Annotated in this window: 54 protein-coding genes and 1 tRNA gene (2 of these 55 only partly in view); 21 read left to right on the forward strand and 34 right to left on the reverse strand. The window is 71.8% G+C overall.

All coding sequences use genetic code 11. The annotated features are described in order from the left end of the window. From ACIO6U_RS30910 to ACIO6U_RS30920, 3 genes are all read right to left on the reverse strand, one after another. Nucleotides 1-446 carry the 5' end (the start) of a TIGR03364 family FAD-dependent oxidoreductase gene (locus ACIO6U_RS30910; protein ID WP_401724119.1) on the reverse strand. The gene continues 673 nt to the left of window position 1, outside the view, so only the first 446 of its 1119 coding nucleotides appear in the window; it begins with the start codon at nucleotides 444-446; its stop codon lies off the left edge, out of view. Between the two features lie 132 nt (nucleotides 447-578). Next, a complete protein-coding gene (locus tag ACIO6U_RS30915; protein WP_355343149.1) occupies nucleotides 579-1343 on the reverse strand; it encodes a GntR family transcriptional regulator in 765 nt (254 codons plus the stop codon). A 69-nt stretch (nucleotides 1344-1412) separates the two neighbouring features. Next, nucleotides 1413-2903 carry an ROK family transcriptional regulator gene (locus tag ACIO6U_RS30920; protein WP_401724121.1) on the reverse strand — a complete coding sequence of 497 codons (1491 nt, stop codon included), beginning with the start codon at nucleotides 2901-2903 and terminating at the stop codon, nucleotides 1413-1415. Nucleotides 2904-2959: 56 nt separating this feature from the next. Between ACIO6U_RS30920 and ACIO6U_RS30925 the strand changes: the two genes are divergently transcribed. Next, a complete protein-coding gene (locus ACIO6U_RS30925; RefSeq protein WP_401724123.1) occupies nucleotides 2960-4024 on the forward strand; it encodes a Gfo/Idh/MocA family oxidoreductase in 1065 nt (354 codons plus the stop codon). After that, nucleotides 4021-4503: a heme-degrading domain-containing protein gene (locus tag ACIO6U_RS30930; protein ID WP_355343140.1), complete on the forward strand. Its 483-nt coding sequence runs from the start codon at nucleotides 4021-4023 to the stop codon at nucleotides 4501-4503. Before ACIO6U_RS30925 ends, ACIO6U_RS30930 begins: the two co-directional genes overlap by 4 nt. A 113-nt stretch (nucleotides 4504-4616) precedes the next feature. Here ACIO6U_RS30930 and rox read toward each other — a convergent pair whose 3' ends face one another. Then, nucleotides 4617-6047 carry a rifampin monooxygenase gene (gene rox / locus ACIO6U_RS30935; protein ID WP_401724127.1) on the reverse strand — a complete coding sequence of 477 codons (1431 nt, stop codon included), beginning with the start codon at nucleotides 6045-6047 and terminating at the stop codon, nucleotides 4617-4619. Nucleotides 6048-6329: 282 nt separating this feature from the next. Between rox and ACIO6U_RS30940 the strand changes: the two genes are divergently transcribed. Continuing rightward, the gene (locus ACIO6U_RS30940; protein ID WP_401724130.1) at nucleotides 6330-6920 is read left to right on the forward strand and encodes a GNAT family N-acetyltransferase; all 591 of its coding nucleotides are present in this window, start codon (nucleotides 6330-6332) and stop codon (nucleotides 6918-6920) included. 72 nt (nucleotides 6921-6992) lie between these two features. On the opposite strand, the gene ACIO6U_RS30945 is transcribed toward ACIO6U_RS30940, so the two are convergent. The 3 genes from ACIO6U_RS30945 to ACIO6U_RS30955 all read right to left on the reverse strand — a co-directional run bounded on the left by ACIO6U_RS30945 (nucleotide 6993) and on the right by ACIO6U_RS30955 (nucleotide 10554). Continuing rightward, a complete protein-coding gene (locus ACIO6U_RS30945) occupies nucleotides 6993-7847 on the reverse strand; it encodes a fumarylacetoacetate hydrolase family protein (RefSeq protein WP_355343134.1) in 855 nt (284 codons plus the stop codon). 205 nt (nucleotides 7848-8052) lie between these two features. Next, nucleotides 8053-8949: a class E sortase gene (locus tag ACIO6U_RS30950; protein ID WP_401724133.1), complete on the reverse strand. Its 897-nt coding sequence runs from the start codon at nucleotides 8947-8949 to the stop codon at nucleotides 8053-8055. 33 nt (nucleotides 8950-8982) lie between these two features. Further along, on the reverse strand, nucleotides 8983-10554 hold the full coding sequence (locus ACIO6U_RS30955; protein ID WP_401305052.1) for a DUF445 domain-containing protein: 1572 nt from the start codon (nucleotides 10552-10554) through the stop codon (nucleotides 8983-8985). Between the two features lie 355 nt (nucleotides 10555-10909). Between ACIO6U_RS30955 and ACIO6U_RS30960 the strand changes: the two genes are divergently transcribed. Both ACIO6U_RS30960 and ACIO6U_RS30965 read left to right on the forward strand, forming a co-directional pair. Then, nucleotides 10910-12043, forward strand: coding sequence for an aminotransferase class V-fold PLP-dependent enzyme (locus ACIO6U_RS30960; RefSeq protein ID WP_391047094.1), 1134 nt, complete (start codon nucleotides 10910-10912; stop codon nucleotides 12041-12043). A 204-nt stretch (nucleotides 12044-12247) separates the two neighbouring features. Further along, nucleotides 12248-13390 (forward strand): N(5)-(carboxyethyl)ornithine synthase, encoded by a 1143-nt coding sequence (locus tag ACIO6U_RS30965; RefSeq protein ID WP_355343125.1) that lies wholly within the window; start codon nucleotides 12248-12250, stop codon nucleotides 13388-13390. Nucleotides 13391-13545: 155 nt separating this feature from the next. On the opposite strand, the gene ACIO6U_RS30970 is transcribed toward ACIO6U_RS30965, so the two are convergent. The 3 genes from ACIO6U_RS30970 to ACIO6U_RS30980 form a co-directional block, all read right to left on the reverse strand. Beyond that, nucleotides 13546-14496: an ATP-binding cassette domain-containing protein gene (locus ACIO6U_RS30970; RefSeq protein WP_391117272.1), complete on the reverse strand. Its 951-nt coding sequence runs from the start codon at nucleotides 14494-14496 to the stop codon at nucleotides 13546-13548. A 118-nt stretch (nucleotides 14497-14614) separates the two neighbouring features. Then, nucleotides 14615-15379 carry an ABC transporter permease gene (locus ACIO6U_RS30975; RefSeq protein ID WP_355343292.1) on the reverse strand — a complete coding sequence of 255 codons (765 nt, stop codon included), beginning with the start codon at nucleotides 15377-15379 and terminating at the stop codon, nucleotides 14615-14617. 199 nt (nucleotides 15380-15578) lie between these two features. Continuing rightward, entirely contained in the window at nucleotides 15579-16382 is an 804-nt protein-coding gene (locus tag ACIO6U_RS30980; RefSeq protein WP_401724138.1) for an ABC transporter permease, read from the reverse strand. A 327-nt stretch (nucleotides 16383-16709) separates the two neighbouring features. Between ACIO6U_RS30980 and ACIO6U_RS30985 the strand changes: the two genes are divergently transcribed. Continuing rightward, nucleotides 16710-19001 (forward strand): transglycosylase domain-containing protein, encoded by a 2292-nt coding sequence (locus ACIO6U_RS30985; protein WP_401724140.1) that lies wholly within the window; start codon nucleotides 16710-16712, stop codon nucleotides 18999-19001. Between the two features lie 161 nt (nucleotides 19002-19162). Here ACIO6U_RS30985 and ACIO6U_RS30990 read toward each other — a convergent pair whose 3' ends face one another. Together ACIO6U_RS30990 and ACIO6U_RS30995 are read right to left on the reverse strand one after the other, a co-directional pair. After that, nucleotides 19163-19465 carry a co-chaperone GroES gene (locus ACIO6U_RS30990; RefSeq protein ID WP_188282170.1) on the reverse strand — a complete coding sequence of 101 codons (303 nt, stop codon included), beginning with the start codon at nucleotides 19463-19465 and terminating at the stop codon, nucleotides 19163-19165. 61 nt (nucleotides 19466-19526) lie between these two features. Continuing rightward, complete coding sequence (locus tag ACIO6U_RS30995; RefSeq protein ID WP_355343113.1) at nucleotides 19527-19859, reverse strand: DUF3618 domain-containing protein; 333 nt, start codon at nucleotides 19857-19859, stop codon at nucleotides 19527-19529. Between the two features lie 112 nt (nucleotides 19860-19971). Between ACIO6U_RS30995 and bcp the strand changes: the two genes are divergently transcribed. Then, the gene (bcp, locus tag ACIO6U_RS31000) at nucleotides 19972-20439 is read left to right on the forward strand and encodes a thioredoxin-dependent thiol peroxidase (protein ID WP_355343110.1); all 468 of its coding nucleotides are present in this window, start codon (nucleotides 19972-19974) and stop codon (nucleotides 20437-20439) included. 84 nt (nucleotides 20440-20523) lie between these two features. Further along, a tRNA-Leu gene (locus ACIO6U_RS31005) sits at nucleotides 20524-20610 on the forward strand. Between the two features lie 52 nt (nucleotides 20611-20662). Here ACIO6U_RS31005 and rdgB read toward each other — a convergent pair. From rdgB to ACIO6U_RS31020, 3 genes are all read right to left on the reverse strand, one after another. Beyond that, nucleotides 20663-21268 carry an RdgB/HAM1 family non-canonical purine NTP pyrophosphatase gene (rdgB, locus tag ACIO6U_RS31010; protein WP_391163952.1) on the reverse strand — a complete coding sequence of 202 codons (606 nt, stop codon included), beginning with the start codon at nucleotides 21266-21268 and terminating at the stop codon, nucleotides 20663-20665. 155 nt (nucleotides 21269-21423) lie between these two features. Next, nucleotides 21424-22155: a ribonuclease PH gene (gene rph / locus ACIO6U_RS31015; protein ID WP_401724143.1), complete on the reverse strand. Its 732-nt coding sequence runs from the start codon at nucleotides 22153-22155 to the stop codon at nucleotides 21424-21426. A gap of 156 nt (nucleotides 22156-22311) precedes the next feature. Further along, nucleotides 22312-22545 (reverse strand): glucose PTS transporter subunit EIIB, encoded by a 234-nt coding sequence (locus ACIO6U_RS31020; RefSeq protein WP_188282159.1) that lies wholly within the window; start codon nucleotides 22543-22545, stop codon nucleotides 22312-22314. A 216-nt stretch (nucleotides 22546-22761) separates the two neighbouring features. On the opposite strand from ACIO6U_RS31020, the gene ACIO6U_RS31025 reads away from it, so the two are divergent. Further along, nucleotides 22762-24060, forward strand: a complete 1299-nt coding sequence (locus tag ACIO6U_RS31025) for a PTS transporter subunit EIIC (protein WP_355343101.1) — start codon at nucleotides 22762-22764, stop codon at nucleotides 24058-24060. 211 nt (nucleotides 24061-24271) lie between these two features. Beyond that, nucleotides 24272-25531, forward strand: a complete 1260-nt coding sequence (locus tag ACIO6U_RS31030; RefSeq protein WP_355343098.1) for a PTS transporter subunit EIIC — start codon at nucleotides 24272-24274, stop codon at nucleotides 25529-25531. Between the two features lie 79 nt (nucleotides 25532-25610). Here the strand turns inward: ACIO6U_RS31030 and ACIO6U_RS31035 are convergent, their stop codons facing one another. The 8 genes from ACIO6U_RS31035 to clpS form a co-directional block, all read right to left on the reverse strand. Further along, on the reverse strand, nucleotides 25611-26363 hold the full coding sequence (locus ACIO6U_RS31035; protein WP_355343095.1) for an MBL fold metallo-hydrolase: 753 nt from the start codon (nucleotides 26361-26363) through the stop codon (nucleotides 25611-25613). 246 nt (nucleotides 26364-26609) lie between these two features. Beyond that, entirely contained in the window at nucleotides 26610-27560 is a 951-nt protein-coding gene (locus ACIO6U_RS31040; protein WP_391047110.1) for a cysteine synthase, read from the reverse strand. Next, nucleotides 27560-27838, reverse strand: a complete 279-nt coding sequence (locus ACIO6U_RS31045) for a MoaD/ThiS family protein (RefSeq protein ID WP_188282154.1) — start codon at nucleotides 27836-27838, stop codon at nucleotides 27560-27562. The genes ACIO6U_RS31040 and ACIO6U_RS31045 overlap by 1 nt, the downstream gene beginning before the upstream one ends. A gap of 101 nt (nucleotides 27839-27939) precedes the next feature. Further along, on the reverse strand, nucleotides 27940-28044 hold the full coding sequence (locus ACIO6U_RS31050) for a putative leader peptide (RefSeq protein WP_317452711.1): 105 nt from the start codon (nucleotides 28042-28044) through the stop codon (nucleotides 27940-27942). Between the two features lie 59 nt (nucleotides 28045-28103). Continuing rightward, nucleotides 28104-28514, reverse strand: coding sequence for a M67 family metallopeptidase (locus tag ACIO6U_RS31055; protein WP_355343087.1), 411 nt, complete (start codon nucleotides 28512-28514; stop codon nucleotides 28104-28106). A gap of 84 nt (nucleotides 28515-28598) precedes the next feature. Next, on the reverse strand, nucleotides 28599-30086 hold the full coding sequence (locus tag ACIO6U_RS31060; protein ID WP_355343084.1) for an amino acid permease: 1488 nt from the start codon (nucleotides 30084-30086) through the stop codon (nucleotides 28599-28601). Between the two features lie 168 nt (nucleotides 30087-30254). Continuing rightward, entirely contained in the window at nucleotides 30255-30812 is a 558-nt protein-coding gene (locus ACIO6U_RS31065) for a DUF2017 family protein (RefSeq protein WP_391047204.1), read from the reverse strand. Then, entirely contained in the window at nucleotides 30812-31123 is a 312-nt protein-coding gene (gene clpS / locus ACIO6U_RS31070; protein ID WP_188282151.1) for an ATP-dependent Clp protease adapter ClpS, read from the reverse strand. The genes ACIO6U_RS31065 and clpS overlap by 1 nt, the downstream gene beginning before the upstream one ends. Nucleotides 31124-31277: 154 nt before the next feature. Here clpS and ACIO6U_RS31075 point away from each other — a divergent pair, with 154 nt between their 5' ends. Together ACIO6U_RS31075 and ACIO6U_RS31080 are read left to right on the forward strand one after the other, a co-directional pair. Next, nucleotides 31278-32606 carry a nicotinate phosphoribosyltransferase gene (locus ACIO6U_RS31075; protein WP_355343081.1) on the forward strand — a complete coding sequence of 443 codons (1329 nt, stop codon included), beginning with the start codon at nucleotides 31278-31280 and terminating at the stop codon, nucleotides 32604-32606. A 163-nt stretch (nucleotides 32607-32769) separates the two neighbouring features. Next, nucleotides 32770-33360: an isochorismatase family protein gene (locus ACIO6U_RS31080; RefSeq protein WP_355343078.1), complete on the forward strand. Its 591-nt coding sequence runs from the start codon at nucleotides 32770-32772 to the stop codon at nucleotides 33358-33360. A 17-nt stretch (nucleotides 33361-33377) separates the two neighbouring features. Here ACIO6U_RS31080 and ACIO6U_RS31085 read toward each other — a convergent pair whose 3' ends face one another. Further along, nucleotides 33378-33701 (reverse strand): hypothetical protein, encoded by a 324-nt coding sequence (locus ACIO6U_RS31085; protein ID WP_355343075.1) that lies wholly within the window; start codon nucleotides 33699-33701, stop codon nucleotides 33378-33380. 159 nt (nucleotides 33702-33860) lie between these two features. Continuing rightward, nucleotides 33861-36269, reverse strand: coding sequence for an immune inhibitor A domain-containing protein (locus ACIO6U_RS31090; RefSeq protein WP_391163956.1), 2409 nt, complete (start codon nucleotides 36267-36269; stop codon nucleotides 33861-33863). Between the two features lie 316 nt (nucleotides 36270-36585). Here ACIO6U_RS31090 and ACIO6U_RS31095 point away from each other — a divergent pair, with 316 nt between their 5' ends. After that, nucleotides 36586-36939: a hypothetical protein gene (locus tag ACIO6U_RS31095; RefSeq protein WP_401724155.1), complete on the forward strand. Its 354-nt coding sequence runs from the start codon at nucleotides 36586-36588 to the stop codon at nucleotides 36937-36939. Between the two features lie 136 nt (nucleotides 36940-37075). Here ACIO6U_RS31095 and ACIO6U_RS31100 read toward each other — a convergent pair whose 3' ends face one another. The 3 genes from ACIO6U_RS31100 to ACIO6U_RS31110 form a co-directional block, all read right to left on the reverse strand. After that, on the reverse strand, nucleotides 37076-37549 hold the full coding sequence (locus tag ACIO6U_RS31100; protein ID WP_401304919.1) for an RDD family protein: 474 nt from the start codon (nucleotides 37547-37549) through the stop codon (nucleotides 37076-37078). A gap of 74 nt (nucleotides 37550-37623) precedes the next feature. Continuing rightward, nucleotides 37624-38385, reverse strand: coding sequence for an RDD family protein (locus ACIO6U_RS31105; RefSeq protein WP_401724158.1), 762 nt, complete (start codon nucleotides 38383-38385; stop codon nucleotides 37624-37626). Nucleotides 38386-38502: 117 nt separating this feature from the next. Further along, a complete protein-coding gene (locus tag ACIO6U_RS31110) occupies nucleotides 38503-39684 on the reverse strand; it encodes an RDD family protein (RefSeq protein ID WP_401724161.1) in 1182 nt (393 codons plus the stop codon). Between the two features lie 319 nt (nucleotides 39685-40003). Here ACIO6U_RS31110 and ACIO6U_RS31115 point away from each other — a divergent pair, with 319 nt between their 5' ends. Continuing rightward, nucleotides 40004-40483 (forward strand): SsgA family sporulation/cell division regulator, encoded by a 480-nt coding sequence (locus tag ACIO6U_RS31115; RefSeq protein WP_355343286.1) that lies wholly within the window; start codon nucleotides 40004-40006, stop codon nucleotides 40481-40483. A 25-nt stretch (nucleotides 40484-40508) separates the two neighbouring features. On the opposite strand, the gene ACIO6U_RS31120 is transcribed toward ACIO6U_RS31115, so the two are convergent. Continuing rightward, complete coding sequence (locus tag ACIO6U_RS31120) at nucleotides 40509-41879, reverse strand: FAD-linked oxidase C-terminal domain-containing protein (RefSeq protein ID WP_355343057.1); 1371 nt, start codon at nucleotides 41877-41879, stop codon at nucleotides 40509-40511. A gap of 67 nt (nucleotides 41880-41946) precedes the next feature. After that, a complete protein-coding gene (gene hppD, locus ACIO6U_RS31125; RefSeq protein ID WP_355343054.1) occupies nucleotides 41947-43062 on the reverse strand; it encodes a 4-hydroxyphenylpyruvate dioxygenase in 1116 nt (371 codons plus the stop codon). Nucleotides 43063-43186: 124 nt separating this feature from the next. Between hppD and ACIO6U_RS31130 the strand changes: the two genes are divergently transcribed. The 7 genes from ACIO6U_RS31130 (at nucleotide 43187) to ACIO6U_RS31160 (ending at nucleotide 49771) form a co-directional block, all read left to right on the forward strand. Further along, entirely contained in the window at nucleotides 43187-43657 is a 471-nt protein-coding gene (locus tag ACIO6U_RS31130) for an Lrp/AsnC family transcriptional regulator (RefSeq protein WP_093716663.1), read from the forward strand. Between the two features lie 41 nt (nucleotides 43658-43698). Beyond that, nucleotides 43699-44346: an ABC transporter permease gene (locus tag ACIO6U_RS31135; protein WP_355343051.1), complete on the forward strand. Its 648-nt coding sequence runs from the start codon at nucleotides 43699-43701 to the stop codon at nucleotides 44344-44346. Continuing rightward, nucleotides 44339-45634 carry a betaine/proline/choline family ABC transporter ATP-binding protein gene (locus ACIO6U_RS31140; protein ID WP_355343048.1) on the forward strand — a complete coding sequence of 432 codons (1296 nt, stop codon included), beginning with the start codon at nucleotides 44339-44341 and terminating at the stop codon, nucleotides 45632-45634. The genes ACIO6U_RS31135 and ACIO6U_RS31140 overlap by 8 nt, the downstream gene beginning before the upstream one ends. Continuing rightward, entirely contained in the window at nucleotides 45631-46578 is a 948-nt protein-coding gene (locus ACIO6U_RS31145) for an ABC transporter permease (protein ID WP_401724167.1), read from the forward strand. Before ACIO6U_RS31140 ends, ACIO6U_RS31145 begins: the two co-directional genes overlap by 4 nt. After that, nucleotides 46575-47546 (forward strand): glycine betaine ABC transporter substrate-binding protein, encoded by a 972-nt coding sequence (locus ACIO6U_RS31150; RefSeq protein ID WP_401724171.1) that lies wholly within the window; start codon nucleotides 46575-46577, stop codon nucleotides 47544-47546. Before ACIO6U_RS31145 ends, ACIO6U_RS31150 begins: the two co-directional genes overlap by 4 nt. A 129-nt stretch (nucleotides 47547-47675) precedes the next feature. Beyond that, nucleotides 47676-48287 carry a helix-turn-helix domain-containing protein gene (locus ACIO6U_RS31155; RefSeq protein WP_188284047.1) on the forward strand — a complete coding sequence of 204 codons (612 nt, stop codon included), beginning with the start codon at nucleotides 47676-47678 and terminating at the stop codon, nucleotides 48285-48287. Nucleotides 48288-48445: 158 nt separating this feature from the next. Next, nucleotides 48446-49771 carry an MFS transporter gene (locus tag ACIO6U_RS31160; RefSeq protein WP_355343039.1) on the forward strand — a complete coding sequence of 442 codons (1326 nt, stop codon included), beginning with the start codon at nucleotides 48446-48448 and terminating at the stop codon, nucleotides 49769-49771. A gap of 7 nt (nucleotides 49772-49778) precedes the next feature. Here ACIO6U_RS31160 and ACIO6U_RS31165 read toward each other — a convergent pair whose 3' ends face one another. The 4 genes from ACIO6U_RS31165 to ACIO6U_RS31180 form a co-directional block, all read right to left on the reverse strand. Then, the gene (locus ACIO6U_RS31165) at nucleotides 49779-50573 is read right to left on the reverse strand and encodes a S16 family serine protease (RefSeq protein WP_355343036.1); all 795 of its coding nucleotides are present in this window, start codon (nucleotides 50571-50573) and stop codon (nucleotides 49779-49781) included. A gap of 553 nt (nucleotides 50574-51126) precedes the next feature. Next, complete coding sequence (locus ACIO6U_RS31170; RefSeq protein WP_355343033.1) at nucleotides 51127-51867, reverse strand: helix-turn-helix domain-containing protein; 741 nt, start codon at nucleotides 51865-51867, stop codon at nucleotides 51127-51129. Nucleotides 51868-52109: 242 nt separating this feature from the next. Beyond that, complete coding sequence (locus ACIO6U_RS31175; protein WP_355343030.1) at nucleotides 52110-53900, reverse strand: DEAD/DEAH box helicase; 1791 nt, start codon at nucleotides 53898-53900, stop codon at nucleotides 52110-52112. A 180-nt stretch (nucleotides 53901-54080) separates the two neighbouring features. Then, nucleotides 54081-55084, reverse strand: partial view of an MFS transporter gene (locus ACIO6U_RS31180; protein WP_401724283.1) — the 3' portion only. 421 nt of this gene lie beyond the right edge of the window; only the last 1004 of its 1425 coding nucleotides appear in the window; the start codon falls outside the window, past its right edge; the stop codon is at nucleotides 54081-54083.

The following is a 55084-nucleotide window of genomic DNA, read 5'->3' on the forward strand; positions in this document are numbered from 1 at the left end:
GGCAGGGCGACGCGCGACTCGACGGCGGCGTCGCGCTCGCAGAGCAGGGCGCCGAGGAGTTCGCCGCGCAGGGCCGGGTTGTGGGCGGCGACCTCGGTGGGCGACAGCCACTTGTAGCCGCGCTCGGCGGCGTCGGGGCGGCCCAGGACGTCCTCGGCGACGGCCCGCTCGGCCGGGGTGCGGACCACGGTGAGCGAGCCGTTGGCGCGGAAGCCGACGCCGGGCACGCGGGCGCCGATCTCCTCCCACAGCTCGCGGGCGCGCAGCGCGGTCTCCAGTTCGGCACCGGCCGCCCGGCCGCCGACCCACACGAGGCCGAAGTTGCGCACGGACGCGCCGCGGGCCTCCCGCTCGCGCTCCAGGTGGACGACCTCGTGGCCGCGGTTGACTGCGTGCCAGGCATGCATCGTGCCCAGCGCTCCGGCTCCTACGACAGTGACTCTCACGCCGTCGAGATTCGCGGCGGAGGGTGGCCGTCTCGCGTCCGGCTACCGACGTCCGGGTGAACAGGTCTCCAAGCTTGGACTAGACCCGTTATCATTCCGTGACTGAAAAAGGGACGTCGGCCACGGGGGACCTCAGCCTCGCCGGTCGCTCTTCTCCATGTGGACGGTGAAGCTGAAGCGGTCGCCGCGGTAGAGCGACCGCACCCGCTCCAGCGGCTCGCCCGCCTCGTCCCGGCTCGACCGGTGCAGCAGCAGCATCGGCAGCGCGGGCGGCGTACCGATCAGCAGCGCCTCGCGCGGTGTGGCCAGCACCGTCTCGATCCGCTCGTCCACCGAGACCGGCTCGACGCCGATCCGCTCGCGCAGAAAGGCGTAGAAGGAGGTGTCGGGCGCGAAGTCCCTTTCCAGGTGCGGCAGTCGGGCCACCGCGAGATACGTGCTCTCCAGGCCGACCCGCTCCTCGTCGGCGAGCAGCACGCGCTCCATGTGCCACACCGGGTCGCCGGGCGCGAGCCGCAGTTCGGCGGCGAGACCGGGGTCGGCGGGCAGCCGCTCCAGCGCGATCAGATTACGGCCGGGGACGCGGCCCTGCCGCCGTACGCCCTCGGTGTAGCTGTCGGTGGACAGCGGCTGTTCCAGCTTGGGCCCGGCCACGACGGTGCCGCGGCCCCTGCGGCGCACCCGGCCCTGGATCAGCAGTTCGCGCAGCGCCTGCCGTACGGTCTCCCGCGCCACCTCGAAGCGGGCCGCCAACTCCCGCTCCGTGGGCAGCAGTCCGCCCTCGCCCAACTCGTCGAGCACGACTTCGAGGCGGGTCTTGACGGCGAAGTACTTCGGCACCCGCCCGTGCTCCGGGATGCCCGCCCGGATCGGGCTCTGCGGATCTGCGTCGGCCATTGCCCGATCCTCGCAGACCGGACGGGGTGCCCGGTCCCGGAGCCCTGCTCACGGGCGGGCGGGGACGCGTCAGACGTGGGTGAGGACATTGCCGAAGAGCGGGGCCAGGACGAGCAGGGCGGCGCCCTCGGCCACCGCGCGAGGGCCCGCCGCGGCGAATCCCACGGGCACGCTCCGGCCGCGCTCGGCCAGCACGGCCGCGACCTGCTCCGCGAAGACGGCGGGCGCGGCCAGTACGGTCCTGCCGCCCAGCACCACCCGGTCGATGTCGAGCAGCGCGACCAGATTCGCCGCCCCGACGCCCAGCAGCCGCGCCGCGCCCACGGTGTCGCCGCGCCCGGCCGCCGCCAGGCACAGCGCCTCCAGGCAGCCCCGGTTGCCGCACTCGCACAGCACCCCGCCCAGCTCCACCGCCTGGTGCCCGAACTCCCCCGCCCCGGTCCGCCCGCCCCGGTACACCTCCCCGCCCAGCACCAGCCCGGCGCCGAGCCCGGCCCCGAGGTGCAGATACGCGAAGGCCGGGGGGCCGCCTGCGGCGGGGCGGGGACGGGCGGCTGCGGACTCCGCCGCCGTCGGCGGCTCGCCGCCAGGGGCGGGGTCGGACTCCGTCGCGGGACCGCCGGCTCCGGACGCGGGACGACCGGCTCCGGACGCGGGACGACCGGCTCCGGGGGCCGGGGCGGTGACGGGGGCCGGGGCGGACTCCGTCGGTGCGGACCACCCGCCGGGGGCGGCGGCCGGGGGCGGTGAGCCCTCCCCGGTCCCGGCCAGAACGGCCCCGGTCGGGGCGCTTCCCGCCGGGACGGCCTCGGCCAGGATCGACAGGGCCGCCGCGTTGGTGTTCTTGTCGAGGGCGACCGGGAGGCCGAGGGCGGCGGCCAGGCGGGCGCGGAGCGGGACGCCCTGCCAGTGCGGGAAGCCGGTGACGCGGTGGAGGGTGCCGGTGCGGTGGTCGAGGGGGCCGCGCATGCCGACGCCGACGCCGAGGACGGCGCCGGGGGCGCGGGCGGCGATGAGACGTACTTCGTGGACGATCGCGGCGAGCGCGGACTCCACGGGCAGGCCGAGGTCCAGCGGCGCCTCGCGTTCGGCGACGGTACGGCCGGTGAGGTCGGTGAGGACGGCGGTGAGCCGTTCCCCGTCGAGGTGGACGCCGACGGCGTGCCGGGCGCCGCTGACGAGCCGCAGTTCGGTGCGCGGCTTGCCGCCGGTCGAGGCGCGCCGCCCGGCCTCCTCGACCAGTCCCTCGGCCCGCAGCCGGGCGGTGATCTTGCTGACCGCCTGGGGGGTGAGGCCGGTCCGCTCGGCCAGCTCCAGACGGCTGATGCCCCGCGCGCGGCCGTCCGTACCGCCGCTGCCCGTGCCGCCGCCGCTCGTACCCCCGCTGTCCGTGCCTCCGCCGCTCGTACCCCCGCTGTCCGTACCGCCGCTGTCCGTACCGCCGCTGTCCGTGCCTGCGTCGGCGGGCGACAGCGTGGCCGTACGGAGCAGGCCGAGGACGAGCGCGGCGTTGTGGCTGCGGAGGGCGGGGAGGTTGGCGCCGGGCGCGGACGGGTTCACCCCGCCATTGTCCCGCGCGCTTGCACTTTGGCAACACTGTTGCCAAAGTGGAGCGCATGAGCACCCCTGGCACTCCCCTTCGCGTCGGCCTCGTCGGCTACGGCCCGGCCGGCTCCTTCTTCCACGCCCCGCTGATCGCCGCCACCGAGGGCCTGGTCCTCGACACGATCGTCACCGGCAGCCCCGAGCGCCGCGCCCAGGCGCTGGCCGAGCACCCGGACGTACGCTTCGCCGCGGCGGCCGACGAGCTGTGGGCGCGCGCGTCCGAGCTGGACCTGATCGTCCTGGCCTCCCCCAACCGCACCCATGTGCCGCTGGCCACCGCCGCGTTGGACGCCGGGCTGCCGGTCGTGGTGGACAAGCCGCTCGCGGGCACCGCGGCCGAGGCGCGCGAACTGGCCGCCTTCGCCGAGCGCCGCGGCCTGCTGCTCTCCGTCTTCCAGAACCGGCGCTGGGACAGCGACTTCCTCACCCTCCAAGGGCTGCTGGACAAGGGCGAGTTGGGCGAGGTGCAGCGCTTCGAGTCGCGGTTCGAGCGGTGGCGCCCGCAGCCCAAGGGCGGCTGGCGCGAGTCCGGCGACCCGGCCGAGATCGGCGGCCTGCTGTACGACCTCGGCAGCCACCTCGTCGACCAGGCGCTCGCGCTGTTCGGCCCGGCCGCCCTGGTGTACGCCGAGTCCGACGTCCAGCGACCCGGCGCCGCCGCGGACGACGACACCTTCATCGCCGTCACCCACGCCAACGGCGTCCACTCCCACCTGTGGATGAGCGCCACCACCGCCCGCCTCGGGCCGCGTTTCCGCGTCCTCGGCAGCCTCGGCGGCTACGTCACCTACGGTCTTGACCCCCAGGAGGCCGCGCTGCGCGAGGGCCTGCGCCCCGGCGAGGGCACGGCGTGGGGCGCGGAGCCGGAGTCCTCGTGGGGCACCGTCGGCACCGACGACAACTCGCGCCGGGTGCCGTCCGTGCCCGGCGACTACCCCGCCTTCTACGCCGGTGTCCTGGCCTCCCTGCGCGACGGCACCCCGCCGCCGGTCACGGCGCTGGAGGCCGCCGCCGCCCTGGACGTCCTGGAGGCCGCGAAGCTCTCGGCCACGCAGGGCCGGACGGTGGCGCTGTGACCGCGCCCGGTGGCGAGCGGGTCGCCGAACTCGTGGCGCAGGAAGCGGAGTTGGTGTTCCCCCGGTTCACCCACGACGACGCCTGGCGGCTCGGCTCCCTGCTGGTCGAGATGGCCCGCGAGGGCGGCGCCGCCGTCACCGTCGACATCCGGCGCGGCGGTCAGCAGCTCTTCCACCACGCCCTGGACGGCACCACCCCCGACAACGACGCCTGGCTGGCCCGTAAGGCGCGGGTCGTCGAGCGCTACCACGCCTCGTCACTGCTGGTCGGCGAGCGGTTCCGGGCCAAGGGCGGCAGCTTCGAGGAGTCCTCGCGGCTCGACCCCGACCTGTACGCGGCGCACGGCGGCGCGTTCCCCCTGCGGGTGGCGGGAGTCGGCGTGGTCGGGGTCGTCGCCGTCTCCGGCCTCCCGCAGGTCGAGGACCACGCGCTGGTCGTGGCGGCGCTCACCCGCTATCTGGCGGAGGCGGGCGCCTGACGGCGAGCGCGGTGGGTGGGCGTGATCGCCGTGAGCTTGACGGTCGGTCGCCGTGAGCTTGACGGTCGCCGTGAGCTTCATGGTCGGCGTGATCGCTCAGTCGGCGTGATCGCTCAGTCGGCGGGGGCCCCGAACCACTTCGGCATCAGGGCGCGCAGTTCCGCCTGGTCCTCGCCGACCCACACGACATGGCCGTCCGGGCGCAACAGGACGGCGGGGACGTCCAGTTCCTCGCTGACGTCGACCACGTGGTCGACCCGGTCCGCCCACCCGTCGACCGAGAGCGCGCCCCCGGTCCGGTCGAGCAGCAGACCGCGCCCCTGGCGCATCAGCCCGTAGAGGTGGCCGCGCTTCAACTCCACGTCGCGCAGCCGCCGGCCGAGCAGTTCGTGCCCCTCGCCGACGTCGTAACGGATGGCGATCGCGGTGATCTTCTCGATCAGATACGTGTTGACGTTCTCGAACTCGGCCAGTTCCGACAGCAGTCGGCGCACCGCCATGGCTCCCGGCTCCGTGGACATCAGCTCCATTTGGGCGCGGGTGTTGTCCAGTACGGCGGCGGCCACCGGGCGGCGCTCGGTCTCGTAGGTGTCCAACAGCCCTTCCGGGGCCCAGCCGTTGACGGCGGCGGCCAGCTTCCAGCCGAGGTTGAACGCGTCCTGCACGCCGAGGTTGAGGCCCTGGCCGCCGGTCGGCGGGTGGATGTGCGCCGCGTCCCCCGCCAGCAGCGCCCGGCCCACGCGGTAGCTGTCCGCCAGGCGGGTCGTGTCGCCGAACCGCGACAGCGAGCGCGGTGAGTGCACGCCGAAGTCGGTGCCGCCGAAGGCCGTCAGCCGCTCCTTGAAGTCCTCCAGCGTCGGCGGGACCGCCCGGTCCGCGCTGACGCCCTTCGCGGGCACGACCACCCGGTACGTCCCGTCACCGAGCGGCATCGCCCCGAAGCGCTTCTCGGTCTTGCGCACCTCGGCCGTCACGGCCGCCAACGTCTCCTGGTCGACGTCCAGTTCCATCTCGCCGATCAGCGTCTCCACCCTGCTCGGCTCCCCCGGGAATCCGATGCCGAGCAGCTTGCGCACCGTGCTCCGGCCGCCGTCGCACCCCACGAGGTACCGCGACCGCAGCCGCGACCCGTCCGCCAGCTCCGCCGTCACCCCCTCGTCGTCCTGGCTCAGCCCCACGACCTCGCAGCCGCGCCTGAACTCCACGCCCAGCTCCCGCGCGTGCTCGGTCAGCAGCCGTTCGGTGACCGTCTGGAAGATCCCCAGCACATATCCGTGCGCCGTATCCAGCCGCCGCGGCCACTCCTTGCCGAGCCCCCCGAAGAATCCCCCGACCCGGTGCTGCGTCCCCAGCGCCAGGAACCGCTCCAGCAGCCCGCGCTGGTCCATGATCTCGATGCTCCGCGCGTGCAGCCCCAGCGCCCGCACCAACGACGTCGGCTCCGCCTCCCGGTCCAGCACCACGACGTCCACGCCCTGCAACCGCAGCTCGCTCGCCAGCATCAACCCCGTCGGCCCACTGCCGACGACGGTCACGTCCACCATCAGATGTCCCCGTCCACAAAGCCGTGCATTCCGCCAGATTCACCGCACCTCTGGCCTCCGGCCGCCCATTGTGCGACCCCAGCACCCCCTTGCCGCAAGGCCCCCCTTGCGCTATACCTTAAGAAGGGCAAGGAGTACCCACTCTCCTTGCCCATTCGCATACCCGGCCTCCGCACCCCGGAATTCAGCCCGGCCCACCCCCGTACGCTGGCAGCCCGGACCGGGTCGACGTCATGGCCCGCGCGAGACAGCGACAGACGGCGGGGGCTGAGCATGGGTGGAGTGACGCGGTTCTGGACGGGCGAGCGGGTGCGCCTGCGGGGCCTGGAGCCCGAGGACTGGGAGCAACTGGCCGCGTTCGAGTCCGAGGCGGAGACGCAACGGGACGGTGAGCGGCTGATGCTGCCGATTTCCGCGGCCGCGGCTCGCAAGCGCCTTCAAGAGCAGAGCGAGAAAGGGCCGAGCCGTACGGAGGACGAGTACCTGCTCGTCATCGAGGCCCTGGACAACGGGAAGCCGGTGGGTGCTGTCGTGCTGAACGACTGCGACCGGCTGAACGGCAACTTCCATTACGGCATTCATCTCGGTGCCGCGTACCAGCGCCGCGGCTACGCATCCGAGGCCATGCGGCTGGTCCTGTCGTTCATGTTCGGGGAACGGCGGTATCACCGCTGTTGTGCCGAGGTCTACGGAGGCAACGAGGGGTCGTTGGCGCTCCAGCGCAAACTCGGTTTCACCGCGGAGGGCGTGCAGCGTGAGCACGTGTTCCAGGGCGGCGCCTATCGGGACGTGCATCACTTCGGGCTGCTCGCGGTCGAATTCGAGGCCAACGAGCGGGCGGCAGGGCGTGAGCCCTACTTCGTCACGGCGTGACGGGCTTCGGGGCGGGCCCGCCCGGGGGGCGGGCCCGCTGTGCGCGTGCCGGTCAACGGCCGCGCGGTGGGGTCAGGCGGACGTGAACTGCTGGCGCTGCGTGCCGAGTCCGTCGATGCTCAGCTCGACGACGTCGCCGGGCCGGAGGTACGGCTTGGGTTCGGGCTGGCCCATCGCCACACCGGCGGGGGTGCCGGTGTTGATGACGTCGCCGGGGTAGAGCGTCATGAAGTGGCTGAGGTAGCGGACGACTTCGGCGACGGGGAAGATCTGGCTCGCGGTGGAGCCGTCCTGCTTCAGCTCGCCGTTGACCCAGAGCCGGAGGCGCAGGGCCTGCGGGTCGGGGACCTCGTCGGCGGTGACGAGCCAGGGGCCGAGGGGGTTGAAGGTCTCGCAGTTCTTGCCCTTGTCCCACTGGCCGCCGCGCTCGATCTGGAACGCGCGCTCGGAGACGTCGTGCGCGATGGTGTACCCCGCGACGGCGGCCAGCGCCTCCTCGTGCGAGGCGGCGTAGCGCAGTTCGCGGCCGATGACGACGGCCAACTCCACTTCCCAGTCGGTCTTTTCGCTGCCGCGCGGCACCAGCACCGTGTCGTCGGGGCCGACGACCGTGTCCGGGGCCTTCATGAACACGACGGGCTCGCCCGGCGCCTGGGCGCCGGTCTCGGCCGCGTGGTCGTGGTAGTTGAGCCCGATGCAGACGATCTTGCCTATCCGGGACAGCGGCGGGCCGACCCGCAGCGACGGGTCGAGCGACGGGAGCGAGCCGTCGGCCGCGGCCTCGGCCACCGCGGTGAGCGCCGCCGAATCGGCGAGGAGCTTCCCGTCGATGTCGGTCACCAGACCGCTCAGGTCACGCAGGACACCGTCTCCGTCGAGCAGGGCCGGGCGCTCCGCCCCGGCGGGGCCGACTCGCAGCAGCTTCACGTGGGTACTCCCATTTTTTTCCGGTCGCCTCTGGGCGGCCTGCCCCGGTCCGGGGCTCGGTCATCGGTCGGCACCCGGTGGGAACGGTCATCGGATGTCTTGTCCGATCCTCCAACTCCGCCCCCGGCCCGCGCAACCCCCGGCCCACCCCGTGGGACAGCCGCCCCGGCGGGAGAACCGCACGGGCCCGGGCCCCGGACAGGCCCTAGCGGGAGGCGGTGGATTGGAGGGTGCCCCAGAGGACGAGGCGGTAGCGGGAGGTGAATTCGGGAGTGCAGGTGGTGAGCGTGATGTAGTGCGCGACCCCGCGCATACGGGCGGAGGAGTGGACGGAGCTGTAGGGAATGGGCGCGATGACGGTGCCGTCGGAGGCATACGTCTGGGGAAGGACTTCGCGGATCACGTACGTGTAGCGATAGGCGGCCGTCTCGACCTCGACGGTGTCGCCGACGCGGAGCCGGTTGATGTAGCGGAACGGCTCGCCGTGGGTGTTGCGGTGCCCGGCGAGGGCGAAGTTGCCGGTGGCGCCGGGCCCCGCGGTGCCGGGGTAGTGGCCGACGTAACCGTGGTTGAGGATCGCGGACTTGCTGATGCCCTCGGCGATCGGCGCGGTGATCCCGATCCGGGGAATGTGGATGACGGCGAAGCCCGGATCGCGAGTGCCGCCCTTCGAGGAGGGCGGCGGCGCGGCGGCGGACGGGGCCGGGCCGCTCGGCGTGACGGCCGGATCGTCACTCGGCGCGCCGGTACCCGGCGAGGGCGCCGCGGGAGAGGGCGACGGCGTGCCCCAACTCCGTTCCAGCGCGGCGACTTCGCGCCGGGCCGTCGCGTGCGCCTGCACATTGGTCCACCACAACTGGTGGACGACGAGCAGGAGTACGAGCGCCCCCGCGGTCATGGCCAGTTCGGCCGCCGCCCACAGCAGCCGCCCGGTCAGCGAGCGCCGAGGACGGGGCCCGCGGCCGTAACCGGGGCCGTACGCCTGCCCGTAGCGGCGGCCGTAGCCGTGCCCGTAGGCGACGACGCGCCGCCGCCGGGGCGGGCCCGACCCCCGCCTGGACGTCGCACCCCGCCGACCGTGCCGTATCTGACGAACCGTCACATCGGCAACGATACGGCGGTACGGCGCCGCCCGTCAGCCCCCCGCGAGGCGGGAGATGGCGAAGATGGCCAGGCCCGCGAGGGCGCCGACGACGGTGCCGTTGATCCGGATGAACTGGAGGTCGCGGCCGACGTGGTTCTCGATCTTGCGGGACGTCTGGTCGGCGTCCCAGCCCGCGACGGTCTCGGAGATCAGCGAGGTGATCTCGTCGCGGTAGGTGGTCACGAGATACGTGGCGGCGTCCTCCAGCCAGACGTCGACCTTCTCCTGGAGCCGCGGGTCGGTGGCCAGCTTGCGGCCGAGCGACAGCAGGGAGGCGCGGGCGCGCATCCGCAGCTCGCTGCGCTCGTCCTCGGCGGCGGCGACCATCATCGTGCGCACCGCGCCCCACACGGACGCGATGAGGTCCTGCACCTCGCCGCGCGCCAGCAGGTCCCTCTTCAGCCGCTCGACGCGGGCGCGGGTGTCCGGGTCGGACTGGAGCTCGACGGCGAAGTCGCCGAGGAAGCGGTCGACGGCGCCGCGCGCCGGGTGGCCGGGGGAATCGCGCATCTCGGTGACGAAGCGCAGCAGCTCCTTGTAGACCCGCTCGCCGACCTTGCGGTCCACGAAGCGCGGGGTCCAGCCGGGGGCGCCGCCCTGCACCGCGTCCATGACCGAGTCGCCGTGCTCGACCAGCCAGTCGTGGGCGCGGACGCAGACCAGGTCGACCATGCGGCGGTGGCCGCCGTCGGCGACGATCCGCTCCAGCATCTTGCCGAGCCCCGGCGCGACCTCCTGGGCCTCCGCGCGCCGGGTGATCGCCTCGCTGACCACGGCCTGCACGTCGGAGTCGCGCAGCACCGTGAACATGCCGCGCAGCGCGGCGGCGGCCTGCTCGGTGACCTTGTCGGCGTTGGCGGGTTCCGACAGCCAGCCGCCGAGCCGGGTGCCGATGCCGACCGCCCGCAGCCGGGTGCGGACGACCTCGGCCGACAGGAAGTTCTCGCCGACGAAGTCGCCGAGGCTGGCGCCGAGGGCGTCCTTCTTGGTCGGGATGATCGCGGTGTGCGGGATGGGCAGGCCCAGCGGGCGGCGGAAGAGCGCGGTGACCGCGAACCAGTCGGCGAGCGCGCCGACCATGCCCGCCTCCGCGGCGGCGGCCACGTAACCGGCCCAGCCGCCCGCGCCCCGCGAGTCCGCCCACTTCGCGAGCGCGTAGACGACGGTCGCGACCAGCAGGAAGCCGGTCGCGATCAGCTTCATCCGGCGCAGGCCCCTGCGGCGCTCCTCCTCGGCCGCGGCGCCGCCGGGCGCGTCGGCCAGTCCGCCGCGCGGTGAGGGCCGCCCGCGCGGGGCGGAACCGGGCCCGGAGCCGGAGCCCGAGCCGCCGGAGCCCCCGGAGCCGCCGTGGCCCCCGCCGCCTGCGCCGTTCCGGGACGCGCCGCCGGGGCCCGAGCCGTCGGCCGTCGGCGCAGCGTCCCCGGCCTCGGGCCCGAGCGCGATCCGTCCGCCTGATTCCGGCCGTGCGCCGTTGGCCGCGGGGCCATGGGCCGCCGGGGCCGCACTGCCCGCACCCGCCGCCCCGCCCGTACCGGTCCCGCCGCTCGTGCTCGCCGTTTCCATCCGCTCCCGCTCCGCCCGCGTGTCCACCCGGGTATTGTCGCCGCCCGCGGCCGTCACGGCCCGGTGATCCTTGTCGTACGCGCGCACGTACGCCAGCCCGTACGCGCTCCGGTACGCCTGCCCGTACGCGCGCACGTACGCCAGCCCGTACGCGCTCCCGCTTCCCGCTCCCGTGCGCCTCCTCGTCCGCGCGCCCGTACCCGTCGTGCCGGCGCTTTCCCCCCGCGCCGACAATGGGGGAACGAACGGCGGGTTCCCGGTGCCTCCCGGCACCGGGAACGGCCCACGACGCACGCATACCCCCGCACGGCACCGCCACGTACGAGCGACAGACAGCGACAGGGAGCACACCGCGATGACAGCGCCGCACGCCACCGGAGGGCTGCCCGGTTACGCCGAGCACTTCGAGGAGCCGGAGGGCTATCTCGACTTCGCCCGTTACGGTCCGCCCTCGCGGGACGTGCTGGCCGCGACGGCCGAGGCGCTGGAGAGGTCGGCCCACGCCGACCAGGACACGGTGAACGACCTGATGCGCGCCGAGCCCAGGGCGCGGGAGGCCGCCGCCCGGCTGGCGGGCACCGACGCGGCGCACACGGTGCTGCTGCCGAACACCTCGACCGGTCTGTTCCACGCGGCCTTCGGCCTCCCGGCGGGCACGGTGCTGGTGCCCGCGGGCGAGTTCCCCGCCAACCACTACCCGTGGCGGCGCAGCGCGGAGCTGGGCCGCGCCGTACCGCGCGTGCTGGAGCCGGACGCGCGGGGGCGGATCACCGCGGACGCCGTACGGGCGGCGCTGACCGACGACGTCGTGGCCGTGTCGGTCAGCGCCGTGGACTTCCGGACCGGCTACCGGGCGGATCTGGCGGCGCTGCGCGAGGTGATCGGCCCGGACCGGCTGCTGGTGGTGGACGCCATCCAGGGCTTCGGGGTGGCGGATCTGCCGTGGGCGGCGGCGGACGTGGTGGTCGCGGGCGGCCAGAAGTGGCTGCGGGCGAGCTGGGCGACCGGCTTCGGAATCCTCTCCGACCTCGCGCTCGACCGTCTGGAGCCGACGCTCGGCGGCTGGACCGGCGTCGAGGACGCGGGCGTCTTCGACGACGTCGAGCACCCGCCCGCGCCCGGCGCCCAGCGCTGGAGCACCACCAATCTGAGCCCGGTCACGGCCGCCGCGCTGGCCACGGCGCTGGAGCTGGTGGAGGGCGTCGGCGTACCGGCCGTCGAGGCGCACATCCGCGCGCGGGTCGGCCAGTTCATCGACGCCGTCCGGTCCTGCGGCGGCGACGTCCTGTCCCCCACCGACCCCGCCGAGCGGGCCGGGATCGTCTCCTTCCGGCTGCCCGGCACCGACCCGCGGCACGTCGCGAAGGCCCTGCACGCGCACGGGGTCACGCCGTCGGTCCGTACGGACTCGGTACGGCTGTCCGCGCACGCCTCCACCCGGCTCGCGGCCGTCGACCGCGTCCGCGCGGCCCTGACGTCGCTGCGCTGATCCGGCGGCGGGCGGCCCCGCGCACGCGTGCCGCCCACAGCGGCTGTCCCCCCGACGTCCCCCGCGTCCCCCGTGCCGCCCCTGACGCGGGGGGCGTCGCGCCCACTCCCCGTGTGCTACACAGGGAGTAACCAAAGGGGCATTTTGCAGCAGCTCAAGCAGCACAGGCAGAACCCGCAGCAGCCGCACCTCACGCTCGGAATCATGGCGCAGACGCGCAAGGAGAACGAGCACCGTCTGCCCATCCATCCGGCCCACTTCGAACGCATCGACGCCGACCTGCTCGGCAGCATCTATCTCCAGACCGGTTACGGCGAGCACTTCGGTGTGCCGGACGAACAGCTCGCGCCGCTCGTCGCCGGTTTCCGGCGGCGCGAGGAACTGATCGCCGAGTGCGATGTCGTCCTGCTGGCCAAGCCGCTCCACGAGGACCTGGCGGAACTGCGCGAGGGCCAGGTCCTGTGGGGCTGGCCGCACTGCGTGCAGGACGAGAAGGTCACCCAGGCCGCGATCGACCGGCGGCTGACCCTGATCGCCTTCGAGGCGATGAACCACTGGCACCGCAACGGCTCGTTCAACCTGCACGTCTTCCACAAGAACAACGAGCTGGCCGGATACTCCTCGGTGCTGCACGCCATGCAGCTCACCGGGGTCACCGGTGACTACGGGCGGCGGCAGCGCGCGGTCGTGATCGGCTTCGGCGCGACCGCCCGCGGCGCGGTCACCGCGCTCAGCGCGCTGGGCGTGCACGATGTGGACGTGCTCACCGCCCGCGGTGTGACAGCCGTCAGCTCGCCCATCCACTCCGCGCGGATCGTGCACTTCGACCACGACGAGGCCGACGACACCCTCGACCCGCGGCGCAGCGTCGTCCTGACCGAGGACGGCCCGCAGCCGCTGGCCGAATTCCTCGCCGGGCACGACATCATCGTCAACTGCGTGCTCCAGGACACCGACGCGCCGCTGATGTTCCTGATAGAGGACGACCTGCCCAGCCTCGCGCCCGGCACGCTGATCATCGACGTGTCCTGCGACGAGGGCATGGGCTTCGCGTGGGCCAGGCCCACCACCTTCACCGACCCGATGTTCACCGTCGGCGACCACGTCCAGTACTACGGCGTCGACCACAGCCCGTCGTACCTGTGGAACTCGGCCACCTGGGAGATCAGCGAGGCGCTGCTGCCGTATCTGCGGCGCGTCCTGGAGGGCCCGGCGGGCTGGGACGCGGACGACACCCTGCGGCGGGCGATCGAGATCCGCGGCGGGACCGTGCAGAACCCCAAGGTGCTGGCCTTCCAGCACCGCGCCGAGGAGTATCCGCACGACCACGTCCCGGCACGGCCGTAGCCGTATCGCCGGCCGGGGCGCGTACGGCCTCGCGGTCGTACGCGCCCCGGCCGGTCGGGGGCGGTCTGTCGGGGCGGTCCGTTCAGGTGCGCCCGGTCGGGGGCGGTCCGTTCAGGTGCGCCCGTCAGGTGCGGACCGCTTCAGGTGCGGTCCGTTCAGGTGCGGTCCGCGCCGTACATCCGGGCGATGACGTCCTCGATGGCCGGTTCGCGGACCGACAGGTCCACCAGCGGGTAGTCGGCGGCGACCGCGGCGACCAGCGGGGCGGCGCTGGCCTGCGCGGGGAAGGCCAGCCACTGGCGGGGGCCCTCGACCTTGACGCAGCGGGCGCCCTCGACCTGGACCGGGGGCAGCTCGCGGGCGAAGTCCGCCACCAGGGTCCGCTCGCTCTCCCCGACCGCGTGCAGCCCGCCGAGGTCCCCGTCGTACATCAGGCGGCCGTGGTCGATCACCATCACCCGGCGGCACAACTGCTCGATGTCGGTGAGGTCGTGCGTGGTGAGCAGCACCGTCGTGCCGCGTTCGGCGTTCACCGTGCGCAGGAAGTCGCGCACCTTGGACTTGCTGATCACATCGAGCCCGATCGTCGGCTCGTCCAGGTACAGCACCTCGGGATCGTGCAGCAGCGCCGCCGCGATGTCGCCGCGCATCCGCTGCCCCAGCGAGAGTTGGCGCACGGGCACGTCCAACAGCGGCCCCAGGTCGAGGAGTTCGACGCAGGCCGCGAGATTGCGGGTGTAACGGGCGTCGTCGATCCGGTACATGCGGCGGACCAGTTGGTACGAGTCGCGCAGCGGCAGGTCCCACCAGAGCGTGGTGCGCTGGCCGAAGACGACCCCGATCCTGCGGGCCAGCCGGGTACGGTCGCGCGTCGGGTCCAGGCCGCAGATCCTGATCCGGCCGCCGCTGGGGTTGAGGATGCCGGTGAGCATCTTGATCGTCGTGGACTTCCCCGCGCCGTTGGGCCCGATGTAGCCGACGATCTCGCCGCGCGGCACGGTGAAGGAGATCCCGTCCACCGCCCGCACCTGGCTGCGCACCCTGCGCAGCGCGCCCGCTTTGCGGCGTACGTCGAAGACCTTCTCGACGCCGTCCAGCGCGATCACGGTGTCTGTGCCGGGTCCCGGCCCGCCCCCGGCACCTGTGGCGCCTGCTCCGGTGGCGCCCGTTCCCGCGGCTCCCGTTCCTCCGGTTGCTCCTGTGCGTTGCTCGATCACGGCCGTCTCAACTCCCTGTGCTGCGGTACGTACGAAGGGCCGCGCGCCAGGCGAGCCCGGCCAGGCCGCAGCAGAGGGCGGCGACCAGCGGGGAGGCGAAGTCGACCCAGCCGGGCAGGCCGAGCGGGTCGGGTTCGCCGAGGATGCGCAGGGCGGGCAGCCAGTTGACGAAGGCGAGCGGCACCACGAAGGTGACGCCGCGCACGAGGTCGCGGGCGAAGATGCCCGGCGGGTACTGGAGCATCGTGTTGCCGCCGTAGGTCACCGAATTCTGCACCTCGGAGGCGTCGCCCGCCCAGAACTGGAAGGCGCCGCCCGCCACGTACACCGCGCAGAAGATGACCGCGCCCGACAGCACCGTCACCGGCAGCAGCAGGACGGTGACCGGCGACCAGTCGATGTCCGCGTGCGCGACCGCCCAGCCGAGCACGATCAGACCCTGGGTGATCCGGCCCAGCCTGCGCAGCGCGAACCGGTCGGCGGCGACCTGCGCGAGCACCGGCACCGGGCGCAGCAGCAGCGTGTCGAGCGTGCCGTCCCTGATCCGGCGGCCGAGCCGGTCCATGGAGCCCAGCACCAGATCGGCGACGCCGAAGGACGTGCTCGTGGTGCCGTACAGGAACGCCACCTCGGCGAGGGTGAAGCCGCCGAGCACGGTGATGTGCGAGAACATCAGCAGGATCGTCACGAAGTCCAGGCCGGTGGCGGCGAAGTTGCCGAACGCGGTGAGGACGAAGGACGTCCGGTACGCCATCGTGGACCGCACCCACATGCCGACGATCAGCCGGTAGGTCCGCCACGTCTCACGGACGGTGAACCACGCGCCGCCGGCGGTGTCGTACGGGTCGACGGCCCCGACCGATTCGACGGAGCCGAAGGCCCCGACGCCCCGGGAGCCGTCGAAGCCCCGGGAGCCCCCGAAGCTCCGGCCGTCCTCGGCGCGCCCGGCGCCGTCGCGGACCGTGGATTCCTCAGCCACCCTGCACCACCACCCTGCGCGCCGCGACGGCCTGCAACGCGCGGCCGGTCAGCAGCAGCGCCGCCGCCCAGCCCGCCTGGAAGGCCAGCGCGAGCAGCGCGTCCGTCCCCCGGTGCCGCTCCAGCAGCACATCGGCGGGCACCTGGAGCATCGCCGCCCACGGCATCGACCGCGCGAGCGTGCCGAGCCAGCCCGGGAAGACGGTCAGCGGCAGCAGCATCCCGGAGAAGAACAGCCCGGCCAGGAAGGCGACCTGGCTGACGCCCGCCCCGTCCAGCAGCCAGAAAGCGCTCAGCGCCACCAGGAACCGCACCGCGAAACTCACCACCACCCCCAGTGCCACCGACACCAGGAACAGCAGCCAGGTCACCGGCCGCGTCGGCAGCGCCAGATCGAACGCCAGCGCCCCGCACACCATCGGGATCACGCCGCGCCCCATCAGCTGGAAAGAGGCCCGGCCCAGATCCGCCGCCAGCCACCACCCCTGGAGGTCGGCCGGGCGGTACAGGTCCACCGCGATGTCACCCGACCTGATCCGCTCCATCAGCTCGTCCTCGAAGCCGCCGCCCATCAACGCCATCGTCTGGAGCAGCGCCTGCCCGATCCAGACATACGTCAGCGCCTGCGCCTCGGTGTAACCGCCGAGGTGCGGGCGCTGACCCCACAGCGCCACATAGCTGTAGGCGACAATGAAACCGAAGACCGTATTGGTGAAGACACCCGCCGCGGTCGCCGTCCGGTAGGTGGCGTAACGCCGGAAACCGCGCACCACCACGGCCCCGTAGAAGCCGCCCATCACTCACTCACCCCCGAAAAGACGCAAGTCGGCGAGCCTAGTACGCGGCGAACCCCACCCACCACCGGTTTTCTCCGCGGCGTTCCGCACCCCGGCGACCCACCCCAACGGGTGACACGCGTGCGCCGTCCGGCCTGTCACAGCCCTGTCACGGATGCGCGGCGTTGAACCCCGGCGGGCTAATGGTGCGACAGTGTTTGGCGGCGGCCTACGTAAGCGTACGTAACGATTGGTCCATCATGTTCCGCCGCGGACCAACCCCGGCAGCGGCGGAGGAGTCCCAACAGATATGAGCCACGAGCCGAAACCGACGACGGGCGAGCGGGCATGACCGGCGGGCAGGGCTGGGGACCGCGCCCGACGCTCACCGACCGCAGGGGACGGCCGCGCCGTACCGGCCTGCGCCGGCTGCTGCCGACCTGGCGCATGGTCACCGGCGGCGTACTCGCCGTCCTGATCGTCCTCATCGGCGGCTTCTTCCTCGGCTACGCGCTGGTCTCCATCCCCGACCCGAACGCCGCCGCCACCGCGCAGAGCAACGTGTACGTGTACGCGGACGGCACGACGGAGATCGCCCGCGACGGCGCGATCAACCGTGAGAACGTCACCCTCAGCGGCGTCGCCAAGACCGCGCAGCACGCCGTGCTCTCCGCGGAGGACCGGAATTTCTACCACGAGTCCGCCGTCAGCCCCAAGGCCATGCTCCGCGCCGCCTGGAACACCGCCACCGGCAAGGGCAGGCAATCCGGCTCCACCATCACCCAGCAGTACGTGAAGAACTACTACCTGAACCAGTCGCAGACCGCGGTCCGCAAGGTCAAGGAATTCTTCATCGCCATCAAGCTGGACCGCAACGAGACCAAGGACCAGATCCTCGAGGGCTATCTCAACACCAGCTACTACGGGCGCAACGCGTACGGCATCCAGGCCGCCTCCCAGGCGTACTTCGGCGTCAACGCCAGCGAATTGACGACCGCTCAAGGCGCCTATCTGGCAACGCTGTTGAACGCGCCCAGTGAATACGACCTGGTCGCCCACCCGGAGAACGCACCGGCGGCGAAAGGCCGTTGGAACTACGTGCTGGACGGCATGGTCAAGGAGGGCTGGCTCAGCCAGTCCGAGCGCAACGCGACGGTCTTCCCCGGCATCGACAAGCCCAAGCCCGTCGCCAGCAAGGCGGGACAGCGCGGCTACATCATCGAAGCCGTCAACCGCTATCTCTCCGACAACCACATCGTCGACGCCGACACCCTGCGCCTGGGCGGCTACCGCATCGTCACCACGATCCAGAAGCCCAAGGAAGACGCCTTCGTCGCCGCCGCCCAGAGGAACATTTACGACCAACTCGGCCACAAGACCGTCGACAAGTACGTCCGCGCGGGCGGCGCGTCCATCGACCCGGCCACCGGCAACGTCGTCGCCCTCTACGGCGGCATCGACTACACCAAGCAGTACGTCAGCAGCGCCACCAACGCCACGTATCCGCCCGGCTCGACCTTCAAGCCGGTGATCTTCGCCTCCGCCGTCCAGCACGAGTCCTCGACGCAGGACAAGGAGCCGATCACCCCCAAGACGGTCTACGACGGCACCAACAAGCGCGAGGTGATCGGCCCGGACGGGCCCACCGGCTACAAGCCGGAGAACGAGGACCAGGGGTCCTACCCCGACATCACCGTCACCCGCGCCATGGACAAGTCCGTCAACGCCGTCTTCGCGCAGATGGCGCAGGACGTCGGCACCCGCAAGGTGATCGACACCGCGCACGACCTGGGCATGCCGGACGACGTCAAGATCCCCGAGACACCCGCGATGGCGCTCGGCGCCTTCGGGGCCAGCCCGCTGGACATGGCGCAGATGTACGCCACGCTCGCCAACCACGGCAAGGAGATCCCGTACTCGCTCGTCCTGAAGATCACCAAGGACGGCAACGACGTGAGCCTGCCCAAGCGCGACGCCGTCCAGTCCGTGCCCCGCCAGGCCGCCGACACCACGACGTCCATCCTGCGCAGCGTCGTCGACAGCCCCGGCGCGACCGCGACCGTCGCCCAGGACTCCGGCTGGCCGTCGGCCGCCAAGACCGGTACGGCGGACGACGACATCGCCGCCTGGTTCGCCGGCTACACGCCCAAACTCGCCACCGTGGTCGCCGTGTTGGGCATGAACCCGGACAACGGCAAACAGGAGAAGCTGTACGGCGCGATGAATCTGCCGCGGATCAACGGCGGCGGGCCGCCCGGCTCGGTGTGGGCCGACTACACGGCGGCGGCGCTCAAGGGCGTGCCCAAGCAGAGCTTCTCGCTGGACGTGCAGAGCGGCCTGCCCACGCAGCCGCCGGCGACCACCGCGAGCCCGACCGACACCCCGACGTCGACGCCGCCCACGTCCGAGCCGCCGACCACCCCTCCCCCGACGACCACCGTGCCGCCCACCACGCAGCCGCCGACCACGGAACCGCCCACGACGCAGCCCCCGACCACCGAGCCGACCCCGTCCGACACGTTCAACCCGATCGGCGGGGTGACGGGCGGGACGAGTCCGGGCGGCGGGAGCAGTGGCGGCGGGGGCGGTGACGGGAGCGGTACGGCGGGGCCGGACGGGAACAGTTCACCGGGCGGGTGAGGAGGCCGGGCGCGGGGGCCCGGCATGGGCGGGGCCGGGCCGCGGGCAGGGGCCTCAGCGGCCCGGCTCCGGGGAACCACCGGCCTCAGGGATTCGCGTCATCCACCGGGCTCAGGGAGTCCGTCATGCACCGGCCTCAGAGCGTCCGTCATCCACCGGTCTCAGAGATACAGCCCGGTGGAATCCTCCGAGCCCTGGAGCCGCTCGGCGGCGACCGCGTGCAGATCGCGCTCCCGCATCAGGACGTACGCGACCCCGCGCACCTCGACCTCGGCCCGGTCCTCCGGGTCGTACAGCACCCGGTCGCCGACCTCGACGGTCCGCACATTCTGCCCGACGGCCACGACCTCGGCCCACGCCAGGCGCTTGCCGACGGCCGCGGTCGCCGGAATCAGAATCCCGCCGCCACTGCGGCGTTCACCCTCACCGCTGTCCTGGCGCACCAGAACGCGGTCGTGCAGCATGCGGATGGGCAGCTTGTCGTGCTGCTCGCTCTTCGAACTCTTCGAACTCACGGCCACGACGTTACCGGCGGCGCCGCCACACCGTGAGACCGGCCACCGCGGCGACCAGCGCCACCCCGGCGACCGCCGCCGGAATGACCCGCTCGGGGCGGGGCGCGCCCTTCTCGTCGACGAAGTGCGCACGCGTCCTGCCGACCGCGCGGTTCGCCGCCACAAACGCCTGCCCGACACTGCGGTCCACCGCGGAAACGGCCTTGGCCTTGGTGTCCCGGACAATCGTCACCGGGTGCACCCGTACCGCGATCTCGTCCAGCGTCGACGCCAGATCCTGCCGCCTGCGGGTGATCTCCGCCTCGATCTGGGCGGCCGTCCTGACTTCCGACCCTTCCGACACCGCGGTTCCTCCATCGCCTGATTCGGTAGCGTTCGGACAGTCTGTCAGTACGACGCGGCCCGCGCCCCGTCGGCACCCCCGAATGCGCCCCATTGCACAAGGAGTCTCCCTCATGTCCGAGCGCCTGGCCCCCGGCGACACCGCCCCCGACTTCACCCTTCCGGACGCCGACGGCAAGCCCGTCTCCCTCGCCGACCACCGCGGCCGCAAGGTCATCGTCTACTTCTACCCGGCCGCCCTCACTCCCGGCTGCACCAAGCAGGCGTGCGACTTCACCGACAATCTCGACGTCCTCGCCTCCGCCGGGTACGACGTCATCGGCGTCTCCCCCGACAAGCCGGAAAAGCTCGCCAAATTCCGCGAGAAGGAATCCCTCAAGGTCACCCTGGTGGCGGACCCCGACAAGGCCGTGCTCACCTCCTACGGCGCCTTCGGCGAGAAGAAGCTCTACGGCAAGACCGTCACCGGCGTCATCCGCTCCACCGTCGTCGTCGACGAATCCGGCAAAGTCGCCCACGCCTTCTACAACGTCAAGGCCACCGGCCACGTCGCCAAGCTCCTCAAGGACCTCGCCGTCTGACGTGACCACGTATCCACGGACGCGGGGGCGGGCGCGACCACGTACCGCAGACCACACCGGGTCGATATCATGGTGAGGCTGCACGCGGCCGTGTCGTAACAGGCAGCCGAGCTGGGTTTAGATCCCAGTGGGAGAAATCCCGTGTGGGTTCGAATCCCACCGGCCGCACCATGTATGGCCTGCGATTCAAAGGTCGAATCGCAGGCCATTGTCATGCTCGGGGTCAGGCCAGGAGTTCCGCCACCAGGGGGGTCAGGGCGCGGAAGGCTTGGCCGCGGTGGCTGATGGCGTTCTTCTCCGCGGGGGTGAGTTCGGCGCAGGTGAGGGTGGAGCCGTCGGGCTGGAGGATGGGGTCGTAGCCGAAGCCGTTGGTGCCGGCGGGGGCGGTGCGCAGGGTGCCGCGGAGGCGGCCTTCGACGACGCGGGTGGTGCCGTCGGGGAGCGCGAGGGCGGCGGCGCAGGTGAAGTGGGCGGCGCGGTGGGGGGTGTCGATGTCGCCGAGCTGGGCGAGGAGCAGGTCGAGGTTGGCCGCGTCGTCGCCGTGCTTGCCCGCCCAGCGGGCGGAGAAGATGCCGGGGGCGCCGCCGAGTACGTCGACGCAGAGCCCTGAGTCGTCGGCGACGGCCGGCAGCCCGGTACCGGCCGCCAGCGCCCTCGCCTTGAGCAGGGCGTTCTCGGCGAAGGTGATGCCGGTTTCCCTGACGTCGGGGATCTCGGGGTAGGCGTCGGCTCCGACGAGGTCCACGTCCAGGCCGCTGTCGGCGAGGATCGCGTGGAGTTCGGTGACCTTGTGTGCGTTGCGGGTGGCGAGTACGAGGCGGCGGGTCATGGGGGAATTATCTCCGGCCGGATGCCGTGGCCGTTGAGGCGGTCGTGTGACGACGGTTCACGCGCCCCCTCCCCCGTGGCCGCGCCTCCCGGCGGGTGCGGCGCGCGGAGCTGTCAACACGCGGCAGCCGCCGGGAGGGTGGCGTCGAGCGGGGTTCAGGCGGTGGCCGCCAGGGCGGCTTGCTGGGCGGCGGTGAGGTCGGCGCAGCCGTTGACGGCGAGGGTGAGGAGGGCGTCGAGTTCGGCGCGGTCGAAGGGCTGGCCTTCGGCGGTGCCCTGGACCTCGACGAAGCGGCCGTCGCCGGTGCAGACGACGTTCATGTCGGTTTCGGCCTTGACGTCTTCTTCGTAGGCGAGGTCGAGGAGGGGGACGCCGTCGACGATGCCGACGCTGACGGCGGCGACGGTGCCGGTGAGGGGCTGGGCCTTGGCGCGGATGAGGCGGTTGGTCTGCATCCAGGTGACGGCGTCGGCGAGGGCGACGTAGGCGCCGGTGATGGCGGCGGTGCGGGTGCCGCCGTCGGCCTGGAGGACGTCGCAGTCGAGGACGACGGTGTTCTCGCCGAGGGCTTTGTAGTCGATGACGGCGCGCAGCGAGCGGCCGATCAGGCGGGAGATCTCGTGGGTGCGGCCGCCGATCTTGCCGCGGACGGATTCGCGGTCGCCGCGGGTGTTGGTGGCGCGCGGGAGCATGGAGTATTCGGCGGTGACCCAGCCCTCGCCGCTGCCTTTGCGCCAGCGGGGTACGCCTTGGGTGGCGCTGGCGGTGCAGAGCACACGGGTGTCGCCGAAGGAGACGAGGACGGAGCCCTCGGCGTGCTTGCTCCACGCGCGCTCGATGGTGACGGGGCGGAGCTGGTCAGGGGTGCGGCCGTCGAATCGTGACATGCGCGTGAGCCTATCCGGGTGAGGCCGCCGCGCAGGACCGGGTGGGTCCGGGACCGCGGGGCCCGTCGGGGGCCCGGCCCGCGGCCGTCGGCGGGAACGGGGAGGACCGCGCCACGGGAGTGACGCGGTCCTCGGACGTTCAGCGCGGGCGCCGCGTCACATCATGTCTTCGATGTCCGCCGCGATCGGGTCCGCGTCGGTGCCGATGACGACCTGGATGGCGGTGCCCATTTTGACGACGCCGTGGGCGCCCGCGGCCTTGAGGGCGGCCTCGTCGACGAGGGAGGGGTCCCGTACCTCGGTGCGCAGCCGGGTGATGCAGCCCTCGACCTCTTCGATGTTGTCGAGTCCGCCGAGACCGGCGACGATCTTCTCAGCCTTGCTGGCCATCTCTTGTCTCCTGTTTCCCTGACCCACCGTGAGTCCGATATGTCACGGTAACGCACGGTTGGCCCAACTTCACGGGCGGTTGACCCCCGGGTGGACCACCATGGCGCTCAGCGGCGCCCCCCTGCCGGACGGGCGCCGCCTGCGTACAAGTGGTCTAAACCAATGTACGGCCACTGTACGCGAACGCCCGCAGGCAGCAGTCAGGGAGGACACCGAATGAGTTCGGCCACCGCGTCCGCGGCGCCCCGCAAACCCTGGTTGAGCGTGCTGTTCCAAGGGCTCCAGAAGATGGGCCGCAGCCTCCAGCTGCCGATCGCCGTCCTGCCCGCCGCGGGCATCTTGAACCGGCTGGGCCAGCCGGACGTCTTCGGAGCCGACGGCCTCGGCTGGGACCGGGTGGCCAAGGTCTTCGTCGGCGCGGGCGGCGCGCTGCTGGACGGCTCGATCGGTCTGCCGCTGCTGTTCTGCGTGGGTGTGGCCATCGGCATGGCCAAGAAGTCCGACGGCTCGACCGCGCTCGCCGCGGTGGCCGGTTTCCTGGTCTACAACGGCGTGCTGCACCAGTTCCCCAAGGACTGCGGGCCCGGCACCGTACTGTCGGCGGGCGCGTGCATCGCCAAGGACGGTACGGCGGCGGCGGCCACGTACCAGAACCCCGGTGTCTTCGGCGGCATCGTGCTCGGGCTGCTGACCGCGTACTTCTGGCAGCGCTTCCACCGCACCAAGCTGGTCGACTGGCTCGGCTTCTTCAACGGCCGCCGCCTGGTGCCGATCATGATGGCCGGGGTCGCGATCGTCTTCGCGGTGATCTGCACCTGGGTCTGGCCGCCGATCGGCGACGCGCTGACCAGCTTCAGCAAGTGGCTGGTGGACCTCGGCGCGATCGGCTCGGGCATCTTCGGTGTCGCCAACCGCGCGCTGCTCACGGTGGGTCTGCACCAGTTCCTGAACACCTTCGTGTGGTTCCAGTTCGGCGACTTCACCAAGCCGGACGGCACGGTCGTGCACGGCGACATCCCGCGCTTCCTGGCGGGCGACCCGACGGCCGGGCAGTTCCAGACCGGCTTCTTCCCGATCATGATGTTCGCGCTGCCCGCCGCCGCGCTGGCCATCGCGCACACCGCCAAGCCGCACCGCCGCAAGGAGATCAGCGGCATGATGCTCTCGGTCGGCCTGACGTCGTTCGTCACCGGGATCACCGAGCCGATCGAGTACTCCTTCCTGTTCATCGCACCGCTGCTGTACGCCTTCCACGCGGTGCTGACCGGCGTCTCGATGGCGGTCTGCTGGGGGCTGGGCGCCAAGGACGGCTTCAGCTTCTCGGCCGGTCTGATCGACTACTGCCTGAACTGGAACCTGGCCACCAAACCCTGGCTGCTGCTGATCGTCGGCGCGTGTTTCGCCGTGGTCTACTACGCGCTCTTCCGCTTCGTGATCGTGAAGTTCAACCTGGCCACGCCGGGCCGGGAGCCGGACGAGATCGAGGCCGAGCTGGAGCAGGGCAACGTAAAGTAACGATTCGGCGTCGTAAAAGCCCCCAAGTCCCCGGACTTGGGGGCTTTTGTCATGTCACCCAGCGTGTGACTCACGGCACACGCAACGATCCGGAATCATGGATTCCTTTACGCCTCCCTCACGTGTTAAAACTGGTCTACACCACTGAGTGGTATAGACCACGGCGGCGGGCCGTCCCCTTCCATGCGCCCGCCTCACCAGGAGGAATCTGATGAGTACGGCCACCGGCACGGCGGCTCCCGCGAAGAAGCGGGGCTCCGGCCTGTTCCAGGGTCTGCAGAAGGTGGGACGGAGCCTCCAGCTCCCGATCGCCGTCCTGCCGGCCGCGGGCATCCTGCTCCGGCTCGGCCAGCCCGACGTCTTCGGCGCCGACGGTCTGGGCTGGGGCAAGGTCGCGACCGTCTTCGCCGAGGCCGGCGGCGCGGTCTTCGACAACCTGCCGCTGCTGTTCTGCATAGGCGTCGCCATCGGCTTCGCGAAGAAGTCCGACGGCTCCACCGCGCTGGCCGCCCTGGTCGGCTTCCTGGTCTACAGCCGGGTCCTCCAGGCGTTCCCGGTCACCGACGCGGTCGTCAACACCACCGCCAACAAGGGCGTCGACGTCGCGGCCACGTACAACAACCCCGGTGTCCTCGGCGGCATCCTGATGGGTCTGCTGGCCGCCGTGCTGTGGCAGCGCTTCCACCGCACCAAGCTGGTCGACTGGCTCGGCTTCTTCAACGGCCGCCGCCTCGTCCCGATCATCATGGCCTTCGTCGGCACCGGCATGGGTGTCTTCTTCGGCCTGGTCTGGAAGCCGATCGGCGAGGGCATCAGCAACTTCGGCGAGTGGATGACCGGCCTCGGCGCGGTCGGCGCCGGCCTGTTCGGCCTGATCAACCGCGGTCTGATCCCGGTCGGCATGCACCAGTTCGTGAACTCCGTCGCCTGGTTCCAGATCGGCGACTTCAAGGACGCCTCCGGCACGATCGTGCACGGCGACCTGACCCGGTTCTTCGCCCACGACCCGACCGCGGGCCAGTTCATGGCGGGCTTCTTCCCGATCATGATGTTCGGCCTGCCCGCCGCCGCGCTGGCCATGGCGCACACCGCGCGCCCCGAGCGCCGCAAGGCCGTCATGGGCATGATGCTCTCGCTCGCCCTGACCTCGTTCGTGACCGGTGTCACCGAGCCGATCGAGTTCTCGTTCATGTTCATCGCGCCGCTGCTGTACGCGATCCACGCCGTGCTGACCGCCGCGTCGATGGCCATCACCTGGGCGCTGGGCGTGCACGCGGGCTTCACCTTCTCCGCGGGCTTCATCGACTACGCGCTGAACTGGAACCTCGCCACCAAGCCGTATCTGATCATCCCGATCGGCCTGGTCTTCGGAGCGATCTACTACTTCGTCTTCCGGTTCGCGATCGTCAAGTTCAACATCCCCACCCCGGGCCGCGAGCCCGAGGAGGAGATCGAGGACATCACCAAGTGACGTACGGACGCTGACAGTTCAGCCACCCGCGGCGGGTCCGGGACCGGATACGGTTACGGGCCCGCCGTCCGCGTTCCGGTCAGAGTTCGTAGACCGCGCCGGAGACGGCGAGTTCGACCGGACCTTCGAAGGCGGACTTGGCGTCACGCAGGTTGACCGAGGGGTTGGTCCACGGCGGGATGTGGGTGAGGACCAGGCGTCCGGCGCGGGCGCGGGCGGCGGCCTCCCCGGCCTCGCGGCCGTTGAGGTGCAGCTCGGGGATGTCCTCCTTGCCGTGCGTGAAGGACGCCTCGCACAAGAAGAGGTCGGCGCCGTCCGCGAGCCCGTCCAGGGCGGCGCAGGGGCCGGTGTCGCCGGAGTACGCCAGCGTGCTGCCCTCGTACTCGATACGGAACCCGTACGCCTCGACCGGGTGGCTGACCAGGTCCGTGGTGATGCCGAACGGGCCGAGGCGGAAGGCGCCGGGCTCCAGGGTGCGGAAGTCGAAGACCTCGCTCATGCACTTCTCGTCCGGCACGTCGCCGTAGGCGATGCTCAGACGGCGCTCGGTGCCCTCGGGGCCGTAGACCGGGATCGGGGCGGCGGGGCCGCCGTCGTGCCGGTAGTAGCGGGCCACGAAGTAGCCGCACATGTCGATGCAGTGGTCGGCGTGCAGATGGCTGAGCAGTACGGCGTCCAGGTCGTACAGGCCGCAGTGACGCTGCAGTTCGCCGAGGGCGCCGTTGCCCATGTCGATCAGCAGCCGGAAGCCGTCGGCCTCGACGAGGTAGCTCGAACAAGCCGATTCCGCGGACGGGAACGACCCCGAGCAGCCGACGACGGTGAGCTTCATTCCTGGAAACACCTCCGTGGGCGCGCCACAGATCACCCCATTCCGGCTGGAGTGGGGGGATTGGCGGGACGGTCCGCCATGTCTTGAGAGGGTAAGGCGCGGGGGGTCCTCACGCGCCTCTCCCGCACCTCGTTGTGGGCGGAATCACCAGTACGGGGGGCCGCGGGGCCGGTTGCCGAACACCAACGCGGGCCCCCGCGCACCGGGGGGTGTCCTGGAACGCCGGACGGGCCGGCCGACGAGCGGTCAGGCCCAGAGCTGGCCGTGCAGGGCCGCGACGGCGGCCTCGGTGGACTCGGCGGTGTAGATGCCGGTCGAGAGGTACTTCCAGCCGCCGTCGGCGACGATGAAGACGATGTCGGCGCGCTGGGCGGCGCGGTGCGCCTTGGCGGCCACGCCGAGGGCGGCGTGCAGGGCCGCGCCGGTGGAGACCCCGGCGAAGATGCCTTCCTGCGACAGGAGTTCGCGGGTGCGGCGGACCGCGTCCTCGGAGCCGACGGAGAAGCGGGTGGTGAGCACGGACTCGTCGTACAGCTCGGGCACGAAGCCCTCGTCGAGGTTGCGCAGGCCGTAGACGACGTCGTCGTAGCGCGGCTCGGCGGCGACGACGGAGATTCCCGGCACCTTCTCGCGCAGGAAGCGGCCGACGCCCATGAGGGTGCCGGTGGTGCCGAGACCGGCGACGAAGTGGGTGATGGTGGGGAGGTCGGCGAGGATCTCCGGGCCGGTGGTGGCGTAGTGCGCGGCCGGGTTGGCGGGGTTGCCGTACTGGTAGAGCATCACCCAGTCGGGGTGCTCGGCGGCCAGTTCCTTGGCGACCCGGACCGCGGTGTTGGAGCCGCCCGCGGCCGGTGAGGAGATGATCTCCGCGCCCCACATGGCGAGCAGCTCGCGCCGCTCGGAGGAGGTGTTCTCCGGCATGACGCAGACGATCCGGTAGCCCTTGAGGCGGGCGGCCATGGCCAGCGAGATGCCGGTGTTGCCTGAGGTGGGCTCCAGGATGGTGCAGCCGGGCGTGAGGCGGCCGTCCGCCTCGGCCTGCTCGATCATGTGCAGGGCCGGGCGGTCCTTGACCGAGCCGGTCGGATTGCGGTCCTCCAGCTTCGCCCAGACGCTCACCTCGTCGGACGGCGACAGGCGCGGCAGGCGGACCAGCGGGGTGTTGCCGACCGCCGCCAGCGAACTGTCGTAACGCATCAGCGCGCGCCGCCGGCCACTGCCGGGAGGATCGTCACGCTGTCGCCGTCGGCGACCTTGGTGGAGATGCCGTCGAGGAAGCGGACGTCCTCGTCGTTGAGGTAGACGTTCACGAAGCGGCGCAGCTCGCCGCCGTCCACGACGCGGTCGCGCAGGCCCGCGTGCCGGGTGTCGAGGTCCGCGAACAGCTCGTCCAGGGTGGTCCCGGCGCCTTCGACGGCCTTCTGGCCGTCGGTGTAGGTGCGGAGGATGGTCGGGATGCGGACCTCGATGGCCATGACTGCGCTCCAGTGAGTGCGTGCGTACGACGACAGGGGCGGGGCGGGGCTGCGGTGCTTCAGCGGTCGTGCGGGGTGCGTGCGGAAGCGGGCGCGGGTGGTCAGGCGCCCTGACACGCCGCGCTGGTGCGGCGGCACAGGTCGACGTGCAGCCGCGCCACGAGCAGCGTGCCCGGCGCCTTGTCACTCACGTCGAAGAGAACCATGGGGTCATCGTATCGATTCCCCCTGGTGGGCCGAGACGGCCGTCCCACGATCCGGACCGTCAGACGTAGGAGTCCACGACCTGTACGGGTTCTTCGGTGACGACACCGTCCACGATGCGGAACGAGCGGAACTGGAACTCCTCCGCGAGCGAGACCAGCACGTAGTGCGCGCCGGGTTCCTGGGCGAGCGAGATGTCGGTACGGGAGGGGTACGCCTCGGTCGCGGTGTGCGAGTGGTAGATCACCACCTGCTCCTCGCCGCGCTGCCGCATCTCCTTGTCGAGCCGGAGCTGCTCCATCGAGTCGAACTCGTAGAAGGTGGGTGAGCGGGCCGCGTTCAGCATGGGCACGAACCGCTCGGGGCGGTCGCTGTCCTCGGGGCCCGCGACGACCCCGCACGCCTCGTCGGGGGCGTCGGCCTCGGCGTGCGCGACGATCCGGTCGTACAGGTCCTGGGTGATGGTGAGCATGCGGGAAAAATAACAGGGGCCGCGCGGTCACGGGCCGGTGGTCGGGGCCCGGCGCTCACGGCCCGGTGGTCGCGGTCGCGGCGCTCACGGCCCGGTGGTCGCGGTCGCGGCGGCGGGGGTGGGGGCGGGCGCCAGGTGGGCCCTGCGGGCGAAGGCGGCCGGATTGCGCCGCTTGAGCAGCGCGTAGCCGCCGGCCAGGAGGGCGAGCCACAGCGGGACGCCGTACAGCGAGATCCGGGCGTCGGCGTCGGCGCCGATCAGCACCAGCACCAGGACGAGGAAGGCGAGCGCGAGCCAGCTGGCGACGGCGCCGCCGGGCGCGGTGAACCAGGCCGCCGCCGCGCGCCCGTCCTTGACCGCGGCGCGGTAGCGGATGTGCGAGGCGAGGATCACCCCCCAGGTCCAGACGGCGGCGACGGTCGCGAAGGCGGTGATGTACGTGAACGCGCCTGCGGGGTCGACGTAGTTGAGCCACACGCCGGTGCCCATCAGGGCGACGGAGACCAGGGTGCCGGTGGCCGGGGTGCGGCGGGCGGTGAGGCGGGTGAAGACCCGCGGGCCCTGGCCGTTGACGGCGAGGTCGCGGAGCATGCGCCCGGTGGAGTACATCCCGGAGTTGCAGGACGACAGGGCGGCGGTGAGCACCACGAAGTTGACGATGCCCGCGCCGAAGGGGATGCCGATCCGGGCGAAGGCGGCCACGAACGGGCTGACGCCGGGCCGGAATTCGGTCCAGGGGACGACGCAGAGGATGACGGCGAGCGCGCCGACGTAGAACAGGCCGATGCGCCAGGGAAGGGTGTTGATGGCCTTGGGCAGCGTCTCGCGGGGGTTCTCGGCCTCGCCCGCGGTGACGCCGACGAGTTCGACGGCCAGATAGGCGAACATGACGATCTGGAGGGTGAGCAGCGAGGAGCCGACGCCGTTGGGGAAGACGCCGCCGTCGCGCCACAGGTGGCCGACCGAGGCGGTGTCACCGGCCGCGGACACCCCGAGGGTGAGGACGCCGACGCCGATGAGGATCATGCCCGCGATGGCGGTGACCTTCACCATCGACAGCCAGAACTCGACCTCGCCGAAGAGCCGCACGGAGATCAGGTTGGCCGCGAAGAGCAGGACGAGGAAGCCGAGGGCGGCGGTCCACTGCGGAATCCAGGGCCACCAGTACGCGAGGTAGGTGGCGGCGGCGGTGACCTCGGCCATGCCGGTGACCACCCACATCAGCCAGTACGTCCAGCCGGTGACGAAGCCCGCGAAGGGGCCGAGGAATTCGCGGGCGTAGTCGGCGAAGGAGCCGGACACCGGGCGGTAGGTGAGGAGTTCGCCCAGCGCGCGCATGATGACGAAGATGGCGACGCCCGCGACGGCGTACATCAGGACCAGGCCGGGGCCCGCCTGGTGGATGGCGCGGCCCGCGCCGAGGAACAGGCCGGTGCCGATCGCGCCGCCGATGGCGATCATCTGGATCTGGCGGCTGCCGAGGCCGCGCGCGTACCCCTCGTCCCCCGCCGGGGCCTCGCCCGCCCCGTCCCGCCCGTCCGTTCCACCCGTCACGTCCGACACGTCCGTCATGCCGGATTCGTACCACGCGCGGTACGGCGCCGCCCGTCGGCGGCCGACGGTCCGTCAGGTCGGGTGCGGGCCGGAAGAGGGGCGGATACGGGCCGGGGGCGGGTGGGCGCGGCTCGGGCGCGGCTCAGGCGAGGGCCGCGCGGGGCTCGGGTGAGGGCCGGGCGCGGCTCAGGTGAGGGCTTCGAGCAGGGTCTCCTGGAGCAGGCCGAACCACTGGAAGGCGAGCATCAGCGGCTTGCGCGGGTCCTCGTCCGGCAGGTGGTACAGCTCGCTGCGCTCGTCCTCGCTGACCTCCAGCCGGGCGCCGATGGACAGCCGCAGGTCGTTGAGCGTGCCGAGCCACTGGCGGGCCTCGTCGGCGCTGAGCCGGATCAGCGGGCCGCCCGCGTCCAGAGCGCGCAGCACGGCGAGGGCGTCCTCGCGCTTGCGGGCGCGCAGGTCGTTCTCGGTGAAGCGGCGGAATTCGGCGGCGTCGGCGGTCTCCTCGTACGCGCTCGGGAAGAGCCGGGCCAGCGCCGGGTCCTCCGGGGGCTTGGTGGGGCCGTCGGCGAAGAGCGCGGCCAGCGGGTCGTCGTCGGCCTCCGCGGGCTGGCTGCCCGGACCGACGAGTTCGAGCAACTGCGCCGTGAGGCTGCGGAGGATGGAGATCTCCACGGTGTCCAGCTCGATCGCGGCGCCGCCGCCGCGGACCCGCTCGAAGTAGCCCGCACGGGCGCGGCGGCCCATCAGCGGTCCTGCGTCAAGGTGGCCCACAGGCCGTATCCGTGCATCGCCTGCACGTCGCGTTCCATCTCCTCGCGGGTGCCGCTCGACACCACGGCGCGGCCCTTGTAATGGACGTCTTCCATCAGCTTCTTGGCCTTGCCCTTCGAGTACCCGAAGTAGGTCTGGAAGACATACGTCACGTAGCTCATGAGGTTGACGGGGTCGTTGTGGACGAGGGTCACCCACGGCACGTCCGGCGCGGGAACCTCGAAAGGCGCTTCGCTCGCTTCGGGACGCTCGACTTCTACTGGCGCGACACTCACAGGTTCCATGCTGCCGCTCCTGTGGTGCCTCGCACAAATGGGCGTGCGCGGCACCGCCGAATGGGGGGTTTTGCGCCCGCGCGGAATCCGCCGGTGTGCGGCGCCGCACACTTGCCCCCGAGAAATCGTCACTCTGACGAGTATTGGGGGTAGCATCCTCGCCATGAGCACAGCAGACCTGGGACTGCCGGTGGACGTGCCGTCCACCGCCCTGTTCACCGACCGGTACGAGCTGACGATGCTGCGGGCCGCCCTGCGCAGCGGCGCCGCGCAGCGCCGCTCGGTCTTCGAGGCGTTCACCCGCAGGCTGCCCGAGGGGCGCCGCTACGGAGTGGTCGCCGGCACCGGCCGGGTCCTCGACGCGGTGGAGAACTTCCGCTTCGACGAACCCGTGCTGGAATTCCTGGAGCGCGAGGGCGTGGTGGACTCCGCGACCCTCGACTGGCTGGCGGGCTACCGCTTCACCGGCGACATCTGGGGATACCCGGAGGGCGAGGTGTACTTCCCCGGCTCGCCGATCCTGCGCGTCGAGGGCACCTTCGCCGAGGCCGTGCTGCTGGAGACGGTCATCCTGTCGATCCTCAACCACGACTCGGCGATCGCCGCGGCGGCCTCCCGGATGGCGGTGGCCGCGGGCGGCCGTCCGCTGATGGAGATGGGCGCCAGGCGCGCCCACGAGCTGGCCGCGGTGGCCGCCTCGCGGGCCGCGTACATCGGCGGCTTCGGCTCCTCCTCCAACCTCGCCGCCGGTTTCCGGTACGGCATCCCGACCATCGGCACCAGCGCGCACGCCTTCACGCTGCTGCACGACACCGAGCGCGACGCGTTCACCGCCCAGGTGGACGCGCTCGGCCGCGGCACGACGCTGCTGGTGGACACGTACGACCTCACCAGCGCCGTGCGCACCGCCGTGGAGATCGCCGGGCCCGAGCTGGGAGCGGTCCGGATCGACTCCGGCGACCTGCTGCTGCTCGCCTACCGGGTGCGCCAGCAGCTCGACGACCTCGGCGCCAAGGACACGAAGATCGTCGTGACCTCCGATCTGGACGAGTACGCCATCGCCTCGATGGCCGCCGCGCCCGTGGACGCCTACGGGGTCGGCACCTCCCTGGTCACCGGCAGCGGGCACCCCACCTGCTCGATGGTCTACAAGCTCGTGGCCCGCGCCACCTCCGACGACCCCGACGAGCCGCTGGTCTCCGTCGCCAAGAAGTCACTCGGCGGCAAGACGAGCGTCGGCGGCCGCAAGTGGGCCGCCCGGCGGCTCGACGAGGACGGCGTCGCCGCCGCCGAGGTGGTCGGCACCGGGGCCGTGCCGCCCGAGCTCGCCGACCGCCAGCTCCTCGTCCCCCTCGTCCGCCACGGCGAGGTCATCGGCCGCGAGCCCCTCGACTCCGCCCGCGCCCGCCACATCACCGCTCGCGCGGGCCTTCCCCTCTCCGCGACCCAGCTCTCCCGCGGCGAGCCCGTCCTCCCCACCGAACTGATGTGACCCCCGCGGGGGCGCCCCCTCAGGGGCGCGAGGAACCGCGCGAGCGGCCCGTCGACGGCTGAGCGCGCGGTTCCCCGCGCAGCGGGGAGGGCAACGTCTTACGTTGGGGGGAGCGCACCCCTAGGCTCGGGACCGTTTCCACACTTTCCGCCGGAAGGGCAAAATGCACCGCGCATTGATCGTCGTCGACGTGCAGAACGACTTCTGCGAGGGCGGCAGCCTCGCGGTGACCGGCGGGGCCGACGTGGCCGCGGCGATCACGGACCTGATCGGGGAGTCGGCGGGCAGCTACCGGCACGTCGTCGCCACCAGGGACCACCACATCGACCCGGGCTCGCACTTCTCGGACCGGCCGGACTTCGTGACGTCGTGGCCGGTGCACTGCGTCGCGGGCACGGAGGGCGCGGGGTTCCACCCGAACTTCGCGCCCGCGGTCGCCTCCGGCGCGGTGGACGCGGTCTTCGACAAGGGGGCGTACGCGGCGGCGTACAGCGGCTTCGAGGGCCTGGACGAGAACGGCGCGGCGCTGACCGGCTGGCTGCGCGAGCGCGGCGTCACGGAGGTGGACGTGGTGGGCATCGCCACCGACCACTGCGTGCGGGCGACCGCGCTGGACTCCGTACGCGACGGCTTCACGACCCGCGTGCTGCTCTCGCTGACCGCGGGCGTGGCGCCCACGACGACCGACCGGGCGCTGGTGGAGCTGCGCGAGGCGGGCGTGGAGCTGACCGGCGCCCCGGTGGTCGCCGGCTAGCGCGGAGTACGGTTCAGCTAGCGCGGAGTACGGTTCAGCGCCGAGATCGGGTGCCACAGCTCGGTGCTGGCGCCGACGTCCCCCTTGCCGCGGTATTCGCGCCAGACCAGGCCGTCCGGGTGGTGCAGGACCGCGGTGACCTCGTCGGGCGTGGGCGGCTCGGCGTTGCCGGTGAGCCGGGCGCCGCGGAAGCCGAGGTTGCTGAGCCGGGTGAGGGCGCGCTGCCGGTTCTGGGCGTGCACCACGACCCGTACCGTGCGTTCGGGGCACGCCGGATGCGGCAGGCCGAGTGCGACGACGACCGTGCCGCCCGGGAGCTTGGTGAATCCACCGACCGCCATGGTCACATCATCAGCCGTTCGGCCGCCGCCCACCAGAGGACGACGGCCGAACGCGGGATGAACCCGGATGAAACAGCAGGTCACAGCGGGTGCGACCCGATCAGGACGATCTTCGTGCGGTGACCGTCCCGGTGATCGGCCCGGTGATCGGCCCGGTGATCAGCGGTGCGCCGGCCCGACCTGGAGGGTCATCGTGCTGCCGTCGAGCGCCTCACCGACGATGGTGATCCGGGTGTTGGTGTCCTGCACCTTCACCCCGCCGGTCGGGTTCGCGGCGTCCCAGTAGGAGCCGTAGTGGTCGTCGAAGACCGGGTTGCCGAGCTTCGCCTTGACCTTGGTGGCGACACCGTTGGTGTGCACGGTGAAGCCATCGGTCGGGAACCAACTGAACGGCGAGTCGTACGCCTGGATGCGGTTGCGCATCACGCTGCCGTCCGACCACTTCTCCGCCTTGGCGTGGGCGTCGATCGGCAGGATCTGGCCCGTGCCGGGGTGGATGCCGACGTTGTTGTCGGCCTGCGAGGTGTCCCACAGCCAGACCAGCAGACCGTTCTGGTACGGGTAGTGCTCGACCCAGTCCGGCCGGGTGCTCGTCCAGCCGAAGTTGTACGGGCCGGTCTTCAGCGTCTTGTCGTACGAGACGTACTGCCGGTTCTCCGCGATGTAGTACTGCGGGTAGTCGTTGGTGAACGACGCCCCGATCCGGGAGAAGCCCTTGGCGGTCCAGCCGTTGTCGTCCGTCTCGGCGCCGTCGGTGAAGACGGTCGCGCCGTCCGCGGTGACCGAGATCGCGTCGGCCGCGAAGCCCTGCTGGGCCACGCCGCCGTCGGTCAGGTAGCGGAAGCGGAGCTGGATCTGCTTGCCCGCGTAGGCGTTCAGCGGGAAGGACAGGTCCTGGTACGCGCCGTTGGTGCCGGTCAGCGCCGGGGTGCCGCCGCCGTCGCGCGGGATGGACTTGCCGTTGGCGGTGCCGTCGAGCGCGGTCCAGGTGGCCCCGCCGTCGGCGGACGCCTCGGTGTAGAGGTAGTCGTACCCCTCCTCGATGTCCCACCAGCCCTTGAGGGCCAGCGACGCCGAGGACTTGCCGGTCAGGTCGACCGAGCGGGTCAGGGTGTTGGACAGGTTGTCGCCGCTGCCGCTCCACCACTGCTTGCTGCCCTCGGCGGGCGCGGTGATGGCGGTGGTGACCGCCTTGTCGGGCAGCGAGACGATCAGCGCCTGCTTGTCCTTGGTGTTGTACTCGGCGACGCCCAGCTTGGTCGTCGAGCGCGAAGCGGCCTTGGCCGTACCGTAGTTGAGCCAGCCGAGCTGGAGCTTGTCCCAGGCGCTCATGTCGTCCGGGAGGTCGCCGATCGAGTCCTTGCCGGTGCCCATCCAGGAGCCGGAGGACATCAGCGACCAGAAGCCGACGCTGGACTCGCCGACGTACGTGGTGTCGTACTCGTCGGGCAGGCCGAGGTCGTGGCCGTACTCGTGCGCGAAGACGCCGAGTCCGCCGTTCTCCGGCTGGAGGGTGTAATCACCGATCCAGACGCCGGTGTTGCCGATCTGGGTGCCGCCGGACTTGTTGTCGGCCGGGCCCGTGCGACCCGCGTCGGTGCCGTAGGCGTACCAGCGGTGCGCCCACAGCGCGTCCGTGCCCTGGGCGCCGCCGCCCGCGGACTCGTCCTCGCCCGCGTGCACGATCTGGAAGTGGTCGATGTAGCCGTCGGGCTCGTTGAAGTTGCCGTCGCCGTCGTAGTCGTAGCGGTCCCACTGGTCGTACTGGGCCAGGTCCGCCTTGATCTGCGCGTCGGTGCGGCCCTGGGCCTTCTGGTCGGCGACGTACGCGGTGGTGGCGTCGCGGATCAGGTCCCAGGCGCTGGAGCAGGTGCTGGCGCCGCAGTAGTTGGAGCCGTAACGGGCCTCGTTCCAGGGCACCTTGACCCAGGAGGAGACCTCGCCCTCCACCGAGTAGCGGCCCGAGGACTGCTTCTCGTAGTACTTCGCCAGCGACTCCTTCTTCGCGTCGTGCGAGAAGTAGAGGTCGTTGAAGTGCTGCTGGTTGTAATCCGCCTGCCAGGCCGTGCTGTTGTCGTTCTTCGGGTCCGGCTTGGCGATGGTGTTGTGCGCGGGGCCCGGGTCGCCGCCGTACTTCACGACCGGCGGCTGCGGGCCGTCGGGGCCGTCCGGGTCGTACGTCGTGGTGTTGTCGACCTGGTCGCCGAACTCGACAAGAATCGTGAAGATCTTGTCGGTCTGCTCGCGGCCCAGCTCGACGTACTTGCTCTTCTTGCCCTTGCCGGAGCCGAGTTGGACGACCTTCGAGCCGCCGCGCTGCTGCACGGTCGCGTCGCCGTTCACGACCTGCTGAAGCGCGGCCGTACGCTCGGCCGACTGCTTCTCGCTGAACGGGCCCGGCAGATCGTGGGCCTGGTTCTCCGCCGGATCGTGGCTGGCCACGGGTGCGGGCTGCCCCTTCTCGGCGGGAGCCGCGTACGCCCCCGCGGTGGTGACCGCGGTGACGCCCAACACGGCTATCGCGAGGGCCAGGGCGGCGGGTGTGGTGATCCTCCGCTGCGTTTTCAAGATTTTTGACCTCCCCTTGAGAAAGGCCATTGCATCGGAGTGACGGGAGAAAAAACAGATCTTGACTTGAGCATGGCAGGCCAGTACGTTTACCGGTTTCCCGGCACCGCTCAGCGGACCCACAGGTCACACCAACCGGCCGCCGCCGTCCGGGCGTTGACGGACACCGGCGTCCGCAGGATGAGACGCCTGACACGCTTGCGACCCCGTGCGCCCCCTCGTGCTCCGCACCGTGGGTTAGGTCACGCTTACCCCATGTTCGGGCCGGGCATGCCGAAGCGTAGAGCCAGCCCGCTACCGAGGACGGATTCCCCCAATGCCACGTCCTACGACCGCGCAACTCGCCTACGGTTCCCTGACCGTTGTCCTGTCCACCTTCGCGATGCTCCTGCTGTCGGACGCACGGTCCGGCGTGGGAGTCGCCGTCATTTGCGCGGCGGGACTGATCCTGGGCCTGCTCGTCGCGGTGACCGTCACCCTGCCCTTCGTCGCCCGGGTGCGGTCCGCCCAGGCCCGGCCCAGCGCCTCCACCGGTTCTACCGGTTCCACCGTTCCCGCCGCCGAGTCCGGCGCCCAACCGTCCCCCGCACAGCGCCCGCTCCCCCGGGCCGCCGGCGGTCGCGGCGTACGCGAGTCGTCGCGGGTCGGCGAGGCGTCACTACGACGCTGAGGCCCGGCGCGGACCCGCGCGGAAGACCCGCACCGCATGTCACCGCTGAAGGCACTTCGGCACTTCGGCACTTCACGGCGCCACCGCTTCATCGCTCCAGCGCTCGTCCGCTGCACCGCTTCACCGTTGCACCGCGTCAGACGGCGGCCACGACCACGGTCCTGGCCGCCTTGTCGTGCAGGCACTGCCGGAACGGCTTGTCCCAGGTGCACCACAGGGAGTTGAGCAGCCAGAAGAGCGGGCCGATCAGGATCGTGACGAGCACGCCGGGCAGCGCGTAGACCGCGGCCCGCGTCCAGCCGACGCCGCCGGGGACCGCGCCGTCCTCCAGGCGCGCCGCGCGTATCCGCAGCAGCATCTTGCCGAGGGTCTGCCCGCGGGCGGCGGTCATGGCGCCCTCGTAGAGGAAGTACGCGATGAAGGTCGCCGCCCCCGCGAGGATCTCCTTGCCGCGGCCCGCGTCACCTGGATGGGACAGATCACCGCCGAACACCGCCGCGCTGAGCAGCACGTCGAGGACGATCAGGATCGCGGTGTCGACGACCCGGGCCAGGAACCGCTGGCCGAGGGAGGCGAGCGGGGCCATCCCGGACGGCTGGTCTGCACTCATGACGCTCAGTCAATCAGCCATCCGGGTGGCGGTACAGGGCGTGTGCGGCGCCCTTCCGCCCGGCCGCCGGTCCGTCAGGCGGTCTGGACGACCACCGTCTTGGCGGCCTTGTCATGGAGCCCCTGCTTGTACGGCTTGTCGAACAGCACCGTGATGCCGAGGATCACGAACCAGACGCAGCTGCAGCAGAAGGCGGGCAGCCACAGCACGAGCGCGCGCAGCCCCGCCGCCGCGGAGGTGGGCACGCTGCCGTTCTCCAGCATCGCCACGCGCAGCTTCATCAGCTTCTTGCCCACCGTCTGGCCGGTGGACCGGGTCATGAACCACTCGTAGAGGAAGCCGAGCACCGCGAAGAAGGCGCCGCCGACCGCCGACTTGCCGCTGCTGAAGTTGTCGGTGCCGCCCGCCGCCCAGTCCAGCAGACCGGCCGGGATCAGCACGATGATCACGTCGATGACGCGGGCCAGCACGCGCTTGCCGCCGTCCGCCAGCGGCGGCATCCCGGCCAGCGGGTCCTGCGGGGCGCCGCCGTAGGGGTTGTTGGGGTCCCCGGGCCCGCCGGGACCGCCAGGACCGCCGCCGTACGGATTCGCCGGGCCGCCGGGACCGCCGCCGCCGTACGGATTCGCCGGGCCGCCGGGACCGCCGCCGTAGGGGTTGTCGGAGCCGCCGGGGCCGCCCGGAGTGGCGGGACCGCCGCCGTACGGGTCGCCGCCGTACGGATTGCCCGGCGGCGGGGTGCCCTGGGCGCCGTTGTACGGGCCGCCGGCCTGGTCGCCTGGCGGCTTGGCGAAGGGGTCCTGGGGGGAACCGGGCGCTGGCTGATCGGTACTCATGTCCCGAGTCAAACCCGGACACCGGCCGCCCGCCCGCTGCGGACTCCGTTCGGAGTACGGCGCCGCCCCGGACGTACGGCATCGGCGCGGACGTACGACCCGCCCCCGGACGTGACCTCAGTCGGCCGCCACGAACGTCCGCGCGGCCTTGTCGTGCCAGCACTGGCGCCACGGGCGGTCGAAGAGGCACCAGGCGAGGCCGACGACGCCGACGACCAGGACGTCCAGCACGGTGTGGGTCAGCCAGCGGCGAAGGCTCGGGCCGAAGGCCGGCGGGATCTGCGCCTCGACGTCCAGCACCCGCAGGCCCACCAGCTTCTTGCCCAGCGTGCGCCCCCACTTGACGGTCGGCAGCACTTCGAGCAGCAGGCCCGCCAGGACCGCCACCAGCAGCACCACGGCCAACTCCAGGCCCGTCGTGCCGTCGATCAGCCACACCTTCACGGTCTCGCCGCTCTGCTTCGCGTCGTCCACCTTCGTATGGATGTGGTGGTACGCGGCCGTGCCCAGCGGTACGGCCGCGGCGGCGGTCACCGCGCAGAACAGCACCGTGTCGAGCACGCGCGCCGCGAACCGCCGCACCAGCGCACCCGGCCGCCCCTGCGCCGAGATCATGCTCAGGAACGGGTCACCGGCCGGGGGCCGCCACGGCGCCGGGCGCTCCTCGCCCGCGGGCCGCTCCTGCTCCCCCGCCGACTGCCGGGCCAGATGGTGCACCTGCTGCGCCCAGGGCGCGGCCTGCGGTTGAGGCTGCGGCTGGGCCTGCGGCTGCGGCTGCGGCTGGGGGGCGGCCTGCGGCTGGGCGTGGACCTGCGGCTGGGCGTGGACCTGCGGCTGGTGGGGCGGTGTCCGCGGCTGGGGCCGCTCGGCGGCGGGCGGAGGCTGCTGCGCGGGCACGCCCGGCGCGGCGGCCGTGCCCGCGGCGCCCCAGGAGATCCGCGGCGGCTCGGCGCCGGGCTCCTGCCCGGCGGGCCGGGGCCAGGAAGGAGCGGGCTCCGGGGCGGACGCCGGGGCCGCAGCGGGCGCCGGCGTACCGAAGTCGGAGTGCGGCGCCCCCGGGTCCTCGTCGAGGAACATTGGCCCGGACTCGTCCATCGCCGGGGCGGGCGGAGGGGAAGAAGAAGGGGACGGGGACGGAACCGGCGCCTCACCCGCGGCGGGCGCGGGCCGGCTCGTACCCGGCACCCAGGTGGAGCCGTTCCAGTAGCGGATGTAGTTCGGGACCGAGGGGTCAGGGTAGTAGCCCGGGGCCGGGGACGCGGAGGAGGAACCGGAGGAGCCAGAAGTGGGTGCGCTCATGGTTCACGGAATCCGTATCTGCTCGGTCTGGGGGGTTTGTGACGTCCACATCTACCAGACGCGCGGGCCCGGCGTGACCGCCGTTCCCCGCACCGCCCGGCTTCGGAGGGCGTACTTGTCTTTACCCGTACGCGCCCCCTCGTGCCCGTGCTTCAGGAAATTTGAACCGAATCCCGCGAACCCGCGTAATGGTTGGAGTGGTACGCGCTCTCTCCTGGTGCAGGCCCCGGCGCAGCACCCGCTGCGCGTCACCGAAGACACCGCGGAACACGCGGAACGCGAAATGGGGCTGCCGCGCCGAGGAAAGGATGTCGAGTCGATGCACACCGTGGTGGAACGCGAACTGGAAATGCAGCTAGTGCTGTCGCCGGAGCGGAGCATCCCCGTACCCGCCAGGCTGGCCTATCGCACGGATGATCCCTTTGCCGTGCACATCACTTTCCACGTGGGCTCCGACGCCCCCGTGAACTGGACCTTCGCCCGCGAGCTGATCGTGGAGGGGGTGTTCAGGCCGTGCGGTCACGGTGACGTGCGGATCTGGCCGACGAAGGTCAACGGCCGCAGCGTGATCTGTCTGGCCCTCAGCTCCCCCGACGGCAACGCGCTGCTGGAGGCGCCCTCGTCGCCGGTCGCGGCCTGGCTGGAGCGGACGCTGCGGGTGGTGCCGCCGGGCACCGAGCACGAGCAGCTCGGCATGGACGACGGTCTCAGCCGGTTGCTCGCCCCGACCACGCGGGACGAGCTGTGGCTGAGCGATCCGTGGTCGGGGAAGGACGAGACGCCGGACGCGGGGGCGTGAGGGCCGGGCACGCCCGGCGCGGCCCTCAGAACAGCTTGCCCGGATTCAGCAGCCCGAGCGGGTCGAAGACGGCCTTCACGCCGCGCTGCAACTCGACGCCGGTGGGGCCGAGTTCGCGGGCCAGCCAGTCCTTCTTGAGCAGGCCGACGCCGTGCTCGCCGGTGATGGTGCCGCCGAGTGCGAGACCGAGCGCCATGATCTCGTCGAAGGACTCGCGGGCCCGCAGGGCCTCGTCGGGGTCGTGCGCGTCGAAGCAGACCACGGGGTGGGTGTTGCCGTCGCCCGCGTGCGCGCACACCCCGATCGTCAGGCCGAACTTGGCCGAGATGTCCGCGACGCCGTCCAGCATCTCGCCGAGCTTCGCGCGCGGTACGCACACGTCGTCGATCATCATGGCCGTCGAGATGGTCTCCAGCGCCGTCAGCGACAGGCGGCGCGCCTGGAGCAGCATCTCGGACTCGGCGCTGTCCTCCGCGGGCACCACGTCGGTGGCGCCCGCCGCCGTGCACAGCTCGCCGACCGCGGCGAGGTCGGCGGCCGGGTCGGCGGTGTCGAAGGCGGCGAGCAGCATGGCCTCGGTGGTCTCGGGCAGGCCCATGTTCGCCATCGCGTTGACCGCGCGGATGGTCGTGCCGTCCATCAGCTCCAGCAGCGACGGCACATGGCCGCTCTCCATGATCGAGCAGACGGCGGCGCAGGCCGCGGCGGCCGACGGGAATTCGGCGACCATGGCGAGCTGGCGCGGCGGCGCGGGCCGCAGCGCGAGGACCGCCTTCACGACGATGCCGAGGGTGCCCTCGGAGCCGACGAAGAGCCGCGTGAGGTCGTATCCCGCCACGCCCTTGGCGGTGCGCCGCCCGGTGGTCAGCAGCCGCCCGTCGGCCAGCACCACCTCGAGGCCGAGGACGTACTCGGCCGTCACCCCGTACTTCACGCAGCACAGGCCGCCCGCGCCGGTGCCGATGTTGCCGCCGATCGTGCACTGTTCCCAGCTCGACGGGTCCGGCGGGTAGGACAGGCCGTGCTCGCCGACCGCCCTGGACAGCACGGCGTTGACGACGCCCGGTTCGACCACGGCGATCCGGTCGACCGTGTCGATCTCCAGGATGCGGTCCATCTTCACCAGCGAGAGCACGATGCAGCCGTCCATGGCGTTGGCGCCGCCGGACAGCCCGGTCCGCGCCCCCTGCGGTACGACCGGCGCCCGGTGCGCGGTCGCGGTCCGCATGACGTGCTGCACGTCCTCGGTGCTGCGGGGCAGCACGACCGCCGCCGGGGTGCCGACGGCGGAGAAGCTCGCCATGTCCTGGGAGTACGCCGCGACGACGTCGGGGTCGGTCAGTACCGCCTCCGGCGGCAGGCCGCCGCGCAGTGCGGTGATCAGTTCATCGTGCATGTGTTCACCCTGACAGGCCGGGGCCCCGCCCTCAAGGGCGGGACCCCCACGAGACCACAGGGTGAGATCAGAGGTTGCCGCGCAGCTCCTGCTCCCGCTCGATCGCCTCGAACAGGGCCTTGAAGTTGCCCTTGCCGAAGCCCATGGAGCCGTGGCGCTCGATCATCTCGAAGAAGACGGTCGGGCGGTCCTGGACCGGCTTGGTGAAGATCTGGAGCAGGTAGCCGTCCTCGTCGCGGTCCACAAGGAGCTTGAGTTCGCGCAGTGTCTCGACGGGGACGCGGGTCTCGCCCGCCCATTCGCCGAGGGTGTCGTAGTAGGAGTCGGGGGTGTCGAGGAATTCGACACCGGCGGCGCGCATGGCGCGTACGGAGGCGACGATGTCGTTGGTGGCCAGCGCGATGTGCTGGACGCCGGGGCCGCCGTAGAACTCCAGGTACTCGTCGATCTGGGACTTCTTCTTGGCGACGGCCGGCTCGTTGAGCGGGAACTTCACCTTGAGCGTGCCGTCGGCCACGACCTTGGACATCAGCGCCGAGTACTCGGTGGCGATGTCGTCGCCGACGAATTCCTTCATGTTGGTGAAGCCCATGACCCGGTTGTAGAAGGCCACCCACTCGTTCATCCGGCCGAGTTCGACATTGCCGACGCAGTGGTCGATGGCCTGGAAGAAGCGCCGCGCCGGGGGCTCGACCACCGGCTCGGCGGCGACGAAGCCCGGCATGTAGGGGCCGTCGTAGCCGGTGCGGTCGACCAGGGTGTGCCGGGTCTGGCCGTACGTGGCGATGGCGGCGAGCACGACGGTGCCGTGGTCGTCCTTCAGCTCGTACGGCTCGGTGAGGCCGGTGGCGCCGTGCTCGACGGCGTACGCGTACGCGGCGCGCGCGTCCGGGACCTCCAGGGCGAGGTCGACGACGCCGTCGCCGTGGGCGGCGACGTGGTCGGCCAGGAAGCGGCCGTGGTCGGTGGCGGGCTTGATGACGGAGGTGAACACGAAGCGCGCGCCGCCCGACTCCAGGACGTAGGAGGCGGTCTCGCGGCTGCCGTTCTCGGGTCCCGAGTAGGCGACGCGGCGCATGCCGAAAGCGGTGGAGTAGTAGTGCGCGGCCTGTTTGGCGTTGCCCACGGCGAAGACGACGGCGTCCATGCCCTTTACCGGGAAAGCATCCTGGGTCTCAGTCATGACAAAAGCGTCCCGCCGCTTGTCAGGGTGCGCAATAGTTCCGGATTTCAGTGGACAGTCTGCACAGCGGAAGCGAGGATCGACGGGTCAATCTGTGCAGCATGACCACGGAAGGCGGCGGGGTATGGGGATCGACGCGCTGGACGGGCGGCTGATCACGCTGCTGGACCGGGAGCCGCGGATCGGCGTGCTGGAGGCGTCCCGGCGGCTGGGGGTGGCGCGCGGCACGGTGCAGGCGCGGCTCGACCGGCTGAGGGCCAATGGGGTGATCCGCGGCTTCGGCCCGCAGGTGGACCCGGCGGCGCTCGGCTATCCGGTGACGGCGTTCGCCACGCTGGAGATCAAGCAGGGCCAAGGGGCCGACGTACGGGCGCACTTGACCACCGTGCCGGAGGTGCTGGAGCTGCACACCACGACCGGTCAGGGCGACATGCTCTGCCGTCTGGTGGCCCGTTCCAACGCCGATCTCCAGCGGGTGATCGACCGCGTTGTCGGCTTTGATGGGATTGTCCGGGCCGCCACGGCCATCGTCATGGAGAACCCGGTCCCGCTGCGGATCATCCCGCTGGTGGAGCAGGCGGCGCGCGACACGTAGACGCGCCACGCGGTCGAAGGAGACGGGGAGGTGGCGGCGCGGTGAGCTTCTGGCAGTACCTCTCCAACCGGCACCAGCAACTGCTCACCGACGCCTTCCAGCACGCCAGCGCCGTGTTCCAGTGCATGGTGCTCGCGACCGTGATCGGCGTCCTGATCGGTGTCCTGACCTACCGCAGCGACTGGGCGGGCAATCTCGCGGTCACCTCGACCGCGACCATCCTCACCATCCCGTCGCTGGCCCTGATCGGTCTGCTGATCCCGGTCCTGGGCCTGGGCGTGCCGCCGACGGTGACCGCGCTGACGCTGTACGGGCTGCTGCCGGTCGTCCGCAACTCCATCGTCGGGCTGCGCGGTGTGGACCCGGCGCTGGTGGACGCGGCCAAGGGCATCGGCATGTCGCGGGTGGCCCGGCTGCTGCGGGTGGAGCTGCCGCTGGCCTGGCCGCCGATCCTGACCGGTATCCGGGTCGCCACCCAGATGCTGATGGGTATCGCGGCGGTGGCCGCGTACGCCTCGGGCCCCGGCCTCGGCAACGAGATCTTCCGCGGCATCGCGTCGCTGGGCAGCGCCAACGCGCTCAACGAGGTGCTGTCCGGCACGCTCGGCATCATCGTCCTCGCGCTGCTCTTCGACGCCGCGTACGTGGGCATCGGCCGTCTGACCATTCCGAGGGGGATCCGTGTCTGAGCAGTGGTCACCGCAGGACCGGGAGCAGCCGGCGCCCGCCGGGGTGGCGGGCGCCACCATCGAGCTGGAGAACCTGACCAAGCGCTATCCGGGCAGCCAGGACCCGGCCGTGGACAGCGTCAGCATGGAGATCAAGGCCGGTGAGACGGTGATCTTCGTGGGCCCTTCCGGCTGCGGCAAGTCCACCACGCTGAAGATGATCAACCGGCTGATCGAGCCGTCGTCCGGGCGGATCAGGATCAACGACGAGGACGTCACCGCGATCGACCCGGTCAAGCTGCGCCGCAAGGTCGGGTACGCCATCCAGTCGTCCGGTCTCTTCCCGCACATGACGGTCGCGGAGAACATCGCGCTGGTGCCGAAGATGGTCGGCTGGAGCAAGTCGCGGGTCAAGGACCGGGTCGAGGAGATGCTCGACCTGGTGGGCCTGGACCCGCGGGAGTTCCACGGCCGCTACCCGCGCCAGCTCTCCGGCGGACAGCAGCAACGCGTGGGCGTGGCACGGGCGTTGGCGGCCGACCCGCCGGTGCTGCTGATGGACGAGCCGTTCGGCGCGGTCGACCCGATCACCCGCGACCACCTCCAGGACGAACTGATCAGGCTCCAGCACGAGTTGCACAAGACGATCGTCTTCGTCACGCACGACTTCGACGAGGCGATCAAGCTGGGCGACCGGATCGCGGTGCTCCGCGAGCACTCGCACATCGCCCAGTTCGACACGCCGGAGGCCATTCTCACCAACCCGGCCGACGACTTCGTGTCCGGCTTCGTCGGCGCCGGCGCGGCGCTCAAGCGGCTCAATCTCACCCGCGTGCGCGATGTCGGCATCGCCGACTTCCCCGCGGTGGGCGTCGACGAGCCGTTGCAGTCGGTCTTCGAGCGGCTGCGCACCAGCCAGCACAACGAACTGCTGCTGCTCGACCGGCGGCGGCGCCCGTACAAGTGGCTGCGGCGCGGCGATCTGATGCGCGCCAAGGGGTCGTTGGCGCGGGCGGGCACGGTCGTGCACGACACGGTGACGCGGGACGCGACGCTGCGGGACGCGCTGGAGGCGGTGCTGACCGACAGCGGCGGGCGGGTGGCGGTGACCGGGCGGCGCGGCGAATTCGTGGGCGTGGTCGACATGGAGACGCTGATGAACTCTGTGCAGGAGATGCTGGAGGCCGACCGGCTGACCGCGATGGAGCACCAGCACGAACTGGCCGAGTCGCAGGCCGGGCAGGGACACGAGGAGGAGCGGGCACGCGCCGAGCAGGAGGGCGCGGCGGGCGCGGAGCCGGCGTCATGAGCCCGGACAGCCCGGACCGCGCGACGGGGGCCAGCCGCGCCGACGGCGGCCGGTCCCACCCGTCGGGCCGGGACACCCGCGACGCCGGGGAGCGCCGTCCCCCCGGCGAGCACGACGTGCGGGGCCTGGCCTTCCGCGACGACGACGGCGGTACGGAGCACGAGGAGCACGAGGGCGGGACCGCGCCCGCCGCGACCAGGCCGAAGCCCAAACTGACGTGGCGGAAGCTGGTGTTCACCCCGGTCGTGCTGGCCGCCGTGCTGCTCGCCACGTATCTGTGGATCACCAACATCCACCTGGACGCGATCGAGAAGAATTCGCTCGACGACGGCAATGTGCAGCTCCGGCTCTGGCAGCACGTGAAGCTGACCGCGATCTCCACCTTCTGGGTGCTGGTGATCGCCATCCCCGTCGGCATCGCGCTGACCCGGCGGCGGCTGCGCAGGGTCGCGCCGTTCGTGACCGCGCTCGCCAACATCGGCCAGGCCACCCCGGCGATCGGCCTGCTGGCGCTGCTGGTGATCTGGCTGGGCATCGGCGCCCGCACCGCGATCATCGGCATCGTGGCCTACGCGGTGCTGCCGGTGCTCTCCAACACCGTCGCGGGGCTCAAGGCCATCGATCCGACGCTGGTGGAGGCCGCGCGCGGCATCGGCATGTCGGCGCCCGGCGTGCTCGCCAAGGTCGAACTGCCGCTCGCCGTACCGCTGATCCTCGCGGGCGTGCGGACCGCGCTGGTGCTCAACGTCGGCACCGCCACGCTGGCCACCTTCGGCGGGGGCGGCGGCCTCGGCGACCTGATCACCTCCGGCATCGTCAACCAGCGGATGCCGGTGCTGATCCTCGGCTCGGTGCTGACGGTGGTGCTCGCGCTGTTCGTGGACTGGCTGGCCTCGGTCGCCGAGCAGTTGATGCGCCCCCGCGGCCTGGAGGTGACGGCGTGACGCGGCGGCGTACGGGGCTCGTGGCGCTCTGCGGCGCCGCCCTGCTGGCGTCCTGCGGGCTGACCAGCGGCAGCCCGCTGGTGGACAACGTCAAACCGGGCTCGATCGGGCAGGGCGAACCCCTCAAGGGCGCCCACCTGGTGATCACGTCCAAGAACTTCAGCGAGAACATCATCCTGGGCGAGATGATCGGCCTCGCCTTCAAGGCGGCGGGCGCGAGCGTGCTGGACCGGACGAACATCACCGGCTCGATCGGCGCCCGCGAGGCGGTCAAGTCCGGTCAGGCGGACGCGATGTACGAGTACACCGGCACCGCCTGGATCACGTATCTGGGGCACACGGAACCCATCAAGAACCCCCAGGCGCAGTGGCAGGCCGTGCACGACGCGGACCTGAAGAACGGCCTGACCTGGCTGCCGCCGTCCACGCTGAACAACACGTACTCGCTCGCCGTCAGCCAACGCAACAACGCGAAGTACCACCTCAAGACGCTCTCCGACGTGGCCGCGCTGGCGAAGAAGGACCCCAAGGCCGTGACGCTGTGCGTGGAGAACGAGTTCGCCTCCCGGCAGGACGGGCTGCCCGGCATGATGAAGGCGTACGACATGGACATCCCCAGCTCGCGGATCCAGAAGATGGACGCGGGGATCATCTACACCCAGGTGAACAAGAACGGTTCCTGCCTGCTGGGCGAGGTGTACACCACCGACGGCCGCATCCAGTCGATGCACCTGACCGTCATGGAGGACGACAAGCACTTCTTCCCCAACTACAACGCGGCGCCCGTCATCTACAGCAAGGCGTTCAAGAAGTACCCGGCCATCGCCAAGCTCCTCGACCCGATCAGCGCCAAGCTGGACACGGCGGTCGCGCAGAAGCTGAACGCCCAGGTGGACGTGGACGGGCAGGACCCGCACGACGTGGCGAAGAAGTGGCTGATCGCGGAGGGCTTCATCAAGAACGGGTGAGGGGGCCATGCGGGGCTCGGGGGGTACGGGCCGGGGGTACGGCTCTGGGGTACGGCTCTGGGGTGGATGCAAAGCTGTTTTGCAAAAGAGCGTTGCAAAGGTGCTTTGCACGCGCTTAAGGTGGTGTCCATGACGGACAAGAAGGACGCGGTGCCGATCGGCCCGATCTCGGACGAGGATCTGCTGACCCTCGACGCCAGGTCGCTGCGCGGCCTCGCCCACCCGCTGCGGATGCGGCTGCTGGCCGCGCTGCGCGACCGCGGCCCCGCCACGGCCTCCCAACTGGCCGACCGGCTCGGCGAGTCCAGCGGTGCGACCAGCTACCACCTGCGCCAGCTCGCCTCGTTCGGCCTGGTCGAGGACGACCCCGGCCGCGGCACCGCGCGCGAGCGCTGGTGGAAGGCGGTGCACCGGGGCCAACGCTTCGACAGCATCGGGGAGTTCGTCCGCCACCCCGACCCCGAGGTGCGCGCCGCGATGAGCACCTTCCTGGTCGAGCACGCCACCAGCAGCGCCGAGCAGGTGGCGACCTGGATGAGCACGATGCACACCTGGCCGAAGGTCTGGCAGGAGGCGTGGGACTCCAGCCGCTTCACGCTGCGCCTCACGCCGCAGGACGCGGTGGAGCTGAGCGAGCGGGTGCACGCGCTCGTGGAGTCCTTCCGCGAGCGGGAGACCGACGGGCCGGAGGGTGAGCGGGTCCGGGTGCAGTTCCACGAGTTCCCGATCGCGTCCGACTGACCCCGCTCCCCCGCGCCGCGCGCGCCGTCACCGCACGCGCAGCCGTATCCGTACCCGTACCGGCTCCCTGTCCGTACCGGCTCCCTGTCCGTACCGGCCCGTAATTCCGTAGCTCCGTCACTCCGTATCAACGACCCATCGTCACGGGGGAATTCGCCATGCCCGCACGCACCGCGATACCGCACGCCCACCACCGGCCCGACGGGTCGGGACCGGCCCGCGACCGGCGCCCGCTGGGGGTGCTGCTGGCCGCCAACGTGGTCTCGATCGCCGGGAACATGCTCACCGTCGTCGCCGTCCCGTGGTTCGTGCTGGAGACCACCGGGAGCCCGGCGCGGGCCGGTCTGGTCGCCTTCGCGGCCACCCTGCCGGTCGTGCTCGCCGCGATCCTGGGCGGCCCGCTGATCGACCGGCTCGGCTACGCGGTCACGAGCGTCGTGTCGGACGTGGTGTGCGCGGCGGCCATGGCGGCCGTACCGCTGCTGCATCTGACCGTCGGGCTGCGCTACTGGGAACTGCTCGCGCTGGTCGGCGTCAGCGGCCTCTTCCACGCCCCCGGCGAGACCGCCCGCGAGGTGCTGATGCCCCGGCTCGCCGCACGCGCCGACACCACCGTGGCGCGGGCGTCGAGCGCGTACGAGGGCGCGTCGCGCGGCGCCCGTATGCTCGGCGCCCCGCTGGCGGGCGTGCTCATCTCGGTGATGGGCGCCACCAATACGCTGCTGGTCGACGCGGCGACCTTCGCGGTGTCCGCGGTGCTGATCGGGATCGGGGTACGGGACCGGACGCCGGCGGAGGCGCCGGAGCCGCCGAAGGAGTCCGCCGGCAGTTACCGGGCCGAACTGCGCGAGGGATTCGCCTACTTGGTGGCCGCGCGGCTGCTGTTCGCCATCGTGGTGATGGTGATGGTGACCAACGCGCTGGACCAGGCGTGGTCGGCGGTGCTGCTGCCGGTGGACGCCCGCGAGCACCTGGGCGGTTCGGTGAGCGTCGGCCTGGTCGCCGGGACCTTCGGCGGCGGCGCGCTGATCGGCTCGCTGACGTACGGCGTCGTCGGCCACCGGGTGTCGCAACGCGGCCTCTACATCGGCGCGTTCCTCATCAGCGGCTTCCCCCGGACGGCCGTGGCCGCCTTCGTGCCCGGTCTGACCCCGCTCCTGGTCACCTGCGCGGTGTGCGGGCTGGCCGCCGGGGTCCTGAACCCGATGATCGGCACCGAGATGGTCCGCCTGGTCCCCGAGCGGCTGCGCAGCCGCGTCTTCGGCGCCGTCACCTCCGGCGTCCTGGTCGCCGTGCCGCTGGGCGGCCTGCTCGGCGGCTTCCTCGTCCAGTACGCGGGCCTGCGCACCGCCATGGCCACCGTCAGCGCCGTCTATCTGCTCACGACGCTGAGCCCGCTCGTCCTGCCCGCCTTCCGGCACTGGAACGACGAGCCCGGCGACGAGCCCGCCGTGTCGCCGGGCGCCGCGCGGGCGTCGGTCTAGCCGCCGTCTAGCAGGTCGGCAGCTTTCCGCCCTTGTCCAGGGCGGCCAGGGCCGCCAGCGCGCCGTCCAGGTCGTTGACCGGGACCAGCCTGAGCCCGTCGGGCAGCTCCGCCTTGGCGTCGGAGCACTCGCCGCGCGGTACGAGGAAGACGGTCGCGCCGTCGCGGCGGGCGGCCTGCTCCTTCAGCGGCACCCCGCCGACCGCGCCGACCTTGCCCGAGGCGTCGATGGTCCCGGTGCCCGCGATGGTCCGGCCGCCGGTGAGGTCGCCGCCGTGGCCGTCGCCGTTGATCTTGTCGATGATGCCGAGTGCGAAGAGCAGCCCGGCGCTGGGGCCGCCGACGTCGGCGAGCTGGAGATCGACCTTCACCTTGGACGGTGAGAGCCCGAGGTGCTTGAGCGCGGCCGTCGTCGCCGCGTCCTGCGAGTCGGTCATCTCCTTGCGGTTCGCCTTCTCGATCTCCTTCACCGAGCCGCCGGTGGGATAGACCGAGTCGCGCGGCATCGCCGCCTGGTCCTTCTTGAACCACGCCTTCAGCACGTCGGTGACGTGCACCGAGGCGTCCGGTGACGTCGCCTGGATCGTCACCATCCGCAGTTGCCCGCTCGTCCTGCGCACCGGTGTCCCGCTCACCGTGATCACCTGCGTCCCCTGGTCCGCCCCCAGCACGTTCGCCGTCAGCCCCGGCTCCACGATCGAGATCGGGAGCGGGGCGAGGGCCGCGACGGCCAGCAGCCCGGCCGTGACTGCTCCGCAGACGGCCAGAGTCACGGTCCGCCGGGAGACGCTGCTTCTACGCATGCCGCCGACCCTATTTCACACCCCCCGCCCTCGCGGCCACGCCCCCGCACCCCAACCCGGCCGGTGGCCCGCGCACAACCGAACCGCCCTGCCGGGGCGGGTGGTGACCTGCGGCAGCATCATGGCTGGCCGCGCAGTTCCCCGCGCCCCTAAAAGCACGGCCCACCGCCCCCGGCAAAGCAACCGCCCCGGGGCCGGGCCCCAGCTACCCGCACGCACGCACGACCAGCGCCCCCTCAGGGGCGCGAGGAACTGCGCGAGCAACCCACCACCGGCCGGTGGCCCGGACACAACCGAACCGCCCCACCGGGGCGGGTGGTGACCTGCGGCAGCATCATGGCTGGCCGCGCAGTCCCCCGCGCCCCCCAAAACACGGCCCACCGCCCCCAGCAAAACAACCGCCCCGGGGCAGCAGCCCAAAACGCGTAGCGGCGTCCCGGCAAAGGAGCCCCCTTGGGCCGGGCCCGTGAAGACGCGTAGCCGGCGTCCCGGCAAAGGACCCGGCACGGGCCCGGGGGCCTGGGGGCGCACCCTTGTGGGGAGGCTCAGCGCCCTAGCGCAGGGCGTCGGCGACCTCCGTGGCGGCCTCCACGACGCGCGCACCGACCCTCTCCGGGACCGAGTCGGCGAGCATGACGACGCCGACGCTCCCCTCGATGCCGGGGACGCCAAGGAGGGGCGCGGCGGCCCCGCTGGCACCGGCCTCCAGCTCGCCGTGGGTGAGGACGTACCGGACCGGCTCGGTCGCGGTGACGGTATGGGCGGCGGGCGGCCCCTCGGCCGGGCGGGCGCCCAGGGACTCCTCCTCGACGAACCGCTCCCAGCGCGACCCGTCGGGCGTCGGCTGCATGCCCCGCCCGGCGAGAATGGCGCGCCCCGCGGCCCCGCGGTCCAGCGGGTGCCGGAAGCCGGTGCGATAGGCCACGTGGTAGTCGGTCCAGGTCGGCTCCACGACGGCGACGGCCAGCGCCTCGCTGCCGTCGACGAGGGTCAGGTGGGCGGTCGCCCCGATCTCCTCGGCGAGCGAGCGCAACGCGGGCAGTGCGGCCTCGCGCAGCAGCGGGTGCACCTGGTGGGCCAGACCGAGCACGCCCAGTCCGACGCGCGCCCGGCCGCCGAGGTCACGGCGGACCAGCGAATGCTGCTCCAGCGTGGCCAGCAAGCGGTAGACCACCGTCCGGTTCACACCGAGTTTGGCGGCCAGCTCGGTCACCGTCAGGCCGTGGTCGGTGTCGGCGAGCAGCTTGAGAACCCGCAGGCCCCGGTCAAGCGTTTGAGACGTCTCCGCGGTCACGACGCCCCCTCCTCGTAGGCGGCGGCCATCTCCACGGCGGTAACGCACTGCCGGTCCCGCGGCAGTGCGCGGAGAGGCCGCCGGTAGTCGTCATACCGGCTGCGCTCCGCGGCTGCACTGCCACGGCGCGTGCGTGACCGGCACCGTAGCGAGCGGGTACCGCTCAGCGGAAGGGGTCGTCCACAATCCGGGCGTCGGCTTGACCCGACTTTGGAGATCCACCCTCTACAATACGGCCGACATCATCGCATTCGGGTCGCCCACTCCTGCACCTTCTTGATCCGCTCGCCGAGCTGTCCCGCCGTCGCCTCGGCGCTCGGCGGCCCGCCGCACGCACGGCGCAATTCGGTGTGAATCACCCCGTGCGGCTTACCGCTCTGATGGTTGTACGCGGCCACGAGCGTGTTCAACTGCTTGCGCAGTTCGAGCAGTTGGCGGTGGGTGACGATCGGGCGCCGCTCGGCGGGGAGTTCGAGCAGATCGGCCTCTTCGTCCGGCTTCTTCCGACTGTGGGCGATCTGTCGGGCCTGCCGCTTCTGCAGCAGTATCTGGACCTGGTCCGGTTCGAGGAGTCCGGGGATGCCGAGGTAGTCCTGCTCCTCCTCGCTGCCCGGATGCGCCTGCATGCCGAACTCGGCCCCGTCGTACAGCACCCGGTCGAAGACCGCGTCGGACTCCAGCGCCTCGAAGGGCAGCATGTCCTCCTCGGTGGCCTCGTCCTCGGCCTTCTCCGCGTCCGCGAGGAGCTTGTCCTCCTCCGCGAAGGGGTCCTCCTCGCCCTGCTTCTTGGGCTTGTCGAGCACGTGGTCGCGCTCGACCTCCATCTCGTTGGCGAATTCCAGCAGCATCGGGATGGTCGGAACGAACACCGACGCCGTCTCGCCGCGCCGCCGCGACCGTACGAAACGGCCCACGGCCTGCGCGAAGAACAGCGGCGTCGAGATCGTCGTGGCGTACACGCCGACCGCGAGGCGGGGCACGTCGACGCCCTCCGACACCATCCGGACCGCGACCATCCACCGGTCCTCGGACTCGCTGAACTTCTCGATCCGCTTGGAGGAGCCGGGGTCGTCGGAGAGCACGACGGTCGGCTTGTGCCCGGAGATCTCCTTGAGCAGCTTGGCGTAGGCGCGGGCCGAGTCCTGGTCGGTGGCGATCACCAGGCCGCCCGCGTCCGGGATGCCCTTGCGGACCTCGGTCAGCCGCTGGTCGGCGGCCTTCAGCACGTTCGGGATCCAGTCGCCGGTCGGCGCGAGCGCGGTCCGCCACGCCTGCCCGATGGCGTCCTTCGTCATCGGCTCGCCCAGGCGCGCCGCGATCTCGTCGCCCGCCTTGGTGCGCCAGCGCATGTTGCCGCTGTAGCTGAGGAAGATCACCGGGCGCACGACGCCGTCGTTGAGCGCGTTGCCGTACCCGTACGTGTAGTCGGCGGCGCTGCGGCGGATGCCGTCGTTGCCCTCCTCGTACACCACGAAGGGGATCGGGTTGGTGTCCGACCTGAACGGCGTCCCGGTCAGCGCCAGCCGCCGCGTCGCCGGGTCGAACGCCTCCAGGCACGCCTCGCCCCACGACTTGCTGTCGCCCGCGTGGTGGATCTCGTCCAGGATCACCAGCGTCTTGCGCTGCTCGCAGCGGTTGCGGTGCAGCATCGGCCGCACCCCGACGCCCGCGTACGTCACGGCGACGCCGTGGTACTCCTTGCCGACGGGGCCCGCGCTGTACTCCGGGTCCAGCTTGATCCCTATCCGCGCCGCCGCGTCCGCCCACTGCGTCTTCAGGTGCTCGGTGGGCGCCACCACCGTGATCTGCTGCACCAGGTGGTTGTGGAGCAGATACGACGCCAGCGACAGCGCGAAGGTGGTCTTCCCGGCGCCGGGTGTCGCCACCGCGAGGAAGTCCCGCGGCTGCTTGGCGACGTACGCGTCGATGGCCCCCTGCTGCCAGGCCCGAAGCTTGTTCGCCGTCCCCCAGGGCGCGCGCCCGGGGAAGGCGGGAGACAGATGGTGCGGGTGCGATGCGGCGGTGGTAGTCACGGTCTCCGTTGAGGTTCGTCTCGCGGCGGGTCGGTACGAAAACCGCCTCAGCCTACCGGCCGCACCCCCTCACCCCTGTCCCGACGCCACCGCGCCGCCCGTGTGCGACTCAGCTCACATACGGGCGCGCGGACGCCGTCTCGTACGGTGATACGCCGTCCCGGGCGCAGGCGGTCGGTCTCACGCCGATTTCGGGTGGGGGCGCAGGCGCCCCGCTACGAAGGCGCCCACGAGGGCCAGGGCGGCGGCGGGGAGGAAGACGGCGGCGAAGGCCGCGGGGTGTGCCGTCGTGGTGGTGCTCGCGTCGGCGGTGGCGCCGACGGTGCCGCCGCCGAGGGCGGCGAAGACGGTGCCGGCGGCGGCGACCAGGAGGACGTTGGAGAGGGCGTCGGAGACCTGGAGGGCGGCGGAGTTGGCGCCGGCCTCCGCGGGGGCGGACTGCTCCAGCATCAGCACGCTGAGGGTGGAGATGACCAGGCCCATGCCGAGGCCGCCCGCGCACCAGGCGACGGCCACGATCCACACCGGTACGGACTGGACGAGGGCGAGGCAGGCGCCGCAGATGGCGGCGGCGGACAGCACCATGCCGAACTGCGCGAGGCGTTCGCGGACCGGCGCCAGGCGCGGGCGGGCCTGGACGTACGAGCCGAGCGCCCAGGTGAGCCCGGCGCCCGCCAGCGACAGACCCGCCATGGTCGCGGACAGGCCGCGCTGGGTGACCAGCATCAGCGGGATGAAGCTCTCGGCGGCGATGAAGGTGCCCGCCGCGATCCCGCGCATCAGGATCACCGTGGGCAGCCCGCGCACCGCGCGGAAGGTGCCGGGCGGCAGCAGCCGCAGCGCGGACGGTACGAGCAGCACGATGCCCGCGACGGCCGGTATCACCGAGAGCGGGCTGATGTCCTGGCCCGCGTACTGCAACAGCGCCGCGCCCGTCGCGAGCGCCACCGCGTACCAGATCCGCCGCCCGTCCCGTACGGGCGGCGCGACCGGCTCGGGGGCCTCGGGCAGCGTCTCGGGGGCCGGGTCGGGGGCCGGGTCGGGGGCGTGCGCGGCCCGCCGCAGGGGCGGCAGCATGACGGCGAGCGGCAGCGCCACCAGGACCGGGATGGCCAGGAACACCCAGCGCCAGCCGAGGTGTTCGGTGACCGTCCCCGACACCAGCGGCCCGACGATCGACGGCA

The sequence above is a fragment of the Streptomyces sp. NPDC087422 genome (assembly GCF_044744145.1).
In the GTDB taxonomy this organism is placed as follows: domain Bacteria; phylum Actinomycetota; class Actinomycetes; order Streptomycetales; family Streptomycetaceae; genus Actinacidiphila.

What these genes read in the sequence shown, in the direction of transcription:
- ACIO6U_RS30915 (WP_355343149.1), bottom strand. Translation starts at nt 1,343, where the DNA reads ATGGCCGACGCAGATCCGCAGAGCCCGATCCGGGCGGGCATCCCGGAG.
- ACIO6U_RS30925 (WP_401724123.1), top strand. Translation starts at nt 2,960, where the DNA reads ATGAGCACCCCTGGCACTCCCCTTCGCGTCGGCCTCGTCGGCTACGGC.
- rox (WP_401724127.1), bottom strand. Translation starts at nt 6,047, where the DNA reads ATGGTGGACGTGACCGTCGTCGGCAGTGGGCCGACGGGGTTGATGCTG.
- ACIO6U_RS30955 (WP_401305052.1), bottom strand. Translation starts at nt 10,554, where the DNA reads ATGGAAACGGCGAGCACGAGCGGCGGGACCGGTACGGGCGGGGCGGCG.
- ACIO6U_RS30960 (WP_391047094.1), top strand. Translation starts at nt 10,910, where the DNA reads ATGACAGCGCCGCACGCCACCGGAGGGCTGCCCGGTTACGCCGAGCAC.
- ACIO6U_RS30965 (WP_355343125.1), top strand. Translation starts at nt 12,248, where the DNA reads ATGGCGCAGACGCGCAAGGAGAACGAGCACCGTCTGCCCATCCATCCG.
- ACIO6U_RS30975 (WP_355343292.1), bottom strand. Translation starts at nt 15,379, where the DNA reads ATGTGGGTGCGGTCCACGATGGCGTACCGGACGTCCTTCGTCCTCACC.
- ACIO6U_RS30980 (WP_401724138.1), bottom strand. Translation starts at nt 16,382, where the DNA reads ATGGGCGGCTTCTACGGGGCCGTGGTGGTGCGCGGTTTCCGGCGTTAC.
- ACIO6U_RS30985 (WP_401724140.1), top strand. Translation starts at nt 16,710, where the DNA reads ATGACCGGCGGGCAGGGCTGGGGACCGCGCCCGACGCTCACCGACCGC.
- ACIO6U_RS30990 (WP_188282170.1), bottom strand. Translation starts at nt 19,465, where the DNA reads ATGCTGCACGACCGCGTTCTGGTGCGCCAGGACAGCGGTGAGGGTGAA.
- bcp (WP_355343110.1), top strand. Translation starts at nt 19,972, where the DNA reads ATGTCCGAGCGCCTGGCCCCCGGCGACACCGCCCCCGACTTCACCCTT.
- rdgB (WP_391163952.1), bottom strand. Translation starts at nt 21,268, where the DNA reads ATGACCCGCCGCCTCGTACTCGCCACCCGCAACGCACACAAGGTCACC.
- rph (WP_401724143.1), bottom strand. Translation starts at nt 22,155, where the DNA reads ATGTCACGATTCGACGGCCGCACCCCTGACCAGCTCCGCCCCGTCACC.
- ACIO6U_RS31020 (WP_188282159.1), bottom strand. Translation starts at nt 22,545, where the DNA reads ATGGCCAGCAAGGCTGAGAAGATCGTCGCCGGTCTCGGCGGACTCGAC.
- ACIO6U_RS31025 (WP_355343101.1), top strand. Translation starts at nt 22,762, where the DNA reads ATGAGTTCGGCCACCGCGTCCGCGGCGCCCCGCAAACCCTGGTTGAGC.
- ACIO6U_RS31030 (WP_355343098.1), top strand. Translation starts at nt 24,272, where the DNA reads ATGAGTACGGCCACCGGCACGGCGGCTCCCGCGAAGAAGCGGGGCTCC.
- ACIO6U_RS31035 (WP_355343095.1), bottom strand. Translation starts at nt 26,363, where the DNA reads ATGAAGCTCACCGTCGTCGGCTGCTCGGGGTCGTTCCCGTCCGCGGAA.
- ACIO6U_RS31040 (WP_391047110.1), bottom strand. Translation starts at nt 27,560, where the DNA reads ATGCGTTACGACAGTTCGCTGGCGGCGGTCGGCAACACCCCGCTGGTC.
- ACIO6U_RS31045 (WP_188282154.1), bottom strand. Translation starts at nt 27,838, where the DNA reads ATGGCCATCGAGGTCCGCATCCCGACCATCCTCCGCACCTACACCGAC.
- ACIO6U_RS31050 (WP_317452711.1), bottom strand. Translation starts at nt 28,044, where the DNA reads ATGGTTCTCTTCGACGTGAGTGACAAGGCGCCGGGCACGCTGCTCGTG.
- ACIO6U_RS31055 (WP_355343087.1), bottom strand. Translation starts at nt 28,514, where the DNA reads ATGCTCACCATCACCCAGGACCTGTACGACCGGATCGTCGCGCACGCC.
- ACIO6U_RS31060 (WP_355343084.1), bottom strand. Translation starts at nt 30,086, where the DNA reads ATGACGGACGTGTCGGACGTGACGGGTGGAACGGACGGGCGGGACGGG.
- ACIO6U_RS31065 (WP_391047204.1), bottom strand. Translation starts at nt 30,812, where the DNA reads ATGGGCCGCCGCGCCCGTGCGGGCTACTTCGAGCGGGTCCGCGGCGGC.
- clpS (WP_188282151.1), bottom strand. Translation starts at nt 31,123, where the DNA reads ATGGAACCTGTGAGTGTCGCGCCAGTAGAAGTCGAGCGTCCCGAAGCG.
- ACIO6U_RS31075 (WP_355343081.1), top strand. Translation starts at nt 31,278, where the DNA reads ATGAGCACAGCAGACCTGGGACTGCCGGTGGACGTGCCGTCCACCGCC.
- ACIO6U_RS31080 (WP_355343078.1), top strand. Translation starts at nt 32,770, where the DNA reads ATGCACCGCGCATTGATCGTCGTCGACGTGCAGAACGACTTCTGCGAG.
- ACIO6U_RS31085 (WP_355343075.1), bottom strand. Translation starts at nt 33,701, where the DNA reads ATGGCGGTCGGTGGATTCACCAAGCTCCCGGGCGGCACGGTCGTCGTC.
- ACIO6U_RS31095 (WP_401724155.1), top strand. Translation starts at nt 36,586, where the DNA reads ATGCCACGTCCTACGACCGCGCAACTCGCCTACGGTTCCCTGACCGTT.
- ACIO6U_RS31100 (WP_401304919.1), bottom strand. Translation starts at nt 37,549, where the DNA reads ATGAGTGCAGACCAGCCGTCCGGGATGGCCCCGCTCGCCTCCCTCGGC.
- ACIO6U_RS31105 (WP_401724158.1), bottom strand. Translation starts at nt 38,385, where the DNA reads ATGAGTACCGATCAGCCAGCGCCCGGTTCCCCCCAGGACCCCTTCGCC.
- ACIO6U_RS31110 (WP_401724161.1), bottom strand. Translation starts at nt 39,684, where the DNA reads ATGAGCGCACCCACTTCTGGCTCCTCCGGTTCCTCCTCCGCGTCCCCG.
- ACIO6U_RS31115 (WP_355343286.1), top strand. Translation starts at nt 40,004, where the DNA reads ATGCACACCGTGGTGGAACGCGAACTGGAAATGCAGCTAGTGCTGTCG.
- ACIO6U_RS31120 (WP_355343057.1), bottom strand. Translation starts at nt 41,879, where the DNA reads ATGCACGATGAACTGATCACCGCACTGCGCGGCGGCCTGCCGCCGGAG.
- hppD (WP_355343054.1), bottom strand. Translation starts at nt 43,062, where the DNA reads ATGACTGAGACCCAGGATGCTTTCCCGGTAAAGGGCATGGACGCCGTC.
- ACIO6U_RS31130 (WP_093716663.1), top strand. Translation starts at nt 43,187, where the DNA reads ATGGGGATCGACGCGCTGGACGGGCGGCTGATCACGCTGCTGGACCGG.
- ACIO6U_RS31145 (WP_401724167.1), top strand. Translation starts at nt 45,631, where the DNA reads ATGAGCCCGGACAGCCCGGACCGCGCGACGGGGGCCAGCCGCGCCGAC.
- ACIO6U_RS31155 (WP_188284047.1), top strand. Translation starts at nt 47,676, where the DNA reads ATGACGGACAAGAAGGACGCGGTGCCGATCGGCCCGATCTCGGACGAG.
- ACIO6U_RS31160 (WP_355343039.1), top strand. Translation starts at nt 48,446, where the DNA reads ATGCCCGCACGCACCGCGATACCGCACGCCCACCACCGGCCCGACGGG.
- ACIO6U_RS31165 (WP_355343036.1), bottom strand. Translation starts at nt 50,573, where the DNA reads ATGCGTAGAAGCAGCGTCTCCCGGCGGACCGTGACTCTGGCCGTCTGC.